This window comes from Delftia sp. WSY_12 (assembly GCF_043104645.1).
Classification (GTDB): domain Bacteria; phylum Pseudomonadota; class Gammaproteobacteria; order Burkholderiales; family Burkholderiaceae_C; genus Comamonas; species Comamonas tsuruhatensis.
Genome location: NZ_JBICKW010000009.1, coordinates 1 through 53,823, shown reverse-complemented (window position 1 = coordinate 53,823; position 53,823 = coordinate 1). Strand labels below are relative to the sequence as shown.

The following is a 53,823-nucleotide window of genomic DNA, read 5'->3' as shown; positions in this document are numbered from 1 at the left end:
CGGACCTCCAGGCTGCGCCTTCGCCCGCAATTGCCGGGCACGAGCAGGAGGCTCGTCCCTGATTCTGTGATGCAACCGCTTGCGATGAACCCGTGGTGCTTACAATTTTTCCGGCTCGTTCAACCCATTTGCCTACGGAGTCGTTCACATGCTGACCTCGACTGGTCTGGCGCCGGCCCCTGCAGGCTCCGACGCACAACTCCCCCTTGATCCGGGCCTTGCTGCTTTGGAGGCCTTTCCGGATGCAGTCTTCGTCGTCGGACTCGATGGACGCCTGGCGCGCTGCAACCGCCATGCGTTGAGCCTGTTGGAGCATTCCGGCGATGCCCTGGAGGGCAGTGTTTTCGAGGACCGCTTCGTCGCCAGCAGCGGGCGCGCAGGCTGGTTCAACAGCCAGTGCGAGCCCGCAGGCGCCGCACGGCAGGCCAGCCGCTGGCCCTTGCTGACCTGCACGGGACGCGAGCGGCCCGTGGCCTCATGCAGCTCGCGCGTACGGCTCGGCGATGGCAGCCTGGCCCTGCTGCTGAGTGTGCGCGAGGCGGATGCACCCCCGTCCGGGGCATCGCAGGCGCTGGCCGTGCCTTCCCGGTCCAGCCCTCTTTCCAGCGCCGAGCGCAGCTTTGCCTTGCTGGTGCAGAGCGTGACCGACTGTGCGATCTACATGCTGGATCCCGAAGGCCGCATCGTCAGCTGGAACCTGGGTGCCAAGCGCATCAAGGGCTATGAAGAGGACGAGGTCCTCCATACCCATTTCTCGCGCTTTTACACACCAGAGGACCAGCAGGCGGGGCTACCACAGGCGGGACTGCGCACGGCCGTCAGCACCGGCCGCATGGAGGCCGAAGGCCTGCGCGTGCGCAAGGACGGCTCGCGTTTTTGGGCATCGGTCGTGATCGATGCCATCTACGACGAGGGCCAGCTGATCGGTTTTGCCAAGGTCACGCGTGATGTGACGGAGCGCAAGGCTGCCGAGGCCCAGCTGCGCCAGGCCTTGAAGATGGAGGCCATCGGCCGCTTCACGGGCGGGGTGGCCCATGATTTCAACAATCTGCTGATGGCCGTGCTCAGCAGCCTGGAATTGCTGCGCAAGCGCATGCCGCCCGACGATCGCCTGCGTTCGCTGGTGGAGATCGCCACGCGCGGCGCACAGCGCGGTGCCTCGCTGACCCAGCGCATGATGGCCTTTGCGCGGCAGCAGGAATTGAAGACGCAGGCCGTGGACGTCGCTGTGCTGCTGACCGGGATGCAAGGCCTGCTGCAGCAGACGGCTGGCCCGCATATCTTTCTGAAGATGGCCCTGGCCTCAGACCTGCCGCGCATCGCCACCGACCCCAGCCAGTTCGAGAGCAGCATCCTCAGCCTGGTTGCCAATGCGCGCGATGCCATGCCGGGCGGCGGCGTCATCAAGATCACGGCGGCCGTGGAAACCACGCTGCCGCGCCAGCTTGCGGGCCTGGCCTCGGGCTCGTATGTCTGCGTGCGCGTGGTGGACACCGGCGAGGGCATGGACGAACAGACACTCTCGCATGTGGTCGAGCCCTTCTTCACCACCAAGGGCGTGGGCAAGGGCACCGGCCTGGGCCTGGCCATGGTGGACGGGCTGGTGGCCCAGTCCGGCGGCAAGCTCGTGCTGCACAGCGCCCTGGGCAGCGGCACCACGGTGGAGATGTGGATGCCCGTCTCCAAGGACGAAAGCACGGCCTGCCATCTGGGCGGGCAAAGCGTGCAGGACGTGGGGCCCCTGGATGTGCTGCTGGTGGATGACGACCCGCTGGTGAGGGCCAATGCCTCGGCCCTGCTGGAAGACCTGGGCCACCGCGTCACGACCCTGAGCGCCGGGCAGGAGGCCATCGACCTGCTTGCGCGGCAGGCGCGCTTCGACGTGGTCATCTCCGACTACGCCATGCCCGGCATGAACGGCGTGGAGCTGGCCCGGCATATTGCAGCGCGATACCCGGGCCTGAACTTCATCTTGGCCAGCGGCTTTGCCGACATACCGGCACTGCCACCAGGAATGACGCGGCTGGCCAAGCCCTATTCGCAGGACGATCTACGCCAGCTGCTTCATCAGCTCGGGAAGGCTTGAGCCCCTGGAAAGCCGCGAGATCCTGAGCCGGCCTCAGACACCAGCCTTCTCGAACAGCCGGCGCAGTACCTGCATGGGCAGGAACTTGACGCCGCGCCGCTTCAGCTCGCGGCGAAAGAGGCGCTCCCTCTCGATAAAGTTGATTTTTGGTTTCATCTCGTTCCGGGTGCAAAGACTGAACCGGGCAATCTATCAGCGCAGAGGGGCGCTGCTGTAACACCCTGTCATCGCCCCCTTGATCGAGGGCCATCATCGCCGCGTGCGGCCGTGCAGGCATCGGGCGGACGAAAAAAAGCCCTGGGACCAACGTCGTCAGGGCTTTTTCACTGGCTTGGCGCCATGTCTGGCGGAGAGGGCGGGATTCGAACCCGCGGTGGGGATTAGCCCACACACGCTTTCCAGGCGTGCGACTTAAACCGCTCATCCACCTCTCCGAAGACCGCGATTCTAGCATCGATTTTTTGGGGTGGCCGCGAAGTTTCCTGCATGCGTGATCGATATGCCCTGGACGGCTGGCGCTTCGGGCATGGCCCGTGCCTGCGCCTGCAGCCAGTTGCAGAAGATGTCGAGCCGGGTCTGCACCGCAGTGCTTCGGCGCAGCGCCAGGTAGCGGTAGCCGGAGGCAGTGAAGCCGAAGGGCGCCAGCAGGCGGCCGGCCTGCACGTCGTCCATCACCAGGTGCCAGGGGGCGACGGCCGCGCCCAGGCCGCGCAGCGCCGCTTCCAGCGTGAAGTAGTAGTGCTCGTAGACGGGGCCGGCCGCTGCGGGCGGGGCCATGTCCATGGAGGCGGCCCACAGGTCCCAGGCGTTGCGCCGGCCGCGTGTGTGCAGCAAGGGGAGGCTGGCCAGGTCTTCAGGCTGCTGGAGGCGTCCTGCCATGGCCGGGGACATCACCGGGCCCAGGTATTCGGCGAAAAGAGGCAGGGACGTCTCGTTGTCTGCAAGGGCCTCGCCGCTGTCGTGCGTGATGGCCGTGATGAGCAGGTCGCAGCCTTCGCGTGCAGCGTCGGTGCCGGTGTCGGTAGTGCGCAGGCGCACCTCGATGCCGGGGTGGTGCGCGTGAAAGTCGAACAGCCGGGGGATCAGCCATTTGACGGTGAAGGTGCTGAAGCAGGCCACGTCCAGAGGGCCTTCGTGGGCGTCGCCCAGGCTGCGCACCGCCTCATGGATCTGCTCGAAGGCCTGGGTCAGCGCCGGCTGCAGGGTGCGTGCTGCCGCAGTGAGCGTGGGGCGGGCCTTGGTGCCTGCGAACAGCGGCAGGCCCAGGTGCTGCTCCAGCTGCCTGACCTGGCGGCTGACGGCGCCGGGCGAGACGCACAGCTCGTCCGCCGCCGCCGTCATGCGGCCCAGGCGTGCGGCGGCTTCAAAGGCGCGCAGGGCGGCCAGCGGGGGCAGGCGGCGGGTCATGGGTCGGGTCATGGGTCGGGTCACGGGGCGGGTGGAGGCTATGTGAGTTCCAGGTACATAGAACCGGCCGAATCATCGCTTTTCAGGCCATGGGCCGGTCGGTAGATTTGCCGCTTCGGCCGGCAATTCCTGCGTGGATTCTGGCCGGACTTTCCCTCTCCATTCGATCCCAAAGCACATAGCACCATGCCCTTCGTCCACACCTATCTGCCCCAGTCCACCTCCGCTTCCCAGCGCGATGCCGTCGTGCAGGGCATTCACCGCGCCCTGGTGGAGGGCATCGGCATGCCCGAGGACGAACTGTTCAACATGGTGCATCCGTACGCTCCCGGGCAGTTCGCGTTCAGCCGCAGTTTCAACGGGGTAGCGCGTTCGGATGCGGTGGTGGTGGTCGAGATCACCATGCGGCGCGGGCGCAGCGATGCGATGAAGAAGGCCTTGTATGCGGCCATTGGGCGCAATCTGCATGAAGGGGCGGGGGTGGCGCCGGCCGACGTGTTCATCTTCATGCATGAGAACGACTACTCGGACTGGTCCGTGGGCCACGGGCGCTTCGCCATGGGCCTGGTGCAGCAGGTGGGCGCACCCGCCTGATCCGCACAACGCCGCTGCAATGAAAAACGGGCCGCGATGGCCCGTTGTTCATGGCGTGGCGGCGGCTCTCAGCTGGTGCGCTGGCCGGTCTGGATCATCTTCATGGCCGAGGTGATCAGGCTGGAGACTTCGGTCATGTTGCTGGGCACGATCAGCGTGGTGGTGGCATCAGAGGCGACCTGGCCATAGGCCTCGACGGCCTTTTCGGCGACCTTGAGCTGCACGGCCTGCTCGCCACCGGGCTGGCGGATGGCGTTGGCCACGCGTTCGATGGCCTGGGCCGTGGCGTCTGCGACCGCCTTGATGGACTCGGCCTCGCCCTGGGCCTTGTTGATGACGGCCTGCTTCTCGCCTTCGGAGCGGGCGATGAAGGCTTCGCGCTCGCCCGTGGCGATGTTGATCTGTTCCTGGCGGCGGCCTTCGGAGGCTGCGATCAGGGCGCGCTTTTCGCGCTCGGCCGTGATCTGGGCCTGCATGGAGCGCAGGATTTCGGCCGGCGGCGTCAGGTCCTTGATTTCATAGCGCAGCACCTTCACGCCCCAGTTGAGCGCGGCCTCGTCGATGGCGGAGACCACCTGGGCGTTGATCATGTCGCGCTCCTCGAAGGTCTTGTCCAGTTCGAGCTTGCCGATCACGGAACGCAGCGAGGTCTGGGCCAGCTGGGTGACGGCCATGATGTAGTTGGACGAGCCGTAGCTGGCGCGCATGGGATCGGTGACCTGGAAGTAGAGGATGCCATCCACCTGCAGCTGGGTGTTGTCGCGCGTGATGCAGACCTGGCTGGGCACGTCCAGCGGGATTTCCTTGAGGCTGTGCTTGTAGGCCACGCGGTCCACGAAGGGCACGAGGAAGTTCAGGCCGGGCGTGAGCGTGCCGGCGTACTTGCCGAGGCGTTCCTTGACCCAGGCGTGCTGCTGGGGCACGACCTTGATGGACCGTGCGATGAAGATGGCCGCGATGACCAGAATGACGATGGCGATTTCCATGGTGTCTCCAGGCCCCGGAGGGGCGTTCGGTGAAACAAGAGGGCGGCGGGACGGCTGGCGGATGGTGCCTGCCACTATGCCCGATGCAGATGCCCGCGCCGTGAAGCGCGGGCGTGGGGATGGGCAATCAGAGTTTGTCCACCAGCAGCCGGTTGCCGACGACCTCGGCCACGCGGTGCATGCCGGCAGAGGGCAGGTTGCCCGGACGGCTGATCACGGTCCATTGGGCTCCGCGGTAGCGGACCTGGGCCGTGCCGTCGGAGTTCCATTGCTCGACCATGACGGATTCGCCGACATCGAGGTTGACGTCGCGGTTGCTGGAGGCGGGCTGGCGGCTGGGCAGGCGCCGGCGCACCAAGTAGCAGGCCAGTACGAAGGCGCTGCCGAGCACGGCGGCAATGACGAGCTGGGCAATGGGCGCCAGGCCCATGTGGGCGCACAGCGCGCCGACGATGGCGCCCAGTGCCAGCATCAGCAGATAGAAGCTGCCGGTCAGCAATTCGGCGATGACCAATGCGCCGGCGACGAGCCACCAGATGGTGGAATATTCCATTCCCAGACTCCCTGTTTATGACGGTTGCTTGTGTTTAGTGCACCACATTCTGGGTGAAAAGCCGCACGCTTCAAAGGCGCAATAAGGATATTCCTTACACTTCGCGCCTGTTTCGTTTTTTAGGCCCGCTCAGGTTACGGAGGCTGCCCCCATGAAGTTTCGCTTTCCCATCGTCATCATCGACGAGGACTACCGTTCCGAGAACACCTCGGGCCTGGGCATCCGCGCCCTGGCACAGGCCATCGAGCAAGAAGGTTTCGAGGTGCTGGGGGTGACCAGCTACGGCGACCTGTCGCAGTTCGCGCAGCAGCAAAGCCGGGCCAGTGCCTTCATCCTGTCCATCGATGACGAGGAGTTCTCGCTGGGTGGCGAAAGCGATCCCGTGATCCACAGCCTGCGCAGCTTCATCGGCGAAGTGCGCCGCAAGAACGCCGATGTGCCGATCTACATCTACGGCGAGACCAAGACCAGCCGCCACCTGCCCAACGACATCCTGCGCGAGCTGCACGGCTTCATCCACATGTTCGAGGACACGCCGGAGTTCGTGGCCAAGCACATCATCCGCGAGGCCAAGAGCTACCTGGAAGGTGTGCAGCCGCCGTTCTTCAAGGCGCTGCTGGACTATGCGGAAGACGGCTCCTACAGCTGGCACTGCCCCGGACACTCGGGCGGCGTGGCCTTCCTCAAGAGCCCCGTGGGCCAGATGTACCACCAGTTCTACGGCGAGAACATGCTGCGCGCCGACGTGTGCAACGCGGTGGAGGAACTGGGCCAATTGCTGGACCACAACGGCGCCATCGGCGAGAGCGAGCGCAATGCCGCGCGCATCTTCAATGCCGATCACTGCTACTTCGTGACCAACGGCACGTCCACGTCGAACAAGATCGTCTGGCACCACGCCGTGGCGCCCGGCGACGTGGTCGTGGTGGACCGCAACTGCCACAAGTCCATCCTGCACTCCATCATCATGACGGGTGCGATTCCGGTGTTCCTCAAGCCCACGCGCAACCACTTCGGCATCATCGGCCCGATCCCGCAAAGCGAGTTCTCGGTGGAGTCCATCCAGGCCAAGATCGCGGCCAATCCGCTGCTCAAGGGCGTGGATGCCAAGACGGTCAAGCCCCGCGTGCTGACGCTGACGCAGTCCACCTACGACGGCGTGCTCTACAACACCGAGACCATCAAGAGCATGCTGGACGGCTATGTGGCCAACCTGCACTTCGATGAGGCCTGGCTGCCGCACGCTGCCTTCCACCCGTTCTATGGCAGCTACCACGCCATGGGCAAGAAGCGCGCGCGCCCCAAGCACTCGGTGGTGTATGCCACGCAGTCCATCCACAAGCTGCTGGCCGGCATCAGCCAGGCATCGCATGTGCTGGTGCAGGACAGCCAGACCGAAAAGCTGGACCACCACCTGTTCAACGAGGCGTACCTGATGCACACCTCGACCAGCCCCCAGTACAGCATCATCGCCAGCTGCGACGTGGCCGCCGCGATGATGGAGCCGCCTGGCGGCACGGCCCTGGTGGAAGAGTCGATTCTGGAGGCGCTGGACTTCCGCCGTGCCATGCGCAAGGTCGAAGACGAGTTCGGCGACGACGACTGGTGGTTCGAGGTCTGGGGTCCCGAGAAGCTGGCCGATGAAGGCGTCGGCTCGGCCCAGGACTGGATCATCCGCGGCCAGGACGCGGCGCCCAAGCGCTCCAAGGCCAAGAACGGCAAGGAGTTCGACAACTGGCACGGCTTTGGCGAGCTGGCCGACGGCTTCAACATGCTGGACCCGATCAAGTCCACCATCGTGACGCCGGGCCTGGACCTGGACGGCGATTTCTCGGACACGGGCATCCCGGCCTCCATCGTGACCAAGTACCTGGCCGAGCACGGCGTGGTGGTGGAGAAGACGGGCCTGTACTCGTTCTTCATCATGTTCACCATCGGCATCACCAAGGGCCGCTGGAACACCATGCTGACGGCGCTGCAGCAGTTCAAGGACGACTACGACCGCAACCAGCCGCTGGCACGCATCCTGCCCGAGTTCTGCCAGCAGCACCGCCGCTACGAGCGCATGGGCCTGCGCGACCTGTGCCAGCACGTGCACGAGCTGTACGCCAAGTACGACATCGCCCGCCTGACGACCGAGATGTATCTGTCGGACCTCAAGCCCGCGATGAAGCCCAGCGATGCCTACGCCCACATCGCGCACCGCAAGACCGAGCGCGTGGAGATCGACCACCTGGAAGGCCGCATCACCGTGGGCCTGGTCACGCCGTACCCGCCCGGCATTCCGCTGCTGATCCCCGGCGAGGTGTTCAACCGCAAGATCGTGGATTACCTGCTGTTCGCGCGTGAGTTCGCCAAGGAGTGCCCTGGCTTCGAGACCGACATCCACGGCCTGGTGGAGCTGGAGGACGCGGACGGCGAGGTGCGCTACTACGCCGACTGCGTGGCCCAGGCCGCTCCTGCCCGCAAGGTGCCGGCTGCCGGCAAGTCTGTGGCCGGAAAATCCGCAGCGGCCAAGGCGGCGGCCAAGCCGGCTGCCAAGGCTGCGGCAAAGCCCGCTGCCAAAAAGGCCGTGAAGGCTGCTGCCGTCAAGGCGCCGGCCAAGCGCCCCGCAGCGGCCCGCAAGGCCGGGTCGGCGCCGGAAGTCGGCACGGCCGCCAAGCCGGCGCGCGGCCGCAAGATGGTGCAGGTGGGCGATGATGGCCCCTTCGGCCGCACGATCTGATCGGCTGGCCGGCTGACGACGGCCCGTCAAAAAGGCGCGGTCCCCGCAAGGGGCGCCGCGCCTTTTTTCTTGCCCGCTGTTTGCCGCTCACTCCAGGCGGATCCTGGCATCGCGGATCAGCGCGGCCCAGTCCGTCTGCTCCTTGAGCAGGTACCGGGCCGCGTCCTGCATGCTGCCGCCCAGGGCCGTGCTGCCCTCGGCCTGCAGTTGCTGCTGCACGGCGGGCTGCTGCAGGGCCGCGTTCACGGCGGTATTCATCTTCTGCACGACGGCGGCCGGCGTGCCCTTGGGCGCGACGATCAGCTTCCAGTCCACGGCCTCGAAGCCTGCATAGCCCGATTCGGCCACCGTGGGTACCTCCGGCAGGATGGGCAGGCGCCTGGCCGAGGTCACGGCCAGGGCGCGCAGCTTGCCGCCCTTGAGCAGCGGATAGACGGCCTGGGGCGTGCCGAACATGTAGTGCGTCTGCTTGCCCAGCAGGTCGGTCACGGCCGGCGCTGCGCCCTTGTAGGGCACGTTGAGTACCTGGATGCCGGCCTTGAAGGCCAGCATCTCGCCGGCCAGGTGGCCTACCGTGCCCGTCGATGCCAGGCCCTGGCGGATGCCGCCCGGGTCGGCCTTGGCGGCCTTGACCAGGTCTTGCACCGACTTCCATGGCGAGTCCTGCGGCACGACCAGCACCGTGGGCTGGGCGGCGACCAGGGCCACGGGGATCAGCTCGGTGCGCGGGTTGAAGGGCATGCTGGGCAGCAGGGCGGGGTTGATGGCGAGGTTGGCGGTCTGGCCCATGCCGAAGGTATAGCCATCCGGCGCGGACTTGGCCACGGCATCCAGGCCGATGTTGCCGCCCGCGCCGGGCTTGTTGTCCACGACCACGGTCCATTTGTTCAGCGTGCCCACGCGCTCGCTGATCTGGCGCGCGACCGCGTCCGTGCCGCCGCCCGGCGTGTAGGGCACGACCATGCGCACGGCGCGTGAGGGCCAGTGGTCAGGCTGGGCCTGGGCCGCCAACGGGAGCAGGGCGGCAGCCAATGCGGGCAGGGCGCACAGCATCAACTGGCGGCGCGGGGCGGAACAAGGGCGGGCCTGGGTCTGTGTCAGTGTCTGTATCTGTTTTTTGGGCGGCCGGGTTGCGGTGGATGGCGGGCACGGTGTTGTCTCCGGGAATTTTTGGGAAAAGGCCTCCCCGCCGGGCGCGCGGCAAGCGTCGTCCGGTGTGGGGTGGATGGGGTGCAAGGTTGCAGGGGCGCCGCGCGCCGGGTGGACGGCGGCGCCTTCAGCGGCTCAGCCTGGCGTCAGTGGGAAGCCTTGGCGTGGCTGTCGGTGGCGTCGCCCCGGGCCAGGGCCAGGGCCTGCTCGCTGCTGTAGCCCAGGGCGGTGAGGATCTCCAGGCTGTGCTCGCCCAGGCGCGGCGGCGACAGGCGCACATCCAGGCGCTTGCCGTCCAGCGTGAAGGGCAGCAGCACGGTCTTGGTTTCGCGACCATCGGGCAGGGTGATGGGGGCCAGCGCGCCCGTGGCGTTCAGGTGCGGGTCTTCCAGCAGGTCCTGCGGGCGTGCGATGGGCGCGAAGGGCAGGCCGTTCTTCTCGAAGATCTCCGCAATGTGGGCGGCGCTGTGCGGGGCCATCTTCTCGCGCAGCAGCGGCATCAGCCAGCTGCGCGCCAGCACGCGGTCGTTGTTGCTGCCAAGGCGCGGATCGTCGCGCAGCTCGCCCAGGCCGAAGGCGTCGCAGAACAGGCGCCAGGCGCCATCGCTGACCACGGCCAGGAAGATCTGCTCGCCGTCCCGGACTTCGAACACGTCGTAGATGGCCCAGGCCGAGATGCGTGCCGGCATGGGCGCGGCCGGCTTGCCGGTGACGGCGAACTGCATCATGTGCTGGGCGACCAGGAAGATGTTGTTCTCGAACAGCGCGCTTTGCACTTCCTGGCCGCGCCCGGTCTTCTCGCGCTGGGCCAGGGCAGCCATCGCGCCCATGGCGCCGAACATGCCGCCCATGATGTCGTTGACGCTGGCGCCCGCGCGCAGCGGGTCGCCGGGGCGGCCCGTCATGTAGGCCAGGCCGCCCATCATCTGCACCACTTCGTCCAGCGCCGTGCGGTGCTCGTAGGGGCCGGGCAGAAAGCCCTTGTGGCTCACGTAGATGAGGCGCTCGAAGCGGTCCTTGAGGCTGTCGTAGTCCAGGCCCAGCTTGCGCATGGTGCCGGGCTTGAAGTTCTCGCAGACCACGTCGGCCGTGGCGATCAGGCGCAGCGCGGCCTGCTTGCCTTCCTCGGTCTGCAGGTCCAGCGTCAGGCTTTTCTTGTTGCGGTTGAACAGCGGGAAAAAGCCCGAGCCCGAGCCCAGCAGCTTGCGCGTGGCATCGCCGTCGCGGCCGTGGCCCACGGGCTCGATCTTGATGACTTCGGCGCCCAGGTCGGCCAGCATCATGCCGCAGGACGGGCCCATGACCATGTGGGTGAACTCGACCACGCGGATGCCTGCGTAGGGCAGTGGCGTGGCCTGGCCTGCGGCCGTGTCGGGGGAGTTGGGTTGGCTCATGGAAAAACGGTGAATGAATGTGTGGTTTGTCGCTGCGGCTCAGGCCGGTGCGTAGATGCGGGGCACAAAGCCCTTGGGCAGTCCGGCCAGCGGCGTCATGCCGTGCAGCTCCTCGCCGGGCAGGCCTGCGGCCAGGGGCTGGCGGGCGGCGATCAGGCGATCGATGTCCACGCCGGTGCGGATGCCCATGGCCTCGAACATGAAGACCAGGTCTTCGGTGACCACGTTGCCCGAGGCTCCGGGCGCATACGGGCAGCCGCCCAGGCCGGCCAGCGAGGCATCGAAGGTGCGCACGCCGGCCTCGTAGGCGGCCAGGCAGTTGGCCAGGCCCAGGCCGCGCGTATTGTGCATGTGGGCCGCGCCTGCATGTTCGCCCAGCTCGGCGCGCAGCCGTGTGAACAGGCGCCGCACCTGGGCCGGGTTGGCCATGCCCGTGGTGTCGGACAGGCCCGATTCATCGGCGCCCGCCGCCACGCAGGCCAGGGCCAGTGCAATCACTTCGTCCTCGGGCACCAGCCCTTGCAGCGTGCAGCCGAAGGCCGTGGAGATGCCCGCCTCGATCAGGGCCTGCGGCGCGATCTCGTCGCGCAGCGCTGCAATGGCCCGCACCTCGTCCACCATCTGCATGGGCGTCTTGCGCACATTGGCCATGGAGTGCGCGGGGCTGGCCGAGACGGGCAGCGTGACCTTGTGGGCGCCGGCGCGCAGCGCGGCCTCGGCGCCGCGCAGATTGGGGGCCAGGGCCATCACGGTGACGCCCGGCAGGGTGATGGCCTGGGCGACCACCTCGGCCGCGTCGGCCATCTGCGGCAGCAGCTTGGGCGAGACGAAGGAGCCGACCTCGATCTCCTGCAGGCCTGCATGGGCCAGCGCGGCGATCCAGGCCAGCTTGTGCGCCGTGGACATGGTGGAGGCCACGGACTGCAGGCCGTCGCGCGGGCCGACTTCGCTGATGAGTACGTCAAAACGGTGGGAGGACATGGGCAGTTGCATCCGGTGGTGGGTGTCGATGGTGGCGGATTCACCTGTTGACATCGGGGTTCTGTGTGGTTCTAATAGATAGAACTATATTCTCTCTATTGAAATATTCCCTGCTGCACGCGCCATCGTCAAGCCTGCGTGCCTGGGGTTTTCCCTTGGGTGCCTTTTTATGCCTCGCAAATCAGTGACGGAATCGGTGGCCGACGAGAACGCCGCGCCGGGCGGCGTGGCGGCCGTGGACAGGGCCTTGAGCCTGCTGGCAGCGTTTCGTGACGGCGACGACGGGCTGACGCTGGCCCAGTTGTCGGAGCGCACGCGCCTGTACAAGAGCACCGTGCTGCGGCTGCTGGCCTCGCTGGAGCATGGCGGCTGGGTGCTGCGCATGGATGACGGCCGCTACGCCGTGGGCCCGGCCGTGGCGCGGCTGAACACCGTCTATGCCCGGCATTTCTCGCTGGACAGCGTGGTCATGCCCGTGCTGCGCACCCTGGTGCAGGCCACGGGCGAAAGTGCGGCCTACCACGTGCGCCAGGGCCAGGACCGGCTGTGCCTGTACCGCGTGGATTCGCCCCATCCCGTGCGCGACCATGCACGCACGGGCGATCTGCTGCCGCTGGGCCAGGGCGCAGGCGGGCGCGTGCTGTCGGCTTTCGACACCGAACTGTACGCCGCATCGCGCGGCGGCAGCCGCACGCAGCTAGCCCGTGTGCGTGCCGATGGCTACTGCGCCATGGTGGGGGACAGGCACCGCGAGATCGCAGGGATTTCGGCCCCCGTGTTCAAGCGCGATGGGGAATTGGCAGCGGCGCTGACACTGACCATGCCAGCCCACCGCTATGAAGAGCGCCACGCCCGCCATGTGCTGGCGGCGGCGCGGGAACTGGGGCTTTTGCTGCCCTGAGCCAGGCGTGCGCGGTGCGCTGGCTCAGCCCAGGGCCGTGTCCAGCACCATCATCAGCACAAAGCCCAGCATGAGGCCGCCCGTGGCAAAGGCCTCGTGGCCCTTGCGGTGCGACTCGGGAATGATTTCGTGGCTGATCACGAACAGCATGGCGCCTGCCGCAAAGCCCAGGCCCCAGGGAAGCAGCGCGGCCGAGCCGCTGACGATGACTGCGCCCAGCACGGCGCCCAGCGGCTCCACCAGGCCCGATGCCATGCCCAGCGCCACGGCAAAGCTGCGCTTGTAGCCCGCAGCCAGCAGGGCCACGGCGACCACCAGGCCCTCGGGCACATCCTGGATGGCAATGCCTGTGGCCAGCGCATTGGCGCGCAGTCCGTCGTTGCCCGCATAGCCCACGCCGATGGCCAGGCCTTCGGGCAGGTTGTGCAGGGCAATGGCAAAGACGAACAGCCAGGTGCGCTGCAGCTTGCGCGCGCCTTGCGGGTCCAGGCCTTCGCGGCCCTTGATGAAGTGCTCGTGCGGCAGCAGCCGGTCCATGAGCATGAGCGCCGCGCCGCCCAGCAGGATTGCCGTGCCGATGACAGCGCCTGCCGCCCAGCCCCCGCCCCCAAACAGGCCCTGCGTACGCACCGCTTCCAGCCCCGGCAGGATCAGCGAGAAGGCGCAGGCCGCCAGCATGACGCCGGCGCCAAAGCCGAACAAGGTGTCCTGCGTGCGCTCGGACAGGCGCTGGGACAGCATCACGGGCACGGTGCCCAGGGCTGTCGCCAGCGCGGCTGCCGAGCCGCCGGCCAGGGCCTGGAAGACCACCGGATGGTTCTGGGCATAGGCCCAGAACTGGCTGGTGAGCGCCCAGGCGCCGGCCATCATGATGGCCAGGCCGATCCACAGGCGGATGTTGGACCGTACGCTGGTCTTGGAGCGGAAGCGTTGTGGCAGATCCATGCTGGTCGAGGTCAGAGGTTGGCGTTGCGGACCGTTCAGCCGCGTGCGGCGGCGTAGCGGCGGGCCACTTCGGCCCAGTTGACTACGTTGTAGAACGCCGCGATGTATTCAGGGCGGCGGTTCTGGTACTTGAGGTAGTAGGCGTGTTCCCACACGTCCAGGCCCAGGATGGGGGTGGCGCCGGAGCCGATGCCGGCCATCAGCGGGCTGTCCTGGTTGCCACTGCTTTCCACGGCCAGCTTGCCGTCCTTGCCCACCACCAGCCAGGCCCAGCCGCTGCCAAAGCGCGTGAGCGCGGCCTGGGTGAAGGCGGCCTTGAAGGCATCGAAGCCGCCCAGTTCCCGGTCAATGGCCTGTGCCAGTTCGCCCGAGGGAGCACCGCCGCCGCCCTGGTCCACCGGGGCCATCACGGTCCAGAACAGGCTGTGGTTGGCATGGCCGCCGCCGTTGTTGCGCACGGCGCCGCGCACGCCTTCGGGCAGCAGGGACAGGTCGGCGATCAGCTGCTCCACGGGCTGGCTGCCGTGCGGCGTGTCCTTGAGTGCGGCATTCAGGTTGTTCACATAGGCCTGATGGTGCTTGGTGTAGTGGATCTCCATGGTCTGCGCATCGATATGGGGCTCCAGCGCGTCGTAGGCGTAGTTCAGGGGAGGCAGGGTGTAGTTGCTCATGTGGTTTCTTTCAGGGACTACGGGGGAAATCGGTGCGTCGTAAGGCGTGTGGGGGGGGCGAGACCTGCAGTCAGTGCGCCAGCCGCGAGGGCAGGGCCGTTGCCGCGATGTCGAAGACCCGGGACGAGGCCTGCAGTGCAGCATCGATGGGGGCTGGAACGGGAGAGGGCAGGCTGAGGTCAGGGGTTGCTTGCATCTCTGCTGGCTCCGAGGGTTTCAGAGATTCCTTGATATTGATCTGAGAATTGTATTATTCATGAGAATCATTCTCATTCAAAACAAAAATGACCTCAGTCAAGCCGATGTGTATTTCCTTGCGCGTGCAGGCAGGTCCCGCAGTCGTGGGTTCCGGGCGAAAAAAAGCCCCGCAGGCGGCAATGCCTGCGGGGCCGGTCGGGTGGCGGTGGCCGCTTAGACCTGGTCGGCCGACAGGCCTGCAGTCTGGCTGAAGCCGCCGTCCACGTAGGTGATCTCGGCCGTCACGCCCGAGGCGAGGTCGGACAGCAGGAAGGCGGCCACATTGCCCACATCCTCGATGGTCACGTTGCGGCGCAGCGGCGATGCATCGGCCACGCGGCCCAGCAGCTTGCCGAAGTCCTTGATGCCCGATGCGGCCAGCGTCTTGATGGGACCGGCCGAGATGCCGTTGGCGCGGATGGCGCGGCCGTCTGCCGTGCGGCCCACGGCCTCGGCCAGGTAGCGCACCGAGGCTTCCAGCGATGCCTTGGCCAGGCCCATGGTGTTGTAGTTGGGGATGGAGCGCAGCGCGCCCAGGTACGACAGCGTCAGCAGCGAGGACTTGTCATTGAGGTAAGGCAGGGCCGCCTTGGCCATCGCGGGGAAGCTGTAGGCGCTGATGTCGTGCGCGATCTTGAAGCCCTCGCGCGACAGGCCTTCCAGGAAGTTGCCGGCGATGGCCTCGCGGGGCGCGAAGCCGATGCTGTGCACGAAGCCGTCGAACTTGCCCCAGGTGGCGCCCAGGTCGGTGAACAGCTTGTCGATCTGGGCGTCGTCAGCCACGTCGCAGTCGAAGATCAGCTTGGAGTCGAATTCTGCGGCGAACTCGGTGATGCGGTCCTTGAAGCGCTCGCCCACATAGCTGAACGCCAGCTCCGCGCCCTGTGCGTGGCAGGCCTTGGCGATGCCGTAGGCGATGGAGCGGTTGGACAGAACGCCCGTGATCAGCAGTTTTTTACCGGCGAGAAAGCCCATTGTTGTTCTCCAGAGGAAGTGAGTGGAAGTGCGCAGCAGCTGGCGGCGAAGGCGGGGCCCCGCGTCAGCGTTTGCCAGCGGGCGGCTGGCTGCGTGGTGCAGAATTGTCGCATGCGCCATTGGATGATTTCTTCGCTGCTGCTGGCCTCGGCGTGTGTGCCGGCGTGGGGCTCGCATGCCTATGCCCTGTGGGGAGAGCCCCGCTATGCCGAGGGCTTCAGCCATTTCGACTATGTCAACGCCAAGGCCCCCAAGGGCGGCGAGCTGCGCCTGGTGAGCAACCTGCGCATCTCCACCTTTGACAAGTACAACCCGTTCACCATCAAGGGATCGTCTCCGGCCTATCTGGCCGAACTGATGTTCGACACCCTGCTGTGGCCCTCGCTGGACGAGACCGCCACGGGCTACGGACTGCTGGCAGAGGATGTGCAGGCTGCCCCCGACGGCCTGTCTGCCACGTTCCGGCTGCGGCCGCAAGCGCGCTTTCACAACGGCAAGCCCGTGCTGGCTGCCGATGTCAAGTTCAGCTATGACACGCTGGTGGGGCCGCACGCATTGCCTGGCTACCGATCGCTGTTCTTCGATGTGGCGGGGGTCGACGTGCTGGATGAACGCACGGTGCGCTTTCGCTTCAAGCAGCCGAACCGGGAACTGCCGCTGGTTGTGGGCGCCATTCCCGTCTTCAGCCGCGACTGGGGCATGGAAAACGGCAAGCCCAAGCCCTTCGACCAGGTGGTGACGGATACGCCCATCGGCAGTGGGCCCTACAGGATAGGACCTGTGCGCTTCGGCAAGGACATCACCTATGTGCGCGACCCGGACTACTGGGGGCGCGATCTGCCCGCGCGCGTGGGCACGGCCAATTTCGACCGCATCTCCGTCAAGATCTACCGCGACAACACGGCGAAGCTGGAAGCGCTGAAGGCCGGCGAGTTCGACCTGATGCGTTTTTACAGCGCCGGCGACTGGGCGCGGCGCCTGTACGGCAAGCGCTTCGACCGGGGCGAGCTGGTCAAGGGCGAATTCAGCAACAAGCTGCCCTCGGGGTTCCAGAGCTATGTGCTCAACACCCGGCGCCCTTTGCTGCAGGACGTGCGCGTTCGCCGTGCGCTGGACCTTGCCCTGGACTACGAATGGATGAACCGGCAGATGTTCTACGGCTCCTACCAGCGCGTGCGCGGGCTGTTCGGCAACACGGCCTGCGAGACCCATGGCGAGCCCTCGCCAGAGGAGCTGGCGCTCATGGAGCCCCTGCGCAAGAGCATTCCGCCGGAGGCCTTCGGCCCCATGGCCGAGCCGCCGCGCACCGATGGCAACAACTCGCTGCGTGCCAACCTGCGCCAGGCGCGGCAATTGCTGGCCGATGCCGGCTGGACCATTCAGGATGGTGTGCTGCGCAATGCGCGGGGCCAGGCCATGGAGCTGGAGTACCTGGACAGCAGCGAGTCGGGCATACGCCAGGTCTCGCCCTGGATACGCAATCTGGAAAAGCTGGGCATACGGCTGCGCTTTCGCTCGGCGGACTTTGCGCTGTACCAGCAGCGTGTGGAGAAGTTCGACTACGACATCATCTCCATTGCCTACCAGGGCACGAACAACCCGGGCCAGGAATTCGCCGACCTGTTCGGCAGTCGGGCGGCGGACACGGACGGCTCGGGCAATTTTCCCGGAGTCAAGAATCCCGCCGTCGATGCCTTGATCCGGCGCATGACCGAGGCCAAGACCGAGGCGCAGCTGTTGCCCGCGTGCCACGCACTGGAGCGTGTCATCGCGCATGGACACTACCTGATTCCGCAGTGGAGCGCGGGAACGCACCGCATGGTCTACGACTCCTGGCGGCTGGTGCGGCCCGCCGTGGTTCCCGCCTACGCGAAGGGCGAGAGCTGGGCCATGGATACCTGGTGGGCCCGCATGCCGGTGCTGACCGCGCCGCCTCCATGAGCGGGCGCTGCCGCCGCATCGTTGCGATCCGTTGCATGATGGGCACGCTCCCGGGCCGGGGTGCCCCCCGGCAATCGACATAATGCAGGACTTCTTATGTGGGCCTACATACTCAAACGCTTGCTGCTGATGGTGCCGACCCTGCTGGGCGTGCTGCTGCTGACCTTCGTGGTCGTGCAGTTCGTGCCCGGTGGCCCGGTGGAGCAGTACCTTGCCGAAGCCAAGGCCAGCGTGGGCCGTGGCGGCGAAGGCGGTGGCCTGGCCTACCGTGGCAACCAGGGGGTGGACCCACAGCGCATAGAGCAGATCAAGGCCCTCTACGGGTTTGACAAGCCGGCCCATGAGCGCTTCTTCCAGATGCTCGGGCAGTTCGCGCGGTTCGACCTGGGGCGCAGTTTCTTCCAGAACAAGGATGTCTGGCAGCTGATCAAGGAGAAGCTGCCGGTCTCGGCCAGCCTGGGCCTGTGGACCTTTTTCATCAGCTACCTCGTGGCCGTGCCCCTGGGCATTGCCAAGGCCGTGCGTGCCGGCTCGCGTTTCGACTTCTTCACCACGCTGCTGATCCTGGTGGGCTATGCGATTCCGGGCTTTGTGCTGGGCGTGGCGCTGCTGGTGATCTTCGGCGGGCAGCTGCAATGGTTTCCGCTGCGCGGGCTGACCTCGGCCAACTGGGATGAGCTGTCCTTGGGCGCGCGCATCGTGGACTATCTATGGCATATCGCGCTGCCGGTCACGGCCATGGTGGCGGGCAGCTTCGCCATCACCGCCATGCTCACCAAGAATGCCTTTCTGGAAGAGATCCGCAAGCAATATGTGCTGACAGCCCGCGCCAAGGGCCTGTCGGAGCGGCAGGTGCTTTATCGGCATGTGCTGCGCAATGCGCTGATTCCCATCGTCACCGGCTTTCCGGCCGCCTTCATCGGTGCCTTCTTCACGGGCTCGCTGCTGATAGAAACGCTGTTCTCGCTGGACGGCCTGGGCCTGCTCAGCTATGACAGCGTGATACGGCGCGACTATCCCGTGGTGCTGGGCACGCTGTACCTGTTCACGCTGATCGGCCTGGTGACCAAGCTGGTCAGCGATCTTTGTTATGTGTGGGTGGATCCGCGTGTACGGTTTGACTAGGTACCTTCCGAGCCGCTTCGCGGCTTGCCCGGTATGCACGGCGCCCTGTATCGCGGGGGGCGGACGGGCGGCGCGTGGCGCCGGGCTTCGTTTCCTGGAGCGACATGGACACTGAAATGCAATCCGTTGTGGTTTCTGGAACGGGGCTGCCAGGGGCTGGGGCGCCTGCACCGCTGGCGGCGGCGGCGGTTTCGCCGGCGCGGCGGGCCTGGCTGCGGTTCAGGCGCAATCGGCTGGGATATTGGAGCCTGGTCGCTTTTTGCGTGATGGTGGTGCTGAGCCTGGGCGCCGAGCTGATCAGCAACGACCGGCCCCTGGTGGTGCGCTACGAAGGCCAGACCTACTGGCCGCTGTGGAACGATTATTCCGAGAAGACCTTCGGCGGCGACTTCGAGACGGCGGCCGACTATCTGGATCCCTACATTCGGGATCGCCTGAGCCAGGGTGGCAACTGGGCGCTGTACACGCTCAATCCCTACGGGCCTCAGGCGCTCAACTACTTTGCGAGCTTGCCCAATCCGGCGCCGCCCTCGCGCGAGAACCTGCTGGGCACGGACGATCGCGGGCGCGATCTGCTGGCGCAACTGATCTACGGCTTTCGCGTGAGCGTGCTGTTTGCGCTGGCGCTGACGGCCTCCGGCGTGGTGCTGGGCGTGGTGACGGGGGCCATCCAGGGCTTTTTCGGCGGCAGGACCGATCTGGCGTTTCAGCGCTTCATCGAGATCTGGGGCTCCATGCCCGAGCTGTATCTGCTGATCATCTTCAGCGCGGTGTTGGCGCCCAGCGTCTCGCTGCTGCTGGTGCTGCTGTCGCTGTTCGGCTGGATGGGGCTGTCGGACTATGTGCGGGCCGAATTCCTGCGCAACCGCCAGCTCGACTACGTGAAGTCGGCGCGTGCGCTGGGCGTGGGCAATGGCGCGCTGATCTGGCGCCATCTGCTGCCCAACAGCATGACGCCCGTGGTCACCTTTTTGCCGTTTCGCATGAGTGCAGCCATCCTGGCGCTGACTTCGCTTGATTTCCTGGGCCTGGGCGTTCCCCCCGATACGCCCAGCCTGGGCGAGCTGCTGAGCCAGGGCAAGAACAGCATCGATGCCTGGTGGATCTCGCTGTCCACCTTTGCGGTGCTGGTGGTGACGCTGCTGCTGCTGACCTTCATGGGCGATGCGCTGCGCGATGCCCTGGACCCGCGCAAGGCCGCTGCCACCGATGCAGCCCCGGCCGTTGATGCGAAGGACGCCGCATGAACGCAGAGCAGCCGGCAATGGATATGCCTTCCGCCCCCGGTCGCGGCCGGACGCTGCTGTCTGTGCGCAACCTGCGCGTGCGCTTTGGCAGCAAGGACGTGGTGCACGGCGTGAGCTTCGATCTGGCGGCCGGTGAGAAGCTGGCGCTGGTGGGTGAGTCCGGTTCGGGCAAGACCATCACGGCGCTGTCCCTGCTGCGGCTGGCCGGTGACGCCCAGCTGGGCGGGCAGGCGCTTTTCGACGGCCGCGACCTCCTGCGCCTGCCCGTGCGCGAGATGCGGGCCGTGCGCGGCGGCGACGTGGCCATGATCTTCCAGGAGCCCATGACGGCGCTCAATCCGCTGATGACCGTGGGCGAACAGGTGGGCGAGGTGCTGCGCCTCAAGCAGGGGCTGACGCGGGCGCAGTCCCTGGCCCAGGCGGCCGAACTGCTGGCGACCACGGGCATTGCCGAGCCCGTGCGCCGTGCCCGCGCCTTTCCGCATCAGCTCAGCGGCGGCCAGCGTCAGCGCGCCATGATCGCCATGGCACTGGCCAGCAGCCCGCGCCTGCTGCTGGCCGATGAGCCGACCACGGCGCTCGACGTCACGCTGCGCGGACAGATCCTGCAATTGCTCGATGACCTGCAACGCCAGACCGGCATGGCCGTGCTGATGATCACCCACGACCTGCACCTGGTGCGGCGCTTTGCCGATCGCGTGGCGGTGATGGAGCGCGGGCAACTGGTGGAGCAGGGCGAGGTGCCGGCGGTCATGGCAGCTCCGCGCCATGCCTACACGCGCAAGCTGCTGGCCAGTGTGCCGCGCCGCGATCTGGTCGAGGCGCAGGCCGGTACACCGGGGGCGGCTCCCGAGCCGCTGGTCCATGCGCAGGGCCTCAAGGTCAGCTACCCGGTGCCGTTGACGGGCGTGCGCGGCTGGTTTGGCCAGGGGCGTTTTGTTGCCGTGCAGTCCGCCGACCTGGACCTGATGCCCGGGCGCACCGTGGGTGTGGTCGGGGAGTCGGGCTCGGGCAAGTCCACGCTGGCCCAGGCCGTGCTGGGCCTGCTGCCGCATGAAGGCCAGCTGCGCATCGCTGGCCAGGCCTGGAGGCAGCCGGCCACGCGCAACTCGCCGGCCAATCTTGCGCTGCGGCGCAAGGTGCAAGTGGTGTTCCAGGACCCGTATTCATCGCTGTCGCCACGACTGACGCTGGAGCAGATCGTTGGCGAGGGCCTGCGCGTGCACGCCCCGGCGCTCACGGGGCGGCAGCGCCGTGACCGCGTCGTGGACATGCTGTCTGCCGTCGGGCTGACGGATGAGCAGTTCCCCGGTCTGCTCGATCGCTATCCGCATGAGTTCTCCGGGGGCCAGCGCCAGCGTATCGCCATTGCGCGTGCCCTGGTGCTGGAGCCTGAAGTGCTGGTGCTTGACGAGCCCACCAGTGCGCTGGATGTGACCATTCAGCAGCAGGTGCTGGGCCTGCTGCAGCGGCTGCAGCGCGAACGTGGCCTGGCCTATCTGCTCATCACGCACGATGTGGACGTGATCCGCGCCATGGCCCATGACGTGGTGGTGATGAAGGATGGTGCCATCGTCGAATCCGGCCCCGTGGCCCAGGTGCTGGGCGCGCCGCGTGAGTCCTATACCCAGCGGCTGGTGGAGGCTGCTGGCTTTTCGGGTGACGGCATGCCCGAAGGGTTCTGAGTTCGCCGGCCTGCCGCCGGGCCGCTACCAGCTGCCTGTGGGATTGACCCCGTCCTGAAGAATCCACTGCACCTTGTCCACGGGCACGCCCAGCAGCCGGGCCTGGGCCAGCAGGCGCGCTGCCACGCCATCGGGCAGTTCAGGGGTGCGCGAAAGAATCCAGAAATAGCGCAGGTCCGAGCCGACCACCATGGCCCAGCGGTAGTCGGCATCCAGGGCCACCACGTTGTAGCCGCCGTAGAACGGTCCGAAGAACGAGACCTTGAGCGCCGCAACGCCGGGGCCATGCACCGTGCGGGCCTTGCCTTCAGCGGACTTCCAGCGCCGGCGGCCTGCGTCGTAGCCCCGGTTCAGCACATGCACGCTTCCATCGGGAAGCGGCGTGTATTCGGCCTGGGTGCGCTCCAGGCCTTTTTCGAAGCGGTGGTCTATGCGGGCCACCTCGTACCAGCGGCCCATGTAGCGCTGGATGTCCCAGCCGCGTACGGGCTCCACTGTGGCAGGAATGGGCGGGTTGCGCAGGCCCTTCCAAAGCAAGGCGGCTGCAGCGGCCCCGACGGCAAGCCCAGCCAGGCCTGCCGCGGGCCGAACCCAGGCAGGGCGGGGTGTGGACGGGGTGGTGACTTCTGTGCGTGGTTGGCGGGGTGACATCGTGCGGAACTCCGTGTTCAGGCAGAGCGCATGCCAGGGGCATCATGTGCGCTTGGCAGCGTGCTCCTACTTTAGGACAGAACGCCGGGCCGCGGTGTAGGCCGGCGCTGCCGGAACTGCGGCTGTGCGGGCTGCGCAACGCAGGAACTTTCCCTATGCCGGAGCAGGCCATGTGTTTTTTTATGCGCGGGCCTGCAGGTCTATGGCCTAATTGCGCGTTCTCATTTTTTTGAAGAAGGAAATGCCATGGGCAACAAGATCGTTACCGAAGCCGACCGCAAGTTCACTCCCCAGCCTCCCCTGCCCAACGGCGTCACCCTGCCGACGCCCGGCCGTGGCCAGCGCGTGAGCCGCGCCCGTGGCGCCCACACCCATACCAAGAAGAACCCCGGCAAGCGTCACCGCTGAGCACGGCGGGCCGCGTGCGTGCCTGCCGCGGCCGCGTTCTGAAAGCAAGAGCCCTCGAAAGAGGGCTTTTGCTTTTGGGGCGAATGCGCTCAGTGCTGCAGTGCCTGGAGCTTGCGGCGCAGCATCTGCACTTCCTCGATCAGGTCCGCCGTCAGCGCGGCCAGTTGAGGGTCGGCATCGAAGCTGTGCTCCAGATGGGCAATGCGGCGCGCACGCACCAGCATGTGGCCGCTGAAGCGCCACTGTGCCTGCGCGTCGGCCGCGTCGCCGGCCGGCTCGTTCTCGCAGTACAGCACCCCGGTCTGCACGCGCTCCACCACCCAGGCGGTGTTGCGCTGGCAGTGGCGGGCGAGATCGTGCAGATCCAGTGCGCCTTCATCCAGCAGTTCTGCAGGTTCGTAGAAGGGATACAGCGGCGTGCTCATCGCGAGGCTCCTTGGCCCGTGCCGTGCTGGCGGGCATCGAACGAGGGGAAGGCCTGGGCCAGTGCCTCATAGGCCTTTCGCTGGGCGTCGGTCTGCGGCTCCGGCAGGCTGATGCCCAGCACCAGATACAGATCGCCTGGCGTGGCGGCGGGCAAGCCCTTGCCCTTGATCCGCAGCTTGCGGCCTGCGCGGCTGCCGGCAGGGATGCCGACATCGAATTCGCCGGCAATCGTGGCGAGACGGACCGTGCCGCCCAGCGCGGCTTCCCAGGGCGCGAGCGCGATGGGCTGATAGACGTCCTTGCCCTCGGCCCACCAGCGCGGGTCGTGACGCAGATGCACCTGCAGCAGCAGGTCGCCTGCAGGACCCTTGCCCAGGCCCTGGCCGCCCTGGCCGGCCAGACGGATCATCTGGCCTTCGCGCACCCCCTTGGGAATGCTGACCTGCAATTCCTTGTCCCGCGCCACCGGCCGCCCGTCCTCATCCAGCACCGTGCTGCGCAGGTGCAGGCTGCGCTGGGCGCCGTGGTAGCTGTCCAGCAGGTCCAGCTCGATGCTGGCGTGCTGGTCCTGCCCCCGCAGGTCGGGTGGAGGTCGGTGCTGCCCGCCGCCCGCATGGCGCGCGCGGGCGCCCTGGCCGAACATCTGCGAGAAGAATTCGCTGAAATCCGCATCGCCGTCCGGCATGGCGCCATCGCCGCTGCGAAAGTGGAAGTCCTGACCTTCCCAGTCCGGGGGCGGCTGGAATCCGCCGGCGCCTGCGCTGCGGCGGGGCGCATCAGCCAGCGCGTCGTAGGCCGCACGCTTTTCGGGATCGGACAGCACGGCGTTGGCTTCATTGATCTCGGCCATGCGTTGCGAGGCATCCGCTTCCTTGCTGATGTCCGGGTGGTACTTGCGCGCCAGCTTGCGGTAGGCCTTCTTGATCTCGTCAGCACTGGCCTGCCGGTCCACGGCCAGGATGCGGTAGTAGTCCTTGTATTCCATGAATTTCCGTCCTCCAGCCCTTGCGGGCGATGTTCTGGACAAGCCAGAAGCCAGCATAGCCCGGTCATGGCAGGGTCTCAACCGATGGGCCTTTTCCTGCTGGACTGGCATCTTGTGACGGGTTTACTACATTCGCGCGTCGGCAGGACGCAACAGGAGGCGTCGGACATGGCACATGGCAGGCGATGGCGGTACGGGACAGGGCTTTCAGGCGTCAAGGGGGCAAGGAGCTTGCTGGGCGCATGGCTGGCGGCCTGTGCATGCGGCGTGATGGCGCAGTCCGCCCAGCCGGCACCGGGCGGGCCGATGGCGGACCTGCCCCCCGCCGTGGTCAGTGCGCCTCTGCCCGATGTGGGCTCCATGGCGTCCAGGGTACTGGCCTGCACGGCCTGCCATGGTCCCGAGGGACGGGCCACACCCAGCGGCTACTTTCCTCGCATTGCGGGCAAGCCTGCGGGCTATCTTTACCGCCAGCTCAAGAATTTCCAGCAGGGGCGCCGCAGCTATCCGGCAATGAACCGGCTGATCGAATTCATGTCGGACGACTATCTGCGCCAGATCGCCGTGCATTTCGCAAGCCTTGAGCTGCCCTATGCGCCGCCCGTGCCGGCGCAGCTGCCGCCCGCCGACCTCGCGCGTGGCGAGCAGCTGGTGCTGCAGGGCGACGCGCAGCGGGGCCTGCCCGCCTGTGCTGCCTGCCATGGCCAGCGGCTCATGGGCGCGGGCGACGATATCCCGGGTCTGCTGGGCCTGTCACGCGACTATCTCAACAGCCAGATAGGCGCCTGGCGCTCGGGCCAGCGCCAGGCGGCCGCTCCCGATTGCATGGACCAGGTGGCCAAGGCGCTGACGCCGCAGGAAGTCGTGGCCGTCACGGCATGGCTGTCGTCGCGGCCTGCATCGGCGACGCCGGGAGGGCACGAGGCCTTGGCGCGCTCCTTGCCGCTGCGCTGCGGTGCGGTGGCCGCTGTGGGCGGTCAGGAGGGCAGGCCATGAATGTCCAAGTGGAAAATCCGGCCAGCGCGAGCGTACGCGGGCGGTGGCCCCTGCTGGCTCTTGTGGTCCTGGCCCTGGTCCTGGTGGGGCTGCTGCTGGTCTGGCTCAACCTGCGGGGGGAGCAGGGGGTTCATGCCTATGGCCACGGCGGCTGGTCGGGATCGACCGAAACACAGGCCGCCCTGGTCGAGCGCGGCGCCTACCTTGCGCGGGTAGGCAACTGCGCTGGCTGCCACACGGCGGCGGGCGGTGCCGAATATGCGGGCGGGCGGGGCTTGCCCACCGCGTTCGGCACGCTGTACACCAGCAATCTCACCTCCGACAAGGAGACGGGCTTGGGACTGTGGTCGGCGCAGGACTTCTGGCGTGCGCTGCACAACGGGCGCTCGCGTGGTGGGCGCCTGCTGTATCCGGCCTTCCCGTATGACAGCTACACCCGCGTGACGCGCGCCGATTCGGACGCCTTGTTCGCCTATTTTCAAAGCCTGCCCGCCGTGCGCGCGCAGACGCCGCCGCATGCGCTGGACTTTCCCTATGGCTGGCAGGGGTCGCTGGCCGTCTGGCGGGCGCTGTTCTTCTCGCCGAAGGATTGGCAGGACCAGCCAGGGAAGGCCCCGGCCTGGAATCGCGGCGCCTATCTTGCCCAGGGGCTGGGCCATTGCGCGGCCTGCCATGCGCCGCGCAATGGCCTGGGTGCCTCCGGCCAGGCCATGTCCGGCGGCTTTGTGGCAGGGCAGTCCTGGTATGCGCCTTCGCTGCTCGATCCCGGCGAGGCGGGTGTGCGTGCCGGCCAGGAGTCCGCCTGGGTGCAGTTGCTGCAGACGGGGTCCGGCCCTTCAGGCTCGGCACTGGGCCCCATGGCCGAAGTCGTGGCGCGCAGCACCCAGCACTGGCAGCCACAGGATCTGCAGGCGCTGGCTTCCTATCTGCAGGAGCAGGGCGCTGCTGCCCCATCTGCCGGCACAGACGGGCACGGCGCCATCAAGCCTGTGCAGCCCGGGCAGATGGCCTTGGGGCGGGCCGTGTACGAACGGCAGTGCGCGGTCTGCCATGGTGCGCAGGGCCAGGGAACCCCGGGCGCGTTTCCTGCGCTGGCCGGCAATGCCTCCGTGACCATGGCCGAGCCGCGCAACCTGCTGCTGGTGCTGCTGGACGGTGGCTATCCCCCGTCCACCCGGCAACAGCCGCAGCCGCATGGCATGCCGCCCTTTGGCCATGTGCTGTCTGACGCACAGGTGGCCGCCGTGGCCAGCTATGTGCGCAGTGCCTGGGGCAACAAGGCGGCGGAAATCGGTACCATGGAGGTTTATCGCGCCCGGGAAGGGCGTGGTTTCTGAGAGGTTTTCCATGGATTCAATGGCCGGCAAGCTGCCGGACGACAGCGCGGCAGCCAGCCCCTGGTGGGTGGTTTGCCTGTGTGCGCAATGGTGCGGCGTTTGCAACCAGTACCGGAGCGCGTTTGCGGAGCTGGCCACCCAGTTCCCGCAGATGCACTTCGTCTGGCTTGATGTCGAGGACCGCGAGGATGTGGCCGGGGACCTGGACATCGAAACCTTTCCCTCTGTGCTGATCGCTGACGGCGAGCGCGCGCGCTTTCTGGGGCCGGTGCTGCCCCAGCCGGGCGTTGTGGCGCGCATGCTGCAGTCATTGGCCCAGGACCCTGGCGCGGCCCCGGCCGACCCCGCCGAAGCGCAGGCCCTTTTGCGGCGGCTTCAGTCGGCGCAGGCGCTTGAGCGCGTGGGCGCCTGAGCATCCCGCGGAGGGGTGTCCGCCCTGGCCTGGGCTGCCTTGCGCAGTGCCTGCCAGCGCCTGTTTTTGTACGGCGCGAACTTGGCCTGGAGGTCGTTTGCGGATACAATGGCATATTCACGACCAAACGGGCGGGTACCAACCGCCCTTTTTTTTGGGCGATCTTCGGGCGACCTTAGGGATTGCCATGGGGCTCGGCGCTGTTGGGACATGGCTGCTGCCAAGGTTCCAGGGGCGTTCCGGGTCTTTTGTGTTTGCAGGATTGAATTTAATTACACGTGGCACTACAGCAAATCGTTGAACAAACCGTGACAGGTCTGGGCTATGACCTGGTGGAAATAGAACGCTCGGCAGGCGGGCTGTTGCGCGTCACAATTGATTTGCCTTGGCAGCCCCCGGTGGAGGGCGAGCCGGTGGTGCCGGAGCAGTTCGTGACAGTCGAGGACTGCGAGAAGATCACGCGCCAGCTGCAGTTCGCGCTGGAGGTCGATGGCACGGATTACACGCGCCTCGAGGTCTCCTCCCCGGGCATCGACCGCCCCCTGCGGCATGAGCAGGACTTCATCCGCTTTGTCGGGGAAGTCATCGACCTGACCCTCAAGGAGCCCATCGGCGCCGCCGCTGAAGGGCAGGTCAGCGCCAATCGCAAGAAATTCCGCGGCACGCTGGAGCGTGCCGAAGGTGGTGGCTGGCAGATCGTCTGGAGCGACGAGCCACCCGTCAAGCCTGGCCAGAGGGTCAGCAAGAAGCGTGTTCCCGCGCCCCTGCAGGCGCTGGGTTTCACGCTGGAGGAGCTGCGCGAGGCGCGTCTGGCTCCCCTTGTGGATTTCAAGGGGCGTTCTGCCAAGCCGGTCTGATCGGAGCGGGCAGGGTACGTCGAATCATTGGGGCAGAAGGGCATTGCCATCCCCTTTCTGCGTGATTGAAATAGGAGAGTCGTCGCATGAATCGCGAATTGTTGATGTTGGTAGAAGCCATTTCGCGCGAAAAGAACGTGGAGCGCGATTTGGTGTTCGGTGCAGTGGAATCGGCCCTGGCCCAAGCCACGAAGAAGCTGTACCAAGGTGAAGTGGACATCCGCGTGGCCATCGATCGCGACAGCGGTAACTACGACACCTTCCGCCGCTGGCTGGTGGTGCCCGATGATGCGGGCCTGCAAAACCCCGATGCCGAAGAAATGCTGATGGACGCACAGGACCGCGTCCCCGGCATCTCCGAAGGCGAGTACATCGAGGAAGAGATCGAGTCGGTGCCCATTGGCCGCATCGGTGCGATGGCGGCCAAGCAGGTCATCCTGCAAAAGATCCGCGATGCCGAGCGCGAAATGCTGCTCAACGAGTTCCTGTCGCGCGGCGACCGGATCTTCACGGGCACGGTCAAGCGCATGGACAAGGGCGACATCATCGTCGAGGCCGGCCGTGTCGAAGGACGCCTGCGCCGCAGCGAAATGATCCCCAAGGAAAACCTGCGCAACGGCGACCGCGTGCGGGCCATGATCATGGAAGTGGACGCCACGCTGCGCGGCGCGCCCATCATCCTGTCGCGTTCGGCGCCGGAGTTCATGGTCGAGCTGTTCCGCAACGAAGTGCCCGAGATCGAGCAGGGCCTGCTGGAGATCAAGAGCTGCGCTCGCGATGCCGGCAGCCGCGCCAAGATCGCCGTGCTCAGCCATGACAAGCGTGTCGATCCCATCGGCACCTGTGTCGGCGTGCGGGGCACCCGCGTCAACGCCGTCACCAATGAATTGGCTGGCGAGCGCGTGGACATCGTGCTGTGGTCCGAGGACCCCGCACAGTTCGTGATCGGTGCGCTGGCTCCGGCCAATGTGTCGTCCATCGTTGTGGACGAGGAAAAGCACGCCATGGACGTGGTGGTTGACGAGGAAAACCTCGCCATCGCCATCGGCCGTGGCGGCCAGAACGTTCGCCTGGCTTCCGAGCTTACCGGCTGGAAGATCAACATCATGGACGCGGCTGAGTCTGCGCAAAAGCAGGCGGACGAGTCTGCCGTTGCGCGCCAGCTGTTCATGGAAAAGCTCGATGTGGACGAGGAAATCGCCAACATCCTCATCGAGGAAGGTTTCGAGACCCTGGAAGAAGTGGCCTACGTGCCGCTGCAGGAAATGCTCGAAATCGAGGCGTTCGACGAAGAGACGGTGAACGAGCTGCGCACCCGTGCGAAGGATGCCCTGCTGACGCAGGAAATCGCGCACGAGGAAAACGTGGGCAAGGTGTCGCAGGATCTGCTGACGCTCGAGGGAATGACTCCGGAGATCGTGGACAAGCTGGCCGAGGCCAATGTGCACACTCGCGACGATCTGGCCGATCTGGCCATCGATGAGTTGACCGAGCTGACCGGGCAGACCGAGGAAGAAGCGAAGGCTTTGATCATGAAGGCGCGTGAGCACTGGTTCACCGAAGGGCAAGAGTAAGGTCAGGGAGGTTCAGAGCATTTATGTCCAGTAATACGGTTGCCGAGTTTGCAAAAGAGCTCAACAAGACCCCTGACACGTTGCTGCAGCAGCTCAAGGCTGCAGGCGTCGCCAAGGACAACGCATCGGATGCGTTGACCGACGGCGACAAGCAGCAACTGCTCAGCCATCTGCAGGCCAGCCACGGAAGTGGCGCCAAGAAGATCACGCTGACCAAACGGTCCACCAGCGAGATCAAGCAGGCCGATTCGTCGGGCCGCGCCCGCACCATCCAGGTGGAAGTGCGCAAGAAGCGCACCTTCGTCAAGCGCGACGAGGCCGCCGAAGGCGCCTCCGACCCCGCTGCCGTTGCGGCTGCCCAGGAGCAGCGCGCGGCGTCGGAGCGCGAATCTCAGGAATTGGTGCGCCGCGAAGGGGAAGCACGTCGCCAGGCCGAAATGATCGGCCGGGAGGAGGAAGAATTGGCACAGCAACGCCGTGAGCGCGAAGAGCGCGAGCTAGTCCAACAGCGCGAGCGCGAAGCCGAAGAGCGCGCAGCCGCCTATGCGGCTGCCGAAGCCGCAAAGATTGTCGAGGCCAACCGCGCTAAGCAGGAAGCCTCGCGCGAGCAGGCTGCCGGCCAGATAGCGCGCGCCGAAGCCCAGCTCGCGGCACGCGCCAAGGCCGAGGAAGAGTCCAAGGCCCGTGCGGCCGAGGAAGCCGAACGCGCCAAGGATCTGGAAGACCGCCGCCGCAAGGCGCTGGCCGAAGCCGAAGCCATTCGCGCCATGATGGCCGCGCCCAAGAAGGTGCTCGTGGCCAAGAAGCCCGAAGAGCCCAAGCCCGTGGCAAAGCCTGCAGCGCCTGCTGCCGCCGATGCCAAGAAGACCACGCTGCACAAGCCCGCTGGCACGACCGCCGGCGGAGCCGGTGCGCGCGCGCCTGCCGGCGCCGGCAAGGAAGTCAAGTCCGCCAAGCTCTCCTCGAGCTGGGCCGGCGATGGCAAGAAGAAGGAAATCAAGACCCGTGGCGACAGCTCCGGTGGCGTGGGCGGCCGTTCCAACTGGCGCGGCGGCCCGCGTGGCGGGCGTCGTGGCAATGACCGCAATGACGGACAGCACCAGAGCGCGGCAACGGAATTCCGCGCCATCGAAGTACACGTGCCCGAGACCATCACCGTGGCCGAGCTGGCGCACAAGATGTCGGTCAAGGCATCCGAGCTGATCAAGGTGCTGATGAAGATGGGCCAGATGGTCACCATCAACCAGCCCCTGGACCAGGACACGGCCATGATCGTGGTCGAGGAAATGGGCCACACCGCCAAGGTCGCTGCGCTGGACGATCCCGAAGCCTTCACGGCCGAGGAAGTGTCCCAGCAGGAAGCTGCCCAGGAGTCGCGCGCCCCCGTGGTCACCGTCATGGGCCACGTGGACCACGGCAAGACCTCGCTGCTGGACTACATCCGCCGCACCAAGGTTGCGTCGGGCGAAGCCGGCGGCATCACCCAGCACATCGGTGCCTACCATGTGACGACGCCCCGCGGCATCGTCACCTTCCTGGACACCCCGGGCCACGAGGCCTTCACGGCCATGCGTGCCCGTGGTGCCCAGGCCACCGACATCGTCATCCTGGTGTGCGCTGCCGACGACGGCGTGATGCCCCAGACCAAGGAAGCCATCAAGCACGCGAAGGCGGCGGGTGTGCCCATCGTGGTTGCCATCACCAAGGCCGACAAGCCCGATGCCAACCTCGACCGCGTCAAGCAAGGCCTTGTGGCCGAGCAGGTGGTGCCTGAAGAGTACGGCGGCGAGTCCCCGTTCATCGCCGTGTCGTCCAAGACCGGCCAGGGCATCGACGAGCTGCTGGAGCAGGTCCTGCTGCAGGCCGAAGTGCTGGAGCTGACCGCTCCCGTGGAAGCCGCTGCCAAGGGTCTGGTCATCGAAGCGCAGCTGGACAAGGGCCGCGGCCCCGTGGCCACGGTGCTGGTGCAGTCCGGCACGCTGAAGGTGGGCGACGTGGTGCTGGCAGGCCAGACCTACGGCCGCGTGCGCGCCATGCTGGACGAAGACGGCAAGCAGACCAAGTCCGCTGGCCCCTCCATCCCGGTGGAAATCCAGGGTCTGTCCGACGTGCCCCAGGCCGGCGACGACTTCATGGTGCTGCAGGACGAGCGCCGCGCCCGCGAAATCGCGACCTACCGCGCCGGCAAGTTCCGCAACACCAAGCTGGCCCGCCAGCAGGCTGCCAAGCTCGAGAACATGTTCGCCGAAATGGGTGCGGGCGAGGTCCAGACCCTGCCCATCATCGTCAAGGCCGACATGCAGGGCTCGCAGGAAGCACTGGGTGCATCGCTGCTCAAGCTCTCCACCGAAGAGATCCGCGTGCAGCTGGTCTACTCGGGCGTGGGCGGCATCAGCGAGTCCGATGTGAACCTGGCGCTGGCCTCTAAGGCCATCATCATCGGCTTCAACGTCCGGGCCGATGCCCAGGCGCGCAAGACGGCCGAGAGCAACGATGTGGACCTGCGCTACTACAACATCATCTACGACGCCGTCGAAGAGGTGAAGGCAGCGATGTCCGGCATGCTGGCTCCCGAGCGCAAGGAAGAGATCATCGGCATGGCCGAGATCCGTACCGTGTTCGTGGCGTCGAAGATCGGCACCGTGGCTGGCTCGTACATCACGCAAGGCCAGGTTACGCGCAATGCGCATTTCCGCCTGCTGCGCGAGAACGTGGTCATCTACACGGGCGAGATCGAATCGCTCAAGCGCCTGAAGGACGACGTCAAGGAAGTCAAGGAAGGCTTCGAGTGCGGTATCAAGCTCAAGAACTACAACGACATTCGCGAAGGCGACGTGCTCGAAGTGTTCGAGATCAAGGAAATCGCGCGCTCGCTGTAATTCGACATGGCAACACGCAAGTCCGCTGCGCCGAACCGCAGCTTCAAAGTCTCCGACCAGATCCAGCGGGATCTGGCGGAGCTGATCGCACGCGAGTTGAAGGACCCGCGCGTGGGCATGGTGACGCTGCAAAGCGTGGAGGTGACTCCGGACTATGCCCACGCCAAGGTTTACTTCAGCCTGCTGATCGGCGATCCGCAGGAGACGCAGGACGCCCTGAACCAGGCCGCAGGCTTCCTGCGCAACGGCCTGTTCAAGCGCCTGCACATCCATACCGTGCCCACGCTGCACTTCATCTACGACCGCACCACCGAGCGTGCGGCCGACATGAACGCCTTGATCGCCAAGGCCGTCTCCTCGCGCGGGAAGGAAGAGTAGCCCCATGAACGCGCCACGCACAAGGGTGCAGCGGCGCCCTGTGCATGGGGTGTTGCTGCTCGACAAACCGCTGGAGCTGTCCAGCAACGACGCCTTGCAGAAGGTCAAGTGGTTGCTGCGCGCCGAAAAGGCCGGACACACCGGCACGCTGGACCCGTTGGCCACCGGCGTGCTGCCGCTGTGCTTCGGTGCGGCGACCAAGTTCAGCCAGTTGCAGCTCGAAGCTGCCAAGACCTACGAGGCGATTGCGCGCCTGGGCCAGACCACGACCACGGCCGATGCCGAGGGCGAGGTGCTGCGCGAGCGCGCCATCGATCCCGCCGCCCTCACGGCCGAGCGGCTTGCCGCCGTGCAGGCGCAGTTCACGGGCCCCATCCGCCAGGTGCCGCCCATGTACAGCGCGCTCAAGAAGGACGGCAAGGCTCTTTATGAATATGCGCGTGCCGGCATCGAAGTCGAGCGGCCGGCGCGCGAAGTGACAATCCACGCACTGGAGCTTTCGCTGACGCAAGACAGCCAAGGCCAGCCGGCGATCCGGATGCTGGTGACCTGCAGCAAGGGCACCTATATCCGCACGCTGGCGGAGGACGTGGGAGAGGCCCTGGGCTGCGGCGCGCACCTGCGCGCGCTGCGCCGTATCGACACTGGCGGGCTGGGTGTCGAGCGCTGTATCTCGCTGGAGGCGCTGGCCGCCATGGGCGAGGACGAGCGTCTGCAGCAGTTGCAGCCTGTCGATGCCTTGCTGGCCAGCCACGCGGCTGTCACGCTGGGCGAGCAAGATGCGGCCCGTTTTCTCACGGGCCTGCCCCGCAAGGGCGCTTGGGCCGATGCCGAGGCGGTGGCTGTGTATGGCGAAAACCCCCAGGCTCTGCTGGGGGTGGGGCGTGTGGTGCGTGGGGAACTCATCCCCGCCCGCCTGCTCAGTTCACTGGAAATTCAACAGATTTTGGAAGACACGCCGCGCCCATGACGCAGCGGCAATGGGAAAACACTATGAGCAAACAAATCCGCAATATCGCGATCATCGCCCACGTGGACCACGGCAAAACCACCATGGTGGACCAGCTGCTGCGCCAATCCGGAACCTTCGCCGAACACGAGAAAGTCGTGGACACGGTGATGGACAACAACGCCATCGAACGCGAGCGTGGCATCACCATCCTGGCCAAGAACTGCGCCGTGAGCTGGAACGACACGCACATCAACATCCTCGACACACCCGGCCACGCGGACTTCGGCGGTGAAGTGGAGCGTGCCCTGTCCATGGTCGACGGCGTGGTGCTGCTGATCGACGCGCAGGAAGGCCCCATGCCCCAGACGCGCTTCGTGACCAAGAAGGCGCTGGCCCTGGGCCTGAAGCCCATCCTCGTGGTCAACAAGGTGGACAAGCCCGGCGCGCGTCCCGACTACGTGGTCAACGCCGCGTTCGACCTGTTCGACAAGCTGGGTGCCACCGACGAGCAGCTGGACTTCCCCGTGGTGTACGCCTCGGGCATCAACGGCTGGACCTCGCTGGAAGAAGGCGCTCCGGGCGAGCAGTGGGGCCCCGACATGTCGGCCCTGTTCGACACCATCCTGAAGCACGTGCCTTCGGTCAAGGGCGATCCCGCCGCTCCGCTGCAAATGCAGATCTCGGCGCTGGACTACTCCACCTTCGTGGGCCGCATCGGCGTGGGCCGCATCACCTCCGGCACCCTCAAGCCTTCGACCGACGTGCTGGTCATGGAAGGTCCTGACGGCAAGAGCTACAAGGGCCGCATCAACCAGGTGCTGAAGTTCCAGGGCATCGACCGCGTGCAGGTGACCGAAGCCGGCCCCAGCGACATCGTGCTGGTCAACGGCATCGCCGACCTGGGCATGGGCGTCACGCTGACCGACCCGCTGAACCCCCAGCCGCTGCCGATGCTCAAGATCGACGAGCCCACGCTGACCATGAACTTCTGCGTCAACACCTCGCCGCTGGCAGGTCGTGAAGGCAAGTTCGTGACCAGCCGCCAGATCTGGGACCGCCTGCAAAAGGAACTGCGTTCCAACGTGGCCCTGCGTGTCAAGGAAACCGACGAAGACGGCATCTTCGAAGTGTCGGGCCGCGGCGAACTGCACCTGACCATCCTGCTGGAAGAAATGCGCCGTGAAGGCTACGAGCTGGCCGTGTCCAAGCCCCGCGTGGTCTACCGCGACGTGGACGGCGTGCGCCACGAGCCCATCGAGCTGGTGACGGCCGACATCGAGGAAGGCCACCAGGGTGGCGTGATGCAGGCCCTGGGCGAGCGCAAGGGCGAGCTGGTCAACATGGAACCCGATGGCCGCGGCCGCGTGCGCCTGGAATACCGCATTCCTGCGCGTGGCCTGATCGGCTTCACCAACGAATTCCTGAACCTGACCCGTGGTTCCGGCCTGATCTCCAACATCTTCGACAGCTACGAGCCGCACAAGGGCGAAATCGGCGGCCGCAAGAACGGTGTGCTGATCTCCATGGACGAAGGCGAAATCTTCACCTACGCCCTGGGCAAGCTGGACGACCGTGGCCGCATGTTCGTCAAGGCCAACGATCCCGTGTACGAAGGCATGATCATCGGCATCCACAGCCGTGACAACGACCTGGTGGTCAACGCCACGCGTACCAAGCAGCTGACCAACTTCCGCGTGTCCGGCAAGGAAGATGCCATCAAAATCACGCCCCCGATCGACCTGTCGCTGGAATACGCGGTGGAATTCATCGAGGACGACGAGCTGGTGGAAATCACCCCCAAGAGCATCCGCGTGCGCAAGCGCCACCTGTCCGAGAACGAGCGCAAGCGCGCTTCGCGCGCAGGCGCATAAGCGCCGTGGCGCCGAGGGCGCGCGCAAGCCAGCCGGCTTCGTCGCCCTGATTGTCAAAGGCCGCATCCGCGGCCTTTGTCTTTTCTGCGGCGGCTTCTGCCACGCCGTCCGCCAGGCCGTCCGTCAGGCATTCAGCCGCAGCAGCAATTCGCGCAGGCGCTGGCCGGCCGCTGCGCTCTGGTGCGGGTTGAGCGCCAGGGCCAGGCCGATGGAGGGCAGGGTCCCAGCGTCTTGCAGCGTGCGGAACACCACGCCCGGCGTGCTGCCCTTGGCCACGACGGCCGGCACCAGGGCCACGCCCAGGCCCGCGCCCACCAGGCTGACCAGGGTCTGGGCCTGCACCGCATGCTGCTTGACCTGGGGCATGAAGCCCGCGTTCTGGCAGGCCAGCACCACCAGCGCATGCAGGCCGGGCACTTCGCTGGGGCGGTAGTTGATGAAGGGCTGGTCGGCCAGATCCCGCAGCCGCAAGGCGGGCCGCTGCAGCAGCGGGTTGCCTTCGGGCAGTACGGCCACCAGTTCGTCCTTTTCCACGGGCGTGATGGACAGCTCGGTGGCCTGCGTCACCGGGTAGCGCAGCAGGCCGGCATCGAAATCGCCGCTGGCCACCTGCGCGCAGATCTCGCGCGTGGTCGATTCGGTCAGCACCAGGTCGATCAGCGGATATTCGCTGCGAAAGGCCTGCACCAGCCGTGGAATCAGCGAGAACGTGGCCGAGCCTATGAAGCCTATGTGCAGCCGGCCGCGCTCGCCGCTGGCCGTGGCCTGCGAGACCTCCTGCACCTGGCGCGCATGGTGCAGTGCCAGCTCGGCACTTTCCAGGGCCGCCCGGCCTGCCTCGGTCAGCTCCGTGCCCCGGCGGTCGCGCTGGAACAGCTGCACGCCCAGGCTGTCTTCGAGCCGGCGGATGGATTGGGACAGCGGCGGCTGCGACATGTGCAGCTGCTCGGCCGCCTGCCGGTAGTTGAGCGTGCGGGCCAGGGTGACGAAGTGACGCAGTTGGCGCAGGTCCATTGATATCCACCGTGTATCAGCGATGCTGAATTAAGTCTTAGACGCAACTTCAAAGATATCAAATACTGGCTCCCTGAAGCAACATGGAGACCACAGTGCAGGCTGCGTTGACAGGGATTCGGGTGCTGGATCTGTCCAGCGTGGTGTTCGGGCCGCTGGCCAGCCAGGTGCTGGCCGACTATGGCGCCGAAGTCATCAAGATCGAGCCGCCGGCCGGCGACTCCACGCGCCACACCGGCCCGGCCGTGGAGCCCGGCATGGCAGCCATGTTCATGGGCACCAACCGCAGCAAGAAGAGCGTGGTGCTGGACCTCAAGCGGGAAGAGTCGCGCCAGGCCCTGCATGCGCTGCTGGCCACGGCCGATGTGTTCATGCACAGCATGCGCCCGCAAAAGCTGGCCCCGCTGGGCCTGGACCCCGCAACGCTGCGCGAGCGCTATCCGCGCCTGGTCTATGCAGGCCTGCATGGCTTTGGCGAAGACGGCCCCTATGCGGGCATGCCCGCCTACGACGACGTCATCCAGGGCATGAGCGGCCTGGCCGACCTGATGGAACGCCAGACGGGCGAGGCGCGCTACCTGCCCACCATCGCGGCCGACAAGACCTGCGCCCTGGTGGCCGCGCATGCCGTGCTGGCGGCGCTGTTCCAGCGCGAGCGCAGCGGCCACGGCTGCTTTGTCGAAGTGCCCATGTACGAGACCATGGTGGGCTTCAACCTGGTCGAGCATTTCTACGGCATGCACTTCAGCCCCGCGCTCAGCGGCGCAGGCTACCCGCGCGTGATGGCGCCCTGGCGCAAGCCCTACCGAACGCTGGACGGCCACGTCTGCATGATGCCGTACACCAATGCGCACTGGCAGCGCTTCTTCGCCGCCGTGGGCCAGCCGCAGCTGGCCCTGGATGCGCGCTTTGCCAGCCAGGCCAGCCGCACTGCCCACATTGCCGAGCTGCTGGAGACCGCGGGCGAGCATGTGGCGCTGCACGGCACCCAGTACTGGCTGGACACCTGCCAGCGCCTGGAGATTCCTGCCGCCCCGGTGGCACGCATGGACGATCTGCCTGCCGATCCACACCTGCAGGCCACGGAGTTCTTCGTGCCGCTGCACGACGCCGCCATGGGCACGGTGCACCTGCCTCGCTCCTCCGTGCGCATGGATGGCCGGCAGGCGCCCATGGGCATGCCCCCGCGCCTGGGTGAGCACACGGCGGCGCTGCTGGCCCAGGCGGGCTGGAGCGCCGAGCGCATCGCCGGCCTGCAGACCACGCAACAGGAGACATGAGATGACAGTGAACACCCCGCAGCCCCACCCTGGCGCCGCCTGGAACGCCGTGCCCCGCATGGGCCAGGGCTTTTTCTGGCAGGACCTGCAGGTTGGCCAGCAGCTGCGCACCTTCCGCCGCACCGTGACCGAATCCGACCTGGTCGCCTTCATCAACGTCACCGGCATGCTGGAGGCCATCTTCATCGAGGACGGCTATGACGGCGGCGCCATCGCAGGCCGTCCCGTACCGGGCGCGCTGACCTATACGCTGATCGAAGGCTTCATCCTGCAAAGCATGATCCAGGGCACGGGCCTGGCCATGCTGGAGCTGCACCAGAAGATCCTCGGCCCCGTGCTGGTGGGCGACACCATCGAAGCCCTGGTCGAAGTCACCGCCATCAAGCCCACCTCCAAGGGCAACCGCGCCGTCGTCACCTCGCGCATCGAGGTCTTCAACCAGGGCCACCACAAGGTCATGGAGTACACGGCCGTGCGCCTGCTGGCCGGACGCAGCTAGACGGACAAAAGAATTCCCATAACGACACCAGGAGACAACAGCATGGACAAGAAAGGCAACAAGGCCGCAGGCAGACAAGCGCGGCGCAGGGTGCTGGCCGCCGTGGCGGCCTGCATGGCAGCCGCAGCGGCAGTGCCGGGAGCGGCCCTGGCCCAGCAGGCCTGGCCCAGCAAGCCCATCACGCTGGTCGTGCCTTTCCCGCCGGGCGGGCCCACCGACCTGGTGGCGCGCGTGCTGGCCCAGCAGGTCGGCCAGCAACTGGGCCAGACCGTGATCGTGGACAACCGGCCCGGCGCCAACGGCAACATCGGCAACGCCCTGGTGGCCAAGGCCGCGCCCGATGGCTACACCGTGCTCTACAACACCTCGTCCATTGCGCTGAGCCCGTCGCTCTACAAGAAGATGAGCTACGACGTGAACAAGGACCTGATGCCCGTGGCGCTGACGGCCGTGGTGCCGCTGGGCCTGGTGGTCAACCCCAAGCTGCCGGTGAAGAACGTGCAGGAGTTCGTGCGCCATGCCAGGGACAAGGCGGGCCAGCTGTCCTATGGTTCGGCCGGCAACGGCAACGTCACCCACCTGGCGGCCTTCCAGGTCGTGCAGCACTACCAGATCGAGGCCAGCCACGTGCCCTACAAGGGCAGCGCGCCGGCCGACGTGGATCTGGTGGCCGGGCAGATCGACTTCATGACCGACACCATCAACTCCGTCGCTCCCTTCATCAAGGAGGGACGGCTCAAGCTGCTGGCCGTGAGTTCCTCCAAGCGCCTGCCCAACTTCCCCGACGCACCCACGCTGGCCGAAAGCGGCATGTCCGGCTTCGAGGCCGGGGCCTGGCAGGGCGTGATGGTGCCCGCGAAGACGCCAGCCGCCATCATCCAGCGGCTCAACCAGGAGCTGATGCGCGCACTCAAGGACCCGGGCGTGGTCGAGAAGCTGCAGCTGCAGGGCGCCGAAGGACTGGGCTCCACGCCCGAGGAATACGGCGCCTACATCCGCAGCGAGATCAAGCGCTGGGCCGGCGTGGTCAAGAGCACGGGCGTCTCTCTGGACTGAGTGCGCTGCGGTGCGCGGCGGCTGCCCGCCCTGTCGTGCACTTGCGCAAATTGGCACCTGTTTGTCAGGGGTGGGCGCGGATTTTCAGCTATGGTTGCGGCTCATCGCCCCGGGCTGCCGGGGCAGGGCATGCATAGCAACAAGGAGCAAGATATGACGGGAGCTGCCGGCGAAGTCCTCAGCGAAGTGCGGGGCCGCATTGGCATGATCACCTTGAACCGGGCCAAGGCGCTGAACGCGCTGTCGCTGGGCATGGTGCGCGATCTGCTGGCCACCCTGCTGGCCTGGCAAAAGGACGATCAGGTGCTGGCCGTGGCCATCCGCGGCATGGGCAAGGAAGGGGCCTTCGGCGCCTTCTGCGCGGGCGGCGACATTCGTTTTCTGCACGGCGCAGGCAGCACGGGCAATCCGCAGCTGGAGGACTTCTTCACCGAGGAGTACGCGCTCAACCACCTGATCCACACCTTCGGCAAGCCCTACATCGCCTTCATGGACGGCATCGTCATGGGCGGCGGCATGGGCATCAGCCAGGGCGGCACGCTGCGCATCGTCACCGAACGCACCAAGATGGCCATGCCGGAGACGGCCATCGGCCTGTTCCCCGATGTGGGCGGCGGCTACTTCCTATCGCGCTGCCCCGGTCATGCGGGTGAGTGGCTGGCGCTGACGGGCGATGTGATCGGCGCGGCCGATGCGCTGGACTTCGGCCTGGCCGATGGCTACCTGCCCTCGGACCAGCAGCCTGCGCTGTGGGACGCGCTGGCCGGCGGCAGCTTTGCCGATGCAGCGGCCGTCGAGGCCCTGGTGAAGTCGAAGTTCACGGCCCCGGCCAAGCCAGCGGCACAGCCCCGCGCCGAGATCGACCGCGTGTTCGCCCTGCCCACGGTGGCTGCCATGGTGCAGGCACTGGAAGCGGCGGATGGCGAGTGGGCGCAGCACACGGCAGCCACGCTGCGCAAGCGCTCGCCGCTGATGCTGCACGTGGTGCTGGAGCAGATTCGCCGCGCACGCGGCATGACGCTGGCCCAGGACCTGCGCATGGAGCGCGACATGGTGCGCCACTGCTTTTACCTGCGCCCCGGCCAGAGCGAGACCATCGAAGGCATTCGCGCCCTGGCCGTGGACAAGGACCACCAACCGCGCTGGAACCCCGCGCGCATCGAAGACGTGCAGGACGCGCAATGGCGTGCCTTCTTCGACAGCCCCTGGCCCGTGCACTCGCACCCGCTGGCGGCGCTGGACTGATCGCGCGGCGGTTGCTCAAACCTCCAAGGGTTCAAAAGGCCATCCGGCACCGCGCCGGATGGCCTTTTTTTCGGTTCAGCAATCAGCGGGCTCCATGCGGCAGGAATGGCCTGCCAGCAGCCGTACCGCGTCGTCAATGCGCGGGCCCGGATCCCATTCGGGCACGGGCGGCGTCAGGCCCAGGGCCATCTGCCGCAGCGGCTCGGCAATGGCCATGGACAGCAACAGGTCGCAGATGACATCGGGCTGCTCTGCCCTGAGCAACCCCTTCGCGCACTGGCGCCGCAGCCAGTCCACCAGCATGCCGCGGCCGCGCTCTATGCCGTTGCGCTGGTAGACCTCCAGCAACTCGGGCTTGGCGGGGAAATCGGTGGTGAGCAGGCGGAACATCCCCACCGCCTCGGCTGACAGCACGCGCGCGGCAATCACGCGCAGGATCTCGGCCAGCGCCGGAGCCACCTCTGAGGCCGACTGCGCATCGGCCGACAGGGCGGGGCGGAAACCGTCGGTCCAGCTGCGCACCACCAGGGCCACCAGATCCTCGCGGTTGGCGGCAAAGCGGTAGAGCGTCTTCTTGGCCAGCCCCGCGCGCCTGGCCACGGCTTCCATGGTGGTGGCGGCATAGCCTTCGTTGAGCAAGAGCCAGGTGGCGGCGGCCAGGGCGGCATCGTTGGCCTCGTGCTCGGGCCGGGCCGGCCGCCCGCGCGGCCTGGGGGCCGCAGGAGTGATTTCGGATTCCATTGGATTTCTTGTCGTTCCGTTCGGTGTTGTGCAGGGTCGTGCCTGGTTGTGCAGCATTTTGTTACCCGGCTGGGATTATCCGATTGTTTGGAAACGTTATTCGTTTCTTTAATATAAGATGGCTTTTCCTCATCAACCCAGGAACGGAAAACACCCATGAACTCCCATGCCTTCGAGCCCGACATTTCCCGCATCGACGAGCTGCTGCACATCACGCCGCTGCGGCTGGAGACGGGAATCCAGCGCCTGCCCAGCGGCTGTCTGGTGGTGGCCTGCCGCACCGACCTGCACGGCTGCAGCGGCCGCATGCTGGACTGGTGGTTCAAGTTCTTCGAGACCACGCAGCACATCAAGTGGTGGCATCCGCATGACCACATCGCACATCGCGGCTGGGATGCGCAATGGAAGAAGGGCGAGAGCTACATAGGCGCCTCCATCGAGGCCGTGGAGTCCCTGGCCGATATTCCGCCCGTGGCTGCCAGGCTCAAGTTCCATGATCCGCGCGAGCTGTTCGACCCTGCGCAACTGGAGCTGGCCTTTGCCGAAAAACGCGCCTCGGCCGCCGTGTATGCGCGCATCGGCTTCGGCGAGCATGTGCAGCTGGATGCCAGCGGGGACCCGATGGACGGGCAGATGGTGCACCTGGCGCGCGATACGCCCTTTGGCTGCGTGCTGCGCAGCCGCTTCCTGCTGGGGCAGTCCTGCACGGACCCGGCGGCCGAGCTGCCCGACGCGCTGGGCCTGGGCCTGCTGCGCCACTGCTACACGGAGTTCACCTACCTGTCGCGCTTCCTGCCCTCGCTGTACTACGGCGAACATGGCAACGGCGAGGCGGCGCCGCTGCCCTGGTAGCCGTGGCCCCAGGCTTCAAAGCTGCTGGTGCACGGCCGTGGCCAGCTGCAGCAGCCGGTTGCGTGGCAGGGCGCCGCTGAGGGCATAGCCAAAGCCCTGGTCCACCCAGTAGAAGCTGGGCACGGGGCCGTCGCTGCTGAAGCGAAAGGCGGTCTCGCCACGCGTGGCCGGGTCCTCCAGCGCGCCCAGATACAGGGTGATGCGCTCGCCGGCCGCATCCTGGTACATGAACTGGGCGCGTGCGCCGCTGTCGCCGGGCAGCAGCCGGCCGCCCACCAGCTCATAGCCCAGTTCCGTGAGGGCTGGCAGCTTCAGCGGCCGGCCCAGGCGCTTGGAAAGCCATTGCAGCAAATGGGCCTGTTGCGCTGCCTCGACCTCGACCGGGTGGCGCTGCTCGGGCTGGTAGACCGCGTGGGCGACTGCTGCCTGATGGGCGAAGCGGGCAGGTGCGGCAGCGGCCAGCGTGTCCGCCGTTGAGGGTGCCGCAGGCGCTGCCTGCTGCCCGTGCACCAGCCAGCCCAGGCCGAAGGCCAGCAGCCAGCCTGCGGCCATGCCGCCCCAGCGCCACCATTGCTGCTGGCGCTGTTGCAGGCCCTGCAGCTGCTCGGCGGCGGCGCGCATTTCATCGGGCATGGGCGGTTCGCTGCGGGCGCCGTGCAGGGCGCGCAGCAGCTGCCGCTGGCGCTGCCATTGCTCCACGCGTGCTGCGCTGTCTGCATCCAGCTGCTCGCGCAGCGCCTGTGCCTGTGGGGCCGGCAGGCGGTCATCGACCAGGGCATGCAGCTGCTCGTCGGGGGTGGCCGTGGCAGCCGAGACACAGGAGGAGGGGGAGGTGGGGGCGGGGGCAGTCATGGCGGCCTCCTCATTTGAGCCGGCGCAGCGACGGGGCTGCGGCTTGGGGTGCAGCAGTCTGGGCGGGCGAAGCTGCGGGCGGCGCCTCCATCAGCTCGCGCAACCGGGAGCGTGCGCGCGACAGGCGCGACATCACGGTGCCCAGGGGCAGCTGCAGCACGCGCGCCGTGTCGGCATAGCTCATGTCCTCCACGCTGACCAGCAGCAGCACCGCCCGCTGCTCGGCGGGCAGGCGCTGCAGGCAGCGCTCCAGGTCCAGGGCAGCGTCGCTGCTGTCCTCGGGCGCTGCCAGGGACTCGGACAGGCTGTCGATGTCCAGCCACTGCCCTCGTGCGGCAGAGCGCCGCTGGTTCAGGTAGAGGTTGTGCATCAGGGTGAACAGCCAGGCGCGCAGATCGCCATCGGAGCGCCACAGCAGCCATTTGCGGCAGGCGCGTTCCAGCGTGTCCTGCACCAGGTCGTCGGCTGCCCAGGCATCGCCTGCCAGCAGCCGCGCGTAGCGGCGCAGGCCGGGCAGGTGCTCCAGGATCTGGCTGCGGTCCATGGGCAGGTCCGATCGCGCAGGGGGCCGGACTCAGGGGCGTGCGGTATGCCAGACGCCCATGACGCCGTCGCCCGTGGTATCGCCGGCCTTGCCGTCCTTCACCCAGTAGTACAGGGGCTTGCCCTTGTAGGCGATCTGGCTGCTGCCATCGTCGCGCTGGATCACGCTGTAGTTGCCGCCAGAGGGCGCCTGCTTGCCCATCAGGGGCGGCCAGTTGGTCGCGCAGGGGCCATTGCAGACGGACTTGCCACTGCCGGCCGTGTCCTTGTCGAAGGTATAGAGCGTCATGCCGTTGGCGCCGACCAGAATGCCGTTTTGCACGCTGACCGCACTGGGCGGCGTCTGGCCAGAGGCGTTGGCCGCAGGCGCGGAATAGCAGCCTGCCAGGGCCAATGTCAGGGCTGCCGTGAAGGCACAGGTACCAAGTTTCATGCCGAGCTTCTTCATCGCTGTCTCCGGTGCTTGCCGGCGCGCGAAATTGCGGCCGGACACTGCAATGAACACTGGGCCGTGCCGGTTTATTCCGCAGCAGTGCAAAAAAAGCTGCGGATGCCCGTCAACGGTTGAAGCTCTTCATGGCGCGCTCGACCTCGCGCTTGCCTTCGCGGTCCTTGATCACGTCGCGCTTGTCGTGCTCGGCCTTGCCCTTGGCCAGGGCAATGTCGCATTTGACATAGCCGTTCTTCCAGTGAAGGTTGATGGGCACCAGGGTGAAGCCCTTTTGCTCCACCTTGCCGATCAGGCGCAGGATGTCGTCCTTCTTGAGCAGCAGTTTCTTGATGCGCGCCGCGTCGGGGTTGACGTGGGTGGAGGCGGTCTTGAGCGGGTTGATCTGGCAGCCGAGCAGGAACAGCTCGCCGTCCTTGACGATGACGTAGCCGTCCGTCAACTGCACCTTGCCGCTGCGCAGTGCCTTCACTTCCCAGCCGTGCAGCACGATGCCGGCCTCGAAGCGTTCCTCGAAGAAGTAGTTGAATGCGGCTTTTTTGTTGTCGGCGATGCGCGACTGTGTTTCAGGTTTCTTGGCCATGGAGTAATAGATGCGGCGAAAACCTGGAGATGAAAGGTCTCCCTACAATACTGGATTGCCGTCTTCCCGCCGTGCGGGATTTTAGTTTCGCCTTGCCGTCATTGTGACAGCCGGCTGTGCCATGGCGGCGCTGCCGGTGTTTTGCATGCCGTGCAGCCCGCCCCATTCATGAAAAAAGTCAACAAGTCCGTCCTGATCTGGTACAGCCCCCAAGAAATGTTTGCCCTGGTGACGGACGTGGCCCACTATGCCGACTTCCTTCCCTGGTGCGATCAGGCCAGGGTGCTGGAGCAGGACGAGCAGGGCATGACGGCCGAGGTGGGCATTGCATTCGGCGGCATGCGCAAGTCCTTCGTCACGCGCAACACGCACAGCGTGCTCGACGATGGCGGGCGCCAGGTCAGCATCCGCCTGATCAAGGGGCCGTTCTCGCGGCTGGAGGGCAACTGGATGTTCCGCCCCGTGGGCGACGGATCGCAGCGCGCCTGCCGTGTCGAACTGCAACTGGACTACGGTTTCGACAACATGGCCCTGGCCGCCGTGGTCGGCCCGGTGTTCGACCGCATTGCAGGCTCCATGGTCGATGCCTTCATCAAGCGTGCCGAGCAGGTCTATGGCTGAGGCCCAGCCCGCTGTGCGCATCACGCTGGCCTGCAGTGCGCGCGCCGGCGAAGTCGTCGAGCTGTTTCTGCAATTGCCGGCCGGTGCCACGATTGCCGATGCGGTGGCGGCGGCGGGCGGCTGGCAGGCGCTGGGCTTTGCGCAGGCCGGGCCGGCAGGCCTGTGGGGCCGCAGCGCGCCTTTGACGCAAGCCCTGCGCGACGGTGACCGAGTGGAGCTGTACCGGCCCTTGACCGTGGACCCCAAGGTGGCGCGCCGCGAGCGTTTCGCACGCCAGGGCGCTCGGGCCACGGGGCTGTTCCAGCGCCAGAGGCCTGGAGCCAAGGCCGGCTACTGAGCCGGCCCGGATTCGGCGATCAGCGCATTGCGCCGCAATCGGAGGCGATGATGGCGTCGGCGCGCTTGAGTTCCGCATCGCGCGTGGCGTCGTCCATGAAGCCGCGCTCGCCCTGCTCATTCGTGTAGCCCAGCAGGCGGCCCGAAGACAGCGCGGTCTTGGACTGCTTGGCGCGTGCGCAGTTGTCCTGGCGCTGCTTGGCAATCCGTTCCTTTTCCGCCTTGGCCTTGGCGGCCTCCTGGGCTTCGGCCTTGCGCTTTTGCTCTTCCAGGGCCTTGTCGGTGCCTGCGGGCTTGGTGTCCTTGGCGGCTGCGGCAGGTGCTGCCGGTGCCGCGGCGTCCGCCGCAGGCGCCGTGCCTGCATCCGCAGCTGCCGCAGCGGCGGAGGGCGCGGCGGCAGGCGGCGGTGTGCTGCCGCCAGGCTGGCGCAGGATGTTCTTGGCGGGAATGTCAGGAGGCGGTGCGCGGTCGCTGAAGACCTTGCGGCCTGTGGCGTCGACCCATTGCCACTGGGCGGCTGCGGGCAGCGAACAGGCGGCAAGCGTGACTAGCAAAACAAGCTTGATGGCGTGCATGGTGAGTTGGGGATCGGGCCGAATGGCCTACAGCATACATTGTGATCCGGCGCACGGGTACAATCCTTCTTTTGGAGCTCTCACATGCGCCTTCTCGGTAAAGCCCTGACCTTCGACGACGTCCTTCTGGTCCCCGCTTTCTCCCAGGTCCTGCCCAAGGACACTTCGCTCAAGACGCGCTTTTCGCGCAACATCTCCCTGAACATTCCCCTTGTGTCCGCCGCCATGGACACCGTGACCGAGGCGCGTCTGGCCATTGCCATCGCGCAAGAGGGCGGTATCGGCGTCATCCACAAGAACATGACGGCCGAGCAGCAGGCCGCCGAAGTGTCCAAGGTCAAGCGCCACGAATCCGGCGTGGTGCACGACCCCGTGGTCATCACCCCCGAGCACACCGTGCTGCAGGTGCTGCAGCTGTCCGAGAACCTCGGCATCTCGGGCTTTCCCGTCTGCGACGGCGGCAAGGTGGTGGGCATCGTCACCAGCCGCGACCTGCGCTTCGAGACCCGCTACGACGTCAAGGTCAGCCAGATCATGACGCCGCGCGAGCGCCTGATCACCGTCAACGAGAAGGACGGCACCACGCCCGTGGAAGCCAAGGCCCTGCTCAACAAGCACAAGCTCGAACGCATCCTGGTCGTGAACGACGCCTTTGAACTCAAGGGCCTGATCACCGTCAAGGACATCACCAAGCAGACCACCTTCCCCAACGCAGCGCGTGACAGCGCAGGCCGCCTGCGCGTGGCCGCCGCCGTGGGCGTGGGCGAGGGCACCGAGCAGCGCGTGGAGCTGCTGGTCAAGGCCGGCGTCGATGCACTGGTGGTGGACACGGCCCACGGCCACAGCAAGGGCGTGATCGACCGCGTGCGCTGGGTCAAGCAGAACTACCCGCAGGTGGACGTCATCGGCGGCAACATCGCCACCGGCGCCGCTGCGCTGGCACTGGCCGAGGCAGGCGCCGACGCCGTGAAGGTCGGCATCGGCCCCGGCTCCATCTGCACCACGCGCATCGTCGCCGGTGTGGGCGTGCCCCAGATCATGGCCATCGACAGCGTGGCCCAGGCCCTGCAAGGCACGGGCGTGCCGCTGATCGCCGACGGCGGCATCCGCTTCTCGGGCGATATCGCCAAGGCCCTGGCCGCTGGCGCCTCGACCATCATGATGGGCGGCATGTTCGCCGGCACCGAAGAGGCTCCGGGCGAAGTCATCCTGTACCAGGGCCGTTCGTACAAGAGCTATCGCGGCATGGGCTCCATCGGCGCCATGCAGCAGGGCTCGGCCGACCGCTACTTCCAGGAATCGAGCACCGGCAATCCCAACGCCGACAAGCTCGTGCCCGAAGGCATCGAAGGCCGCGTGCCCTACAAGGGCTCCATGGTCTCCATCGTCTACCAGATGGCCGGCGGCGTGCGCGCTGCCATGGGCTACTGCGGCTGCGCCACCATCGAAGAGATGAACAACACGGCCGAGTTCGTGGAGATCACCGCCGCAGGCATCCGTGAATCGCACGTGCATGACGTGCAGATCACCAAGGAAGCGCCCAACTACCGCGCCGACTGACCCAGGGCCAGCGCCTTGGCGCGAGATGGAAAAGAGGTCCGGGCAGCCGCTGCCCGGACCTCTTTTTTTCGTGCGCTCACGAAGCTCAGATGACGAAGCTCAGATGACGACGCTCAAATGGCGAAGTTGTCCAGCACCGCGCCCGAGCTGGCGCTCGATGCGTTGAATGCGAACTTGGCCTGCACGCCCCGCGTGTAGCGTGGCGCGGGGGCCTTCCATGCCGCACGGCGCTGGGCGAGCACGTCTTCGGGCACGTTCAGCTGCAGCTGCAATGCGTGCGCGTCGATGGTGATCGAGTCGCCCTCGTGCACCAGCGCGATGGTGCCGCCCACGGCCGCTTCCGGCGCCACGTGGCCGACCACCATGCCCCAGGTGCCGCCGGAGAAGCGGCCATCGGTGATCAGGCCCACGCTCTCGCCCAGGCCGGCGCCGATCAGGGCGCCCGTGGGGGCCAGCATTTCCGGCATGCCGGGGCCGCCCTTGGGGCCCAGGTAGCGCAGCACCATCACGTCGCCGGCCTGTATCCTGCCGTCGAGGATGGCCGCCAGTGCCGATTGCTCATCGTCGAACACGCGTGCCGGGCCGGTGATGACCGGGTTTTTCAGGCCTGTGATCTTGGCCACCGCGCCTTCCGGGCTCAGGTTGCCCTTGAGGATGGCCAGGTGGCCCTGCGGGTAGAGCGCATCCGAGAGGGGGCGGATGACCTGGGGGTTGGGCGGTTCGTCAGGCACGCCGGCCAGGGTCTCGGCGATGGTCTGGCCCGAGATGGTGATGCAGTCGCCGTGCAGCAGGCCCGCATTCAGCAGGATCTTCATCACCTGCGGGATGCCGCCCGCCTGGTGCAGGTCCACCGCCAGGTATCTGCCGCTGGGCTTGAGATCGCACAGCACCGGCACCCGCTGGCGGATGCGCTCGAAGTCGTCGATGGACCAGGGCACGCCGGCCGCATGGGCGATCGCAAGAAAGTGCAGCACGGCATTGGTGGAGCCTCCGGTCGCCATGATCACCGAGACCGCGTTCTCGATGGACTTGCGCGTCACGATGTCGCGCGGCTTGAGGTCCATCTTGATGGCCTCGATCAGCACCCTGGCGGATTCCTTGGCCGAGTTCTCCTTTTCATCATGGGGATTGGCCATGGTGGAGGAGTAGGGCAGGCTCATGCCCAGCGCCTCGAACGCGCTGGACATGGTGTTGGCGGTGTACATGCCGCCGCACGAGCCCGTGCCGGGAATGGCGTGCTGCTCGATGTCCTTGAGCTCCTGGTCGCTGATCTTTCCCGCGGCGTTCTCGCCGACGGCCTCGAACACGCTGACGATGTTCAGGTCCCGGCCTTTCCACCTGCCGGGCAGGATGGTGCCGCCGTAGACATAGATGGCCGGCACATTGGCGCGCAGCATGCCCATCATGCCGCCCGGCATGTTCTTGTCGCAGCCGCCGACCACCAGCACGCCATCCATCCACTGGCCGCCCACGCAGGTCTCTATGCAGTCGGCGATCACCTCGCGGCTGACCAGCGAGTACTTCATGCCTTCCGTGCCCATGGACATGCCGTCCGAGATGGTCGGCGTGCCGAACACCTGCGCGTTGCCGCCGGCCTCCTCGATGCCTGCGATGGCCGCGTCCGCCAGCCTTTGCAAGCCGGAGTTGCACGGCGTGATCGTGCTGTGGCCGTTGGCCACGCCGACCATGGGCTTCTTGAAATCCTCTTCCTTGTAGCCCATGCCGTAGAACATGGAGCGGTTGGCTGCGCGCGCCTTGCCTTCGGTGATGTGGGCGCTTCGGCGGTTGATCTGGTTCGGCGGGGTCATGGCATGTCTCTCGTTGTGGGGGTTGGATGAGTATGGGCCGACTGATTCATCTGATCCAATCCTATTCATCGGCATGATTGATATGCTGGGCATATGAATGAGCCCCCCATCGATCTGCGCGTCTGGCGGCAATTCCTGGCCGTGGCGGACGAGCTGCACTTCGGCCGCGCCGCATCGCGCCTGCACATGACGCAGCCGCCGCTCACCCAGGCCATCGCCCAGCTGGAGCGCAGCCTGGACGTGGCGCTGTTCGAGCGCTCGAGCCGCCACGTCGCGCTGACGCCGGCCGGCGAGGCGCTTGTGCCGCAGGTGCGTGAACTGCTGGGGCGGGCGGCAGCGCTGCCTGGGATTGCGCGGGCCGCGGCAGCGGGAGAAGTGGGGCGCGTGCGGCTGGCCTTTGTCTCCACCATCGGCTTCACCCGGCTGCCGCTGTGGGTGCGGGACTTCGTGGCAGGCACGCCAGGTGTGGCGCTGGAGCTGGTCGAGGCCACCAGCGATGTGCAGATGGAAGCCTTTGAGCGCGGGCAGATCGATGCCGGACTGATGTTGCATGCCCCCGGGCATGCGCCGGCCGGCCTGGAGCGCCTGGCCGTGGGACGGGAAGCCATGGTGCTGGCCCTGCCGCAGCAGCATGCGCTTGCCGGTGCGGACCGGCTGATGCTCGACGAAGTGCTGGAGCAGCCGCTGGTGATCTTTCCGCGCCGCATCATGCCCTCGCTCCATGACGCGGTGACGGATCTGTACCGACGGCACGGACATGTGCCGCGCATCGCGCAGCAGGCGATACAGATGCAGACCATCGTGAACCTGGTCTGGGGCGGCATCGGCCTGGCCTGGGTGCCCGCCAGCGTGATGCAGTTCTGCAGGCCCGGCGTGGTTTACCGCGAGGCGGTTTTCGCCAGCGCCCGTGCGGGCAGCAAGGCCGTTGCCCTGCCGGTCTGCGAGACCAGCCTGGCATGGCCTGCCGGAGCCATGTCGCCCGCGCTGGCGCGGTTTGTCGGCTTCGTGCGCGAACAGCGCTGAGTGGCGTTCACCGACAGCCCCCCGAGGCAAGGCCGGCGAATATCCGCATGGTTCTGGTCTGAATTTTTGGAAATTCTGGCCAGAATGATAGAATTCGGGCCAGGCCGGACACCAGGCCTGCTTTTGTTTTCAGCCCCGCCATGCAATCTGTCGGCATCTACGAAGCCAAGACCCGTTTCTCCGCCCTGATCGAACTTGTCGAGCAGGGCGAGGAAGTGCGCATCACCCGCCACGGCAAGGAAGTGGTGCGCATGCTGCCGGTGCGCCGCCGCCCCGTGATCACCGACGAGCAGATCGCCCGCGAGCTGGAGCAGATGCAGGCGCTGCAGGCCACGGTGCGGCCAGCCCAGCCGGCCCAGTCGGCACAGGCGCCGGACTCCACCACCCGACTGCGCCACGCAGGCCGGAGCCAGGCATGACCTCCTTCGTGCTCGATGCCTCCGTCACCGCCGCCTGGCTGCTGCCCGATGCCGCCAGCGTGCACACCCAGCGCCTGTATACCCGCATCCGCCGCCATGAAGTGGACCCGCAGGCGCCCAACCTCTGGCAGTGGGAATGCGGCAACCTGATCGCCTCGGGCGTGCACGGCGGCCGCATTCCGCACAGCTCGGTCGAAGGCCTGTGGGGCGTGCTCGAGGCCATCCGCCACCGCGTGGAACTGCACGAACTGGCGCCCGCCCAGCACAAGGCCGTGCTCGACGTGGCGCTGGACACCCGCCTGCCGGTCTATGACGCGGCCTACCTGTGGCTCGCGCAGTCGCTGCGCCTGCCGCTGGCCACCTTTGACGCGGCCCAGGCCGCCGCCGCCCGCAAGCGCGGGCTGGCGCTGCTGGCCCCTGAAGATTTCTGATCCCCTCCCATCACCTTTGCCTGAGATGACCATGCAACACGACAAGATCCTCATTCTTGACTTCGGCTCCCAAGTCACCCAGCTGATCGCCCGCCGCGTGCGCGAAGCCCATGTCTACTGCGAAGTCCACCCCTGCGACGTCAGCAGCGACTGGGTGCGTGAATTCGCCGCCGACGGCCGCCTCAAGGGCGTGATCCTGTCGGGCAGCCACGCCAGCGTCTACGAAGTGGACGACCGCGCCCCCGACGCCGTGTTCGAGCTGGGCATTCCCGTGCTGGGCATCTGCTACGGCATGCAGACCATGGCCACCCAGCTGGGCGGCAAGGTCGAAGGCTCGCACACCCGAGAATTCGGCTACGCCGAAGTGCGCGCCCATGGCCACACCGAACTGCTCAAGGGCATCGAGGACTTCGCCACGGCCGAAGGCCACGGCATGCTCAAGGTCTGGATGAGCCACGGCGACAAGGTCACCGAGCTGCCCCCGGGCTTCAAGGTCATGGCCTCCACGCCGTCCTGCCCCATCGCCGGCATGGCCGACGAGGCGCGCCGCTTCTACGCCGTCCAGTTCCACCCCGAAGTCACGCACACCGTGCAGGGCGCGGCCCTGCTCAACCGCTTCGTGCGCGAGATCTGCGCGGCGAATGCCGACTGGATCATGGGCGACTACATCGAGGAAGCCGTCGCCAAAATCCGCGAGCAGGTGGGTGAGGAGGAAGTCATCCTCGGCCTGTCGGGCGGCGTGGATTCGTCCGTGGCCGCGGCCCTGATCCACCGCGCCATCGGCGACCAGCTGACCTGCGTCTTCGTGGACCACGGCCTGCTGCGCCTCAATGAAGGCGACATGGTCATGGAAATGTTCGAAGGCAAGCTGCACGCCAAGGTCATCCGCGTGGACGCCAGCGACCTGTTCCTGGGCAAGCTGGCCGGCGTCAGCGAGCCCGAGGCCAAGCGCAAGATCATCGGCGGCCTGTTCGTGGACGTCTTCAAGGCCGAGGCCGCCAAGCTCAAGGCCGGCGATGCAGGCCACAAGGGCGCCACCTTCCTGGCCCAGGGCACCATCTACCCCGACGTCATCGAGTCGGGCGGTGCCAAGAGCAAGAAGGCCGTCACCATCAAGAGCCACCACAACGTCGGCGGCCTGCCCGAGCAGCTCGGCCTGAAGCTGCTCGAGCCCCTGCGCGACCTGTTCAAGGACGAAGTGCGCGAACTCGGCGTGGCCCTTGGCCTGCCGCGTGAAATGGTCTACCGCCACCCCTTCCCGGGCCCGGGCCTGGGCGTTCGCATCCTGGGTGAAGTCAAGAAGGAATACGCCGACCTGCTGCGCCGCGCCGACGCCATCTTCATCGAAGAACTGCGCAACTGGACCGACGATGCCACCGGCAAGAACTGGTACGACCTCACCAGCCAGGCCTTCACCGTCTTCCTGCCCGTCAAGAGCGTGGGCGTCATGGGCGACGGCCGCACCTACGACTACGTCGTGGCCCTGCGCGCCGTGCAGACCAGCGACTTCATGACCGCCGACTGGGCCGAGCTGCCCTACGGTCTGCTCAAGAAGGTGTCTGGCCGGATCATCAACGAAGTGCGCGGCATCAACCGCGTGACCTACGACGTTTCGACGAAGCCGCCGGCGACGATTGAGTGGGAGTGAAATCAGGTCCTTCGGGGACTATCGCTACCTATCGAAAATCCGCCGTAACGTGTTGATTTTAAAGGAAATACGTCACGGCAGCTATCGGTGACTATCGCCGGGCAGCGTAACGGATTGACGGTAGAGGTGACGGTAGAAGCCGGAGGCCGGATTAAGACCTCCTTGTTTACTATCGAGACCAAAACGGTCTTTGACGGTAAATCGCTCCTCTGGAAAGCTTGTTTCATGCGGCTTTCCGGGCATCAGCAGGTCTCCTGACCCCTGACGGTAAAAGCCGTCATGAACAGGAGGAAAAACCTCGATGCTTACCGACACCGCACTGCGCAATTTGAAGCCCAATTCCTTGACTTATAAGGCTTCTGACCGCGATGGAATGTACGTGACGGTATCGCCCAGCGGTACCGTCACCTTCCGCTTCGATTACCGTCTCAACGGCCGCCGCGAGACCCTGACCATTGGCCGCTACGGGCCGGCGGGCATTTCTCTGGCGATGGCCCGCGAAAAGCTGCTGGATGCCAAGAAGGCCGTCGCCCAGGGCAAGTCCCCGGCGCATGAGAAGCAGCGCGAGAAGCGCCGCCTGACCGCCGCCAAGAACTTTGGCGACATGACCGCTCAATGGCTGGCTGGCGCCCGGATGGCCGACAGCACGCGAGCGATGCGCAAGAGCATCGTCGATCGGGACATCCTGCCGGCCTTCAAGAACCGCTTGCTCAACGAAATCACCGCCGATGACCTGCGCGCCTTGTGCGGCAAGGTGAAGGGGCGCGGGGCACCAGCCACTGCGGTGCATGTCCGCGACATCGTGAAGCAGGTCTATGCCTTCGCCATCCTGCATGGGGAGAAGGTGGACAACCCGGCGGCCGACGTGGGCGCGGCTTCGATTGCGACCTTCGTGCCCAAGGACCGTGCCTTGTCGCCCTTGGAGATCCGTCTGATGTCGCGGCAGATGGAGTCGGTGGCT

At 66.6% G+C, this 53,823-nt stretch carries 54 protein-coding genes and 1 tRNA gene (1 of these 55 only partly in view); 32 read left to right on the top strand and 23 right to left on the bottom strand.

The genetic code is table 11. The features are described 5' to 3' along the window. Positions 1 to 62 carry the 3' end of a DUF2789 domain-containing protein gene (locus ACF8LI_RS04465; RefSeq protein ID WP_016452404.1) on the top strand. It extends 232 nt beyond the left edge of the window, so 62 of the gene's 294 nt are visible here — the last part of the coding sequence; its start codon lies beyond the left edge, outside the window; it ends in the stop codon at positions 60 to 62. 86 nt (positions 63 to 148) lie between these two features. After that, positions 149 to 2,086, top strand: coding sequence for a PAS domain S-box protein (locus ACF8LI_RS04460; protein ID WP_392412168.1), 1,938 nt, complete (start codon positions 149 to 151; stop codon positions 2,084 to 2,086). Positions 2,087 to 2,119: 33 nt separating this feature from the next. On the opposite strand, the gene ACF8LI_RS04455 is transcribed toward ACF8LI_RS04460, so the two are convergent. The 3 genes from ACF8LI_RS04455 to ACF8LI_RS04445 form a co-directional block, all read right to left on the bottom strand. Beyond that, on the bottom strand, positions 2,120 to 2,242 hold the full coding sequence (locus ACF8LI_RS04455) for a hypothetical protein (protein ID WP_016448910.1): 123 nt from the start codon (positions 2,240 to 2,242) through the stop codon (positions 2,120 to 2,122). Between the two features lie 188 nt (positions 2,243 to 2,430). Next, positions 2,431 to 2,520 (bottom strand) — tRNA-Ser (locus tag ACF8LI_RS04450). Positions 2,521 to 2,533: 13 nt separating this feature from the next. Further along, positions 2,534 to 3,493 (bottom strand): LysR substrate-binding domain-containing protein, encoded by a 960-nt coding sequence (locus tag ACF8LI_RS04445; RefSeq protein ID WP_017403991.1) that lies wholly within the window; start codon positions 3,491 to 3,493, stop codon positions 2,534 to 2,536. Between the two features lie 186 nt (positions 3,494 to 3,679). Between ACF8LI_RS04445 and ACF8LI_RS04440 the strand changes: the two genes are divergently transcribed. Next, the gene (locus ACF8LI_RS04440) at positions 3,680 to 4,087 is read left to right on the top strand and encodes a tautomerase family protein (RefSeq protein WP_392412166.1); all 408 of its coding nucleotides are present in this window, start codon (positions 3,680 to 3,682) and stop codon (positions 4,085 to 4,087) included. 68 nt (positions 4,088 to 4,155) lie between these two features. Here the strand turns inward: ACF8LI_RS04440 and ACF8LI_RS04435 are convergent, their stop codons facing one another. Together ACF8LI_RS04435 and ACF8LI_RS04430 are read right to left on the bottom strand one after the other, a co-directional pair. Next, entirely contained in the window at positions 4,156 to 5,073 is a 918-nt protein-coding gene (locus tag ACF8LI_RS04435) for an SPFH domain-containing protein (protein ID WP_016448907.1), read from the bottom strand. Between the two features lie 127 nt (positions 5,074 to 5,200). Continuing rightward, complete coding sequence (locus ACF8LI_RS04430; RefSeq protein WP_016448906.1) at positions 5,201 to 5,626, bottom strand: NfeD family protein; 426 nt, start codon at positions 5,624 to 5,626, stop codon at positions 5,201 to 5,203. Positions 5,627 to 5,777: 151 nt separating this feature from the next. Between ACF8LI_RS04430 and ACF8LI_RS04425 the strand changes: the two genes are divergently transcribed. Beyond that, positions 5,778 to 8,351, top strand: coding sequence for an arginine/lysine/ornithine decarboxylase (locus ACF8LI_RS04425; RefSeq protein WP_016452397.1), 2,574 nt, complete (start codon positions 5,778 to 5,780; stop codon positions 8,349 to 8,351). An 87-nt stretch (positions 8,352 to 8,438) separates the two neighbouring features. Here ACF8LI_RS04425 and ACF8LI_RS04420 read toward each other — a convergent pair whose 3' ends face one another. From ACF8LI_RS04420 to ACF8LI_RS04410, 3 genes are all read right to left on the bottom strand, one after another. After that, on the bottom strand, positions 8,439 to 9,404 hold the full coding sequence (locus ACF8LI_RS04420; protein ID WP_392412164.1) for a Bug family tripartite tricarboxylate transporter substrate binding protein: 966 nt from the start codon (positions 9,402 to 9,404) through the stop codon (positions 8,439 to 8,441). A 242-nt stretch (positions 9,405 to 9,646) separates the two neighbouring features. Next, positions 9,647 to 10,894, bottom strand: coding sequence for a CaiB/BaiF CoA-transferase family protein (locus ACF8LI_RS04415; protein ID WP_013803050.1), 1,248 nt, complete (start codon positions 10,892 to 10,894; stop codon positions 9,647 to 9,649). A 39-nt stretch (positions 10,895 to 10,933) separates the two neighbouring features. After that, a complete protein-coding gene (locus ACF8LI_RS04410) occupies positions 10,934 to 11,887 on the bottom strand; it encodes a hydroxymethylglutaryl-CoA lyase (RefSeq protein WP_043781550.1) in 954 nt (317 codons plus the stop codon). 157 nt (positions 11,888 to 12,044) lie between these two features. On the opposite strand from ACF8LI_RS04410, the gene ACF8LI_RS04405 reads away from it, so the two are divergent. After that, the gene (locus tag ACF8LI_RS04405; RefSeq protein WP_034392130.1) at positions 12,045 to 12,776 is read left to right on the top strand and encodes an IclR family transcriptional regulator; all 732 of its coding nucleotides are present in this window, start codon (positions 12,045 to 12,047) and stop codon (positions 12,774 to 12,776) included. A gap of 24 nt (positions 12,777 to 12,800) precedes the next feature. Here the strand turns inward: ACF8LI_RS04405 and ACF8LI_RS04400 are convergent, their stop codons facing one another. From ACF8LI_RS04400 to fabI, 4 genes are all read right to left on the bottom strand, one after another. Then, positions 12,801 to 13,721: a ZIP family metal transporter gene (locus tag ACF8LI_RS04400; protein WP_016448900.1), complete on the bottom strand. Its 921-nt coding sequence runs from the start codon at positions 13,719 to 13,721 to the stop codon at positions 12,801 to 12,803. Positions 13,722 to 13,756: 35 nt separating this feature from the next. Continuing rightward, positions 13,757 to 14,392, bottom strand: coding sequence for a superoxide dismutase (locus tag ACF8LI_RS04395; RefSeq protein WP_012204818.1), 636 nt, complete (start codon positions 14,390 to 14,392; stop codon positions 13,757 to 13,759). 70 nt (positions 14,393 to 14,462) lie between these two features. Then, positions 14,463 to 14,588, bottom strand: coding sequence for a hypothetical protein (locus tag ACF8LI_RS04390; RefSeq protein WP_016448898.1), 126 nt, complete (start codon positions 14,586 to 14,588; stop codon positions 14,463 to 14,465). Positions 14,589 to 14,803: 215 nt separating this feature from the next. Next, positions 14,804 to 15,604 (bottom strand): enoyl-ACP reductase FabI, encoded by an 801-nt coding sequence (fabI, locus tag ACF8LI_RS04385; protein ID WP_392412161.1) that lies wholly within the window; start codon positions 15,602 to 15,604, stop codon positions 14,804 to 14,806. Between the two features lie 123 nt (positions 15,605 to 15,727). Here fabI and ACF8LI_RS04380 point away from each other — a divergent pair, with 123 nt between their 5' ends. The 4 genes from ACF8LI_RS04380 (at position 15,728) to ACF8LI_RS04365 (ending at position 21,602) form a co-directional block, all read left to right on the top strand. Further along, on the top strand, positions 15,728 to 17,545 hold the full coding sequence (locus ACF8LI_RS04380) for an extracellular solute-binding protein (protein ID WP_016448896.1): 1,818 nt from the start codon (positions 15,728 to 15,730) through the stop codon (positions 17,543 to 17,545). Positions 17,546 to 17,641: 96 nt separating this feature from the next. Beyond that, positions 17,642 to 18,670, top strand: a complete 1,029-nt coding sequence (locus ACF8LI_RS04375; RefSeq protein ID WP_392412159.1) for a microcin C ABC transporter permease YejB — start codon at positions 17,642 to 17,644, stop codon at positions 18,668 to 18,670. A gap of 104 nt (positions 18,671 to 18,774) precedes the next feature. Continuing rightward, positions 18,775 to 19,917 (top strand): ABC transporter permease, encoded by a 1,143-nt coding sequence (locus tag ACF8LI_RS04370; RefSeq protein WP_074924285.1) that lies wholly within the window; start codon positions 18,775 to 18,777, stop codon positions 19,915 to 19,917. Continuing rightward, positions 19,914 to 21,602 (top strand): ABC transporter ATP-binding protein, encoded by a 1,689-nt coding sequence (locus tag ACF8LI_RS04365; RefSeq protein ID WP_392412157.1) that lies wholly within the window; start codon positions 19,914 to 19,916, stop codon positions 21,600 to 21,602. Before ACF8LI_RS04370 ends, ACF8LI_RS04365 begins: the two co-directional genes overlap by 4 nt. Before the next feature lie 24 nt (positions 21,603 to 21,626). Here ACF8LI_RS04365 and ACF8LI_RS04360 read toward each other — a convergent pair whose 3' ends face one another. Further along, a complete protein-coding gene (locus tag ACF8LI_RS04360) occupies positions 21,627 to 22,253 on the bottom strand; it encodes a lipocalin family protein (RefSeq protein WP_016448892.1) in 627 nt (208 codons plus the stop codon). 246 nt (positions 22,254 to 22,499) lie between these two features. Here ACF8LI_RS04360 and ACF8LI_RS04355 point away from each other — a divergent pair, with 246 nt between their 5' ends. Then, positions 22,500 to 22,661 (top strand): hypothetical protein, encoded by a 162-nt coding sequence (locus tag ACF8LI_RS04355; protein ID WP_012204826.1) that lies wholly within the window; start codon positions 22,500 to 22,502, stop codon positions 22,659 to 22,661. An 89-nt stretch (positions 22,662 to 22,750) separates the two neighbouring features. On the opposite strand, the gene ACF8LI_RS04350 is transcribed toward ACF8LI_RS04355, so the two are convergent. Beyond that, positions 22,751 to 23,086 carry a MerR family transcriptional regulator gene (locus ACF8LI_RS04350; protein ID WP_034364349.1) on the bottom strand — a complete coding sequence of 112 codons (336 nt, stop codon included), beginning with the start codon at positions 23,084 to 23,086 and terminating at the stop codon, positions 22,751 to 22,753. Beyond that, positions 23,083 to 24,072 carry a DnaJ C-terminal domain-containing protein gene (locus ACF8LI_RS04345; protein WP_016448890.1) on the bottom strand — a complete coding sequence of 330 codons (990 nt, stop codon included), beginning with the start codon at positions 24,070 to 24,072 and terminating at the stop codon, positions 23,083 to 23,085. The genes ACF8LI_RS04350 and ACF8LI_RS04345 overlap by 4 nt, the downstream gene beginning before the upstream one ends. Positions 24,073 to 24,240: 168 nt before the next feature. Between ACF8LI_RS04345 and ACF8LI_RS04340 the strand changes: the two genes are divergently transcribed. From ACF8LI_RS04340 to typA, 9 genes are all read left to right on the top strand, one after another. Beyond that, positions 24,241 to 25,068 carry a cytochrome c gene (locus tag ACF8LI_RS04340; protein ID WP_374005456.1) on the top strand — a complete coding sequence of 276 codons (828 nt, stop codon included), beginning with the start codon at positions 24,241 to 24,243 and terminating at the stop codon, positions 25,066 to 25,068. Beyond that, on the top strand, positions 25,065 to 26,405 hold the full coding sequence (locus ACF8LI_RS04335; RefSeq protein WP_392412156.1) for a c-type cytochrome: 1,341 nt from the start codon (positions 25,065 to 25,067) through the stop codon (positions 26,403 to 26,405). The genes ACF8LI_RS04340 and ACF8LI_RS04335 overlap by 4 nt, the downstream gene beginning before the upstream one ends. Before the next feature lie 10 nt (positions 26,406 to 26,415). Then, a complete protein-coding gene (locus ACF8LI_RS04330; RefSeq protein WP_016452383.1) occupies positions 26,416 to 26,817 on the top strand; it encodes a thioredoxin family protein in 402 nt (133 codons plus the stop codon). Between the two features lie 278 nt (positions 26,818 to 27,095). Further along, positions 27,096 to 27,674: a ribosome maturation factor RimP gene (gene rimP, locus ACF8LI_RS04325; RefSeq protein ID WP_026062108.1), complete on the top strand. Its 579-nt coding sequence runs from the start codon at positions 27,096 to 27,098 to the stop codon at positions 27,672 to 27,674. A gap of 86 nt (positions 27,675 to 27,760) precedes the next feature. Beyond that, entirely contained in the window at positions 27,761 to 29,248 is a 1,488-nt protein-coding gene (nusA, locus tag ACF8LI_RS04320) for a transcription termination factor NusA (protein ID WP_016448885.1), read from the top strand. Positions 29,249 to 29,271: 23 nt separating this feature from the next. Beyond that, positions 29,272 to 32,127 (top strand): translation initiation factor IF-2, encoded by a 2,856-nt coding sequence (gene infB / locus ACF8LI_RS04315; RefSeq protein WP_016448884.1) that lies wholly within the window; start codon positions 29,272 to 29,274, stop codon positions 32,125 to 32,127. Positions 32,128 to 32,133: 6 nt separating this feature from the next. Then, entirely contained in the window at positions 32,134 to 32,505 is a 372-nt protein-coding gene (rbfA, locus tag ACF8LI_RS04310) for a 30S ribosome-binding factor RbfA (protein WP_016448883.1), read from the top strand. A 4-nt stretch (positions 32,506 to 32,509) separates the two neighbouring features. After that, positions 32,510 to 33,475 carry a tRNA pseudouridine(55) synthase TruB gene (gene truB, locus ACF8LI_RS04305; protein WP_392412153.1) on the top strand — a complete coding sequence of 322 codons (966 nt, stop codon included), beginning with the start codon at positions 32,510 to 32,512 and terminating at the stop codon, positions 33,473 to 33,475. Between the two features lie 23 nt (positions 33,476 to 33,498). Next, positions 33,499 to 35,328: a translational GTPase TypA gene (gene typA, locus ACF8LI_RS04300; RefSeq protein ID WP_034364351.1), complete on the top strand. Its 1,830-nt coding sequence runs from the start codon at positions 33,499 to 33,501 to the stop codon at positions 35,326 to 35,328. A 123-nt stretch (positions 35,329 to 35,451) separates the two neighbouring features. Here the strand turns inward: typA and ACF8LI_RS04295 are convergent, their stop codons facing one another. Beyond that, the gene (locus ACF8LI_RS04295) at positions 35,452 to 36,342 is read right to left on the bottom strand and encodes a LysR family transcriptional regulator (protein ID WP_034364354.1); all 891 of its coding nucleotides are present in this window, start codon (positions 36,340 to 36,342) and stop codon (positions 35,452 to 35,454) included. Between the two features lie 83 nt (positions 36,343 to 36,425). Here ACF8LI_RS04295 and ACF8LI_RS04290 point away from each other — a divergent pair, with 83 nt between their 5' ends. The 4 genes from ACF8LI_RS04290 (at position 36,426) to ACF8LI_RS04275 (ending at position 40,422) form a co-directional block, all read left to right on the top strand. Then, on the top strand, positions 36,426 to 37,622 hold the full coding sequence (locus ACF8LI_RS04290; protein WP_392412151.1) for a CaiB/BaiF CoA transferase family protein: 1,197 nt from the start codon (positions 36,426 to 36,428) through the stop codon (positions 37,620 to 37,622). A gap of 1 nt (position 37,623) precedes the next feature. Beyond that, entirely contained in the window at positions 37,624 to 38,121 is a 498-nt protein-coding gene (locus tag ACF8LI_RS04285; RefSeq protein ID WP_392412149.1) for a MaoC family dehydratase, read from the top strand. A 42-nt stretch (positions 38,122 to 38,163) separates the two neighbouring features. Then, positions 38,164 to 39,177 (top strand): tripartite tricarboxylate transporter substrate binding protein, encoded by a 1,014-nt coding sequence (locus ACF8LI_RS04280; RefSeq protein WP_061287777.1) that lies wholly within the window; start codon positions 38,164 to 38,166, stop codon positions 39,175 to 39,177. A 153-nt stretch (positions 39,178 to 39,330) separates the two neighbouring features. After that, complete coding sequence (locus ACF8LI_RS04275; protein WP_392412147.1) at positions 39,331 to 40,422, top strand: enoyl-CoA hydratase/isomerase family protein; 1,092 nt, start codon at positions 39,331 to 39,333, stop codon at positions 40,420 to 40,422. A gap of 75 nt (positions 40,423 to 40,497) precedes the next feature. On the opposite strand, the gene ACF8LI_RS04270 is transcribed toward ACF8LI_RS04275, so the two are convergent. Beyond that, a complete protein-coding gene (locus tag ACF8LI_RS04270; protein ID WP_016452376.1) occupies positions 40,498 to 41,163 on the bottom strand; it encodes a TetR/AcrR family transcriptional regulator in 666 nt (221 codons plus the stop codon). Positions 41,164 to 41,319: 156 nt separating this feature from the next. Between ACF8LI_RS04270 and ACF8LI_RS04265 the strand changes: the two genes are divergently transcribed. Then, on the top strand, positions 41,320 to 42,015 hold the full coding sequence (locus ACF8LI_RS04265; protein WP_016448874.1) for a DAPG hydrolase family protein: 696 nt from the start codon (positions 41,320 to 41,322) through the stop codon (positions 42,013 to 42,015). Positions 42,016 to 42,030: 15 nt separating this feature from the next. Here ACF8LI_RS04265 and ACF8LI_RS04260 read toward each other — a convergent pair whose 3' ends face one another. The 4 genes from ACF8LI_RS04260 to smpB form a co-directional block, all read right to left on the bottom strand. After that, on the bottom strand, positions 42,031 to 42,867 hold the full coding sequence (locus ACF8LI_RS04260) for an anti-sigma factor (protein WP_034364362.1): 837 nt from the start codon (positions 42,865 to 42,867) through the stop codon (positions 42,031 to 42,033). Between the two features lie 10 nt (positions 42,868 to 42,877). Continuing rightward, the gene (locus tag ACF8LI_RS04255; protein WP_016448872.1) at positions 42,878 to 43,411 is read right to left on the bottom strand and encodes an RNA polymerase sigma factor; all 534 of its coding nucleotides are present in this window, start codon (positions 43,409 to 43,411) and stop codon (positions 42,878 to 42,880) included. Positions 43,412 to 43,441: 30 nt separating this feature from the next. Beyond that, on the bottom strand, positions 43,442 to 43,858 hold the full coding sequence (locus ACF8LI_RS04250; RefSeq protein WP_016448871.1) for a hypothetical protein: 417 nt from the start codon (positions 43,856 to 43,858) through the stop codon (positions 43,442 to 43,444). Positions 43,859 to 43,967: 109 nt separating this feature from the next. Then, positions 43,968 to 44,441: an SsrA-binding protein SmpB gene (gene smpB / locus ACF8LI_RS04245; protein ID WP_016448870.1), complete on the bottom strand. Its 474-nt coding sequence runs from the start codon at positions 44,439 to 44,441 to the stop codon at positions 43,968 to 43,970. A 168-nt stretch (positions 44,442 to 44,609) separates the two neighbouring features. Here smpB and ACF8LI_RS04240 point away from each other — a divergent pair, with 168 nt between their 5' ends. Together ACF8LI_RS04240 and ACF8LI_RS04235 are read left to right on the top strand one after the other, a co-directional pair. Continuing rightward, on the top strand, positions 44,610 to 45,062 hold the full coding sequence (locus ACF8LI_RS04240; RefSeq protein ID WP_016448869.1) for a type II toxin-antitoxin system RatA family toxin: 453 nt from the start codon (positions 44,610 to 44,612) through the stop codon (positions 45,060 to 45,062). Continuing rightward, a complete protein-coding gene (locus tag ACF8LI_RS04235) occupies positions 45,055 to 45,399 on the top strand; it encodes an RnfH family protein (RefSeq protein ID WP_046240362.1) in 345 nt (114 codons plus the stop codon). The genes ACF8LI_RS04240 and ACF8LI_RS04235 overlap by 8 nt, the downstream gene beginning before the upstream one ends. Before the next feature lie 19 nt (positions 45,400 to 45,418). Here the strand turns inward: ACF8LI_RS04235 and ACF8LI_RS04230 are convergent, their stop codons facing one another. Further along, entirely contained in the window at positions 45,419 to 45,973 is a 555-nt protein-coding gene (locus ACF8LI_RS04230) for a DUF4124 domain-containing protein (RefSeq protein WP_034364364.1), read from the bottom strand. Between the two features lie 84 nt (positions 45,974 to 46,057). On the opposite strand from ACF8LI_RS04230, the gene guaB reads away from it, so the two are divergent. Continuing rightward, entirely contained in the window at positions 46,058 to 47,533 is a 1,476-nt protein-coding gene (guaB, locus tag ACF8LI_RS04225) for an IMP dehydrogenase (protein ID WP_013803023.1), read from the top strand. A 113-nt stretch (positions 47,534 to 47,646) separates the two neighbouring features. Here guaB and ilvD read toward each other — a convergent pair whose 3' ends face one another. After that, positions 47,647 to 49,341 carry a dihydroxy-acid dehydratase gene (gene ilvD, locus ACF8LI_RS04220; protein WP_047474146.1) on the bottom strand — a complete coding sequence of 565 codons (1,695 nt, stop codon included), beginning with the start codon at positions 49,339 to 49,341 and terminating at the stop codon, positions 47,647 to 47,649. Positions 49,342 to 49,434: 93 nt separating this feature from the next. Here ilvD and ACF8LI_RS04215 point away from each other — a divergent pair, with 93 nt between their 5' ends. The 5 genes from ACF8LI_RS04215 to ACF8LI_RS04195 form a co-directional block, all read left to right on the top strand. Next, positions 49,435 to 50,364: a LysR family transcriptional regulator gene (locus ACF8LI_RS04215; protein WP_238002971.1), complete on the top strand. Its 930-nt coding sequence runs from the start codon at positions 49,435 to 49,437 to the stop codon at positions 50,362 to 50,364. A gap of 140 nt (positions 50,365 to 50,504) precedes the next feature. Beyond that, positions 50,505 to 50,783, top strand: a complete 279-nt coding sequence (locus ACF8LI_RS04210; protein ID WP_012204855.1) for a type II toxin-antitoxin system Phd/YefM family antitoxin — start codon at positions 50,505 to 50,507, stop codon at positions 50,781 to 50,783. Continuing rightward, positions 50,780 to 51,214 (top strand): type II toxin-antitoxin system VapC family toxin, encoded by a 435-nt coding sequence (locus ACF8LI_RS04205; RefSeq protein WP_012204856.1) that lies wholly within the window; start codon positions 50,780 to 50,782, stop codon positions 51,212 to 51,214. The genes ACF8LI_RS04210 and ACF8LI_RS04205 overlap by 4 nt, the downstream gene beginning before the upstream one ends. Before the next feature lie 31 nt (positions 51,215 to 51,245). Beyond that, positions 51,246 to 52,862 carry a glutamine-hydrolyzing GMP synthase gene (gene guaA / locus ACF8LI_RS04200; RefSeq protein ID WP_392412142.1) on the top strand — a complete coding sequence of 539 codons (1,617 nt, stop codon included), beginning with the start codon at positions 51,246 to 51,248 and terminating at the stop codon, positions 52,860 to 52,862. A gap of 301 nt (positions 52,863 to 53,163) precedes the next feature. Continuing rightward, the coding region (locus tag ACF8LI_RS04195; RefSeq protein ID WP_392412140.1) for a tyrosine-type recombinase/integrase at positions 53,164 to 53,823 on the top strand (660 nt) is incomplete at its 3' end.

Excerpts from the sequence above, each read along its gene's own strand:
- ACF8LI_RS04460 (WP_392412168.1), top strand. The coding sequence starts at position 149 with ATGCTGACCTCGACTGGTCTGGCGCCGGCCCCTGCAGGCTCCGACGCA.
- ACF8LI_RS04455 (WP_016448910.1), bottom strand. The coding sequence starts at position 2,242 with ATGAAACCAAAAATCAACTTTATCGAGAGGGAGCGCCTCTTTCGCCGC.
- ACF8LI_RS04445 (WP_017403991.1), bottom strand. The coding sequence starts at position 3,493 with ATGACCCGCCGCCTGCCCCCGCTGGCCGCCCTGCGCGCCTTTGAAGCC.
- ACF8LI_RS04440 (WP_392412166.1), top strand. The coding sequence starts at position 3,680 with ATGCCCTTCGTCCACACCTATCTGCCCCAGTCCACCTCCGCTTCCCAG.
- ACF8LI_RS04435 (WP_016448907.1), bottom strand. The coding sequence starts at position 5,073 with ATGGAAATCGCCATCGTCATTCTGGTCATCGCGGCCATCTTCATCGCA.
- ACF8LI_RS04430 (WP_016448906.1), bottom strand. The coding sequence starts at position 5,626 with ATGGAATATTCCACCATCTGGTGGCTCGTCGCCGGCGCATTGGTCATC.
- ACF8LI_RS04425 (WP_016452397.1), top strand. The coding sequence starts at position 5,778 with ATGAAGTTTCGCTTTCCCATCGTCATCATCGACGAGGACTACCGTTCC.
- ACF8LI_RS04420 (WP_392412164.1), bottom strand. The coding sequence starts at position 9,404 with ATGCTGTGCGCCCTGCCCGCATTGGCTGCCGCCCTGCTCCCGTTGGCG.
- ACF8LI_RS04415 (WP_013803050.1), bottom strand. The coding sequence starts at position 10,894 with ATGAGCCAACCCAACTCCCCCGACACGGCCGCAGGCCAGGCCACGCCA.
- ACF8LI_RS04410 (WP_043781550.1), bottom strand. The coding sequence starts at position 11,887 with ATGCAACTGCCCATGTCCTCCCACCGTTTTGACGTACTCATCAGCGAA.
- ACF8LI_RS04405 (WP_034392130.1), top strand. The coding sequence starts at position 12,045 with ATGCCTCGCAAATCAGTGACGGAATCGGTGGCCGACGAGAACGCCGCG.
- ACF8LI_RS04400 (WP_016448900.1), bottom strand. The coding sequence starts at position 13,721 with ATGGATCTGCCACAACGCTTCCGCTCCAAGACCAGCGTACGGTCCAAC.
- ACF8LI_RS04395 (WP_012204818.1), bottom strand. The coding sequence starts at position 14,392 with ATGAGCAACTACACCCTGCCTCCCCTGAACTACGCCTACGACGCGCTG.
- ACF8LI_RS04390 (WP_016448898.1), bottom strand. The coding sequence starts at position 14,588 with ATGCAAGCAACCCCTGACCTCAGCCTGCCCTCTCCCGTTCCAGCCCCC.
- fabI (WP_392412161.1), bottom strand. The coding sequence starts at position 15,604 with ATGGGCTTTCTCGCCGGTAAAAAACTGCTGATCACGGGCGTTCTGTCC.
- ACF8LI_RS04380 (WP_016448896.1), top strand. The coding sequence starts at position 15,728 with ATGATTTCTTCGCTGCTGCTGGCCTCGGCGTGTGTGCCGGCGTGGGGC.
- ACF8LI_RS04375 (WP_392412159.1), top strand. The coding sequence starts at position 17,642 with ATGTGGGCCTACATACTCAAACGCTTGCTGCTGATGGTGCCGACCCTG.
- ACF8LI_RS04370 (WP_074924285.1), top strand. The coding sequence starts at position 18,775 with ATGGACACTGAAATGCAATCCGTTGTGGTTTCTGGAACGGGGCTGCCA.
- ACF8LI_RS04365 (WP_392412157.1), top strand. The coding sequence starts at position 19,914 with ATGAACGCAGAGCAGCCGGCAATGGATATGCCTTCCGCCCCCGGTCGC.
- ACF8LI_RS04360 (WP_016448892.1), bottom strand. The coding sequence starts at position 22,253 with ATGTCACCCCGCCAACCACGCACAGAAGTCACCACCCCGTCCACACCC.
- ACF8LI_RS04355 (WP_012204826.1), top strand. The coding sequence starts at position 22,500 with ATGGGCAACAAGATCGTTACCGAAGCCGACCGCAAGTTCACTCCCCAG.
- ACF8LI_RS04350 (WP_034364349.1), bottom strand. The coding sequence starts at position 23,086 with ATGAGCACGCCGCTGTATCCCTTCTACGAACCTGCAGAACTGCTGGAT.
- ACF8LI_RS04345 (WP_016448890.1), bottom strand. The coding sequence starts at position 24,072 with ATGGAATACAAGGACTACTACCGCATCCTGGCCGTGGACCGGCAGGCC.
- ACF8LI_RS04340 (WP_374005456.1), top strand. The coding sequence starts at position 24,241 with ATGGCACATGGCAGGCGATGGCGGTACGGGACAGGGCTTTCAGGCGTC.
- ACF8LI_RS04335 (WP_392412156.1), top strand. The coding sequence starts at position 25,065 with ATGAATGTCCAAGTGGAAAATCCGGCCAGCGCGAGCGTACGCGGGCGG.
- ACF8LI_RS04330 (WP_016452383.1), top strand. The coding sequence starts at position 26,416 with ATGGATTCAATGGCCGGCAAGCTGCCGGACGACAGCGCGGCAGCCAGC.
- nusA (WP_016448885.1), top strand. The coding sequence starts at position 27,761 with ATGAATCGCGAATTGTTGATGTTGGTAGAAGCCATTTCGCGCGAAAAG.
- infB (WP_016448884.1), top strand. The coding sequence starts at position 29,272 with ATGTCCAGTAATACGGTTGCCGAGTTTGCAAAAGAGCTCAACAAGACC.
- rbfA (WP_016448883.1), top strand. The coding sequence starts at position 32,134 with ATGGCAACACGCAAGTCCGCTGCGCCGAACCGCAGCTTCAAAGTCTCC.
- truB (WP_392412153.1), top strand. The coding sequence starts at position 32,510 with ATGAACGCGCCACGCACAAGGGTGCAGCGGCGCCCTGTGCATGGGGTG.
- typA (WP_034364351.1), top strand. The coding sequence starts at position 33,499 with ATGAGCAAACAAATCCGCAATATCGCGATCATCGCCCACGTGGACCAC.
- ACF8LI_RS04295 (WP_034364354.1), bottom strand. The coding sequence starts at position 36,342 with ATGGACCTGCGCCAACTGCGTCACTTCGTCACCCTGGCCCGCACGCTC.
- ACF8LI_RS04290 (WP_392412151.1), top strand. The coding sequence starts at position 36,426 with ATGGAGACCACAGTGCAGGCTGCGTTGACAGGGATTCGGGTGCTGGAT.
- ACF8LI_RS04285 (WP_392412149.1), top strand. The coding sequence starts at position 37,624 with ATGACAGTGAACACCCCGCAGCCCCACCCTGGCGCCGCCTGGAACGCC.
- ACF8LI_RS04280 (WP_061287777.1), top strand. The coding sequence starts at position 38,164 with ATGGACAAGAAAGGCAACAAGGCCGCAGGCAGACAAGCGCGGCGCAGG.
- ACF8LI_RS04275 (WP_392412147.1), top strand. The coding sequence starts at position 39,331 with ATGACGGGAGCTGCCGGCGAAGTCCTCAGCGAAGTGCGGGGCCGCATT.
- ACF8LI_RS04270 (WP_016452376.1), bottom strand. The coding sequence starts at position 41,163 with ATGGAATCCGAAATCACTCCTGCGGCCCCCAGGCCGCGCGGGCGGCCG.
- ACF8LI_RS04265 (WP_016448874.1), top strand. The coding sequence starts at position 41,320 with ATGAACTCCCATGCCTTCGAGCCCGACATTTCCCGCATCGACGAGCTG.
- ACF8LI_RS04260 (WP_034364362.1), bottom strand. The coding sequence starts at position 42,867 with ATGACTGCCCCCGCCCCCACCTCCCCCTCCTCCTGTGTCTCGGCTGCC.
- ACF8LI_RS04255 (WP_016448872.1), bottom strand. The coding sequence starts at position 43,411 with ATGGACCGCAGCCAGATCCTGGAGCACCTGCCCGGCCTGCGCCGCTAC.
- ACF8LI_RS04250 (WP_016448871.1), bottom strand. The coding sequence starts at position 43,858 with ATGAAGAAGCTCGGCATGAAACTTGGTACCTGTGCCTTCACGGCAGCC.
- smpB (WP_016448870.1), bottom strand. The coding sequence starts at position 44,441 with ATGGCCAAGAAACCTGAAACACAGTCGCGCATCGCCGACAACAAAAAA.
- ACF8LI_RS04240 (WP_016448869.1), top strand. The coding sequence starts at position 44,610 with ATGAAAAAAGTCAACAAGTCCGTCCTGATCTGGTACAGCCCCCAAGAA.
- ACF8LI_RS04235 (WP_046240362.1), top strand. The coding sequence starts at position 45,055 with ATGGCTGAGGCCCAGCCCGCTGTGCGCATCACGCTGGCCTGCAGTGCG.
- ACF8LI_RS04230 (WP_034364364.1), bottom strand. The coding sequence starts at position 45,973 with ATGCACGCCATCAAGCTTGTTTTGCTAGTCACGCTTGCCGCCTGTTCG.
- guaB (WP_013803023.1), top strand. The coding sequence starts at position 46,058 with ATGCGCCTTCTCGGTAAAGCCCTGACCTTCGACGACGTCCTTCTGGTC.
- ilvD (WP_047474146.1), bottom strand. The coding sequence starts at position 49,341 with ATGACCCCGCCGAACCAGATCAACCGCCGAAGCGCCCACATCACCGAA.
- ACF8LI_RS04215 (WP_238002971.1), top strand. The coding sequence starts at position 49,435 with ATGAATGAGCCCCCCATCGATCTGCGCGTCTGGCGGCAATTCCTGGCC.
- ACF8LI_RS04210 (WP_012204855.1), top strand. The coding sequence starts at position 50,505 with ATGCAATCTGTCGGCATCTACGAAGCCAAGACCCGTTTCTCCGCCCTG.
- ACF8LI_RS04205 (WP_012204856.1), top strand. The coding sequence starts at position 50,780 with ATGACCTCCTTCGTGCTCGATGCCTCCGTCACCGCCGCCTGGCTGCTG.
- guaA (WP_392412142.1), top strand. The coding sequence starts at position 51,246 with ATGCAACACGACAAGATCCTCATTCTTGACTTCGGCTCCCAAGTCACC.